General features: G+C 53.5%; 47 protein-coding genes and 2 pseudogenes. 40 read left to right on the top strand and 9 right to left on the bottom strand.

From position 1 onward, the window contains the following. The first annotated feature begins 242 nt into the window (after positions 1–242). From HP566_RS14555 to HP566_RS14540, 4 genes are all read left to right on the top strand, one after another. Entirely contained in the window at positions 243–1,088 is an 846-nt protein-coding gene (locus tag HP566_RS14555) for a restriction endonuclease (RefSeq protein ID WP_249978000.1), read from the top strand. Between the two features lie 103 nt (positions 1,089–1,191). Continuing rightward, entirely contained in the window at positions 1,192–1,626 is a 435-nt protein-coding gene (locus tag HP566_RS14550) for a GFA family protein (RefSeq protein WP_249977999.1), read from the top strand. A gap of 29 nt (positions 1,627–1,655) precedes the next feature. Further along, positions 1,656–2,156 carry a GNAT family N-acetyltransferase gene (locus tag HP566_RS14545; protein WP_249977998.1) on the top strand — a complete coding sequence of 167 codons (501 nt, stop codon included), beginning with the start codon at positions 1,656–1,658 and terminating at the stop codon, positions 2,154–2,156. Between the two features lie 178 nt (positions 2,157–2,334). After that, positions 2,335–2,742: a DUF4177 domain-containing protein gene (locus tag HP566_RS14540; RefSeq protein ID WP_249977997.1), complete on the top strand. Its 408-nt coding sequence runs from the start codon at positions 2,335–2,337 to the stop codon at positions 2,740–2,742. A gap of 517 nt (positions 2,743–3,259) precedes the next feature. Here HP566_RS14540 and HP566_RS14535 read toward each other — a convergent pair. After that, a pseudogene (locus HP566_RS14535) lies at positions 3,260–4,307 on the bottom strand (IS110 family transposase). 355 nt (positions 4,308–4,662) lie between these two features. Here HP566_RS14535 and HP566_RS14530 point away from each other — a divergent pair. The 13 genes and pseudogenes from HP566_RS14530 to HP566_RS14470 all read left to right on the top strand — a co-directional run bounded on the left by HP566_RS14530 (position 4,663) and on the right by HP566_RS14470 (position 14,629). Continuing rightward, positions 4,663–4,935, top strand: coding sequence for a CopG family ribbon-helix-helix protein (locus HP566_RS14530; RefSeq protein ID WP_249977996.1), 273 nt, complete (start codon positions 4,663–4,665; stop codon positions 4,933–4,935). Continuing rightward, entirely contained in the window at positions 4,932–5,213 is a 282-nt protein-coding gene (locus HP566_RS14525) for a type II toxin-antitoxin system RelE/ParE family toxin (RefSeq protein WP_249977995.1), read from the top strand. Before HP566_RS14530 ends, HP566_RS14525 begins: the two co-directional genes overlap by 4 nt. Before the next feature lie 40 nt (positions 5,214–5,253). Beyond that, positions 5,254–5,487 (top strand): annotated as a pseudogene (locus HP566_RS14520) (transposase); the annotation flags it as partial. Positions 5,488–5,797: 310 nt separating this feature from the next. Further along, entirely contained in the window at positions 5,798–6,763 is a 966-nt protein-coding gene (locus HP566_RS14515) for a helix-turn-helix domain-containing protein (protein ID WP_249977993.1), read from the top strand. Positions 6,764–7,294: 531 nt separating this feature from the next. After that, positions 7,295–8,350, top strand: coding sequence for a phenylacetaldoxime dehydratase family protein (locus HP566_RS14510; RefSeq protein ID WP_249977992.1), 1,056 nt, complete (start codon positions 7,295–7,297; stop codon positions 8,348–8,350). Between the two features lie 83 nt (positions 8,351–8,433). Next, a complete protein-coding gene (locus HP566_RS14505) occupies positions 8,434–9,300 on the top strand; it encodes a transporter (RefSeq protein WP_249977991.1) in 867 nt (288 codons plus the stop codon). Positions 9,301–9,484: 184 nt separating this feature from the next. Continuing rightward, positions 9,485–10,999, top strand: coding sequence for an amidase (locus tag HP566_RS14500; protein ID WP_249977990.1), 1,515 nt, complete (start codon positions 9,485–9,487; stop codon positions 10,997–10,999). Positions 11,000–11,060: 61 nt separating this feature from the next. Continuing rightward, complete coding sequence (nthA, locus tag HP566_RS14495; RefSeq protein ID WP_249977989.1) at positions 11,061–11,693, top strand: nitrile hydratase subunit alpha; 633 nt, start codon at positions 11,061–11,063, stop codon at positions 11,691–11,693. Between the two features lie 19 nt (positions 11,694–11,712). Continuing rightward, positions 11,713–12,366 carry a nitrile hydratase subunit beta gene (gene nthB / locus HP566_RS14490; RefSeq protein ID WP_249977988.1) on the top strand — a complete coding sequence of 218 codons (654 nt, stop codon included), beginning with the start codon at positions 11,713–11,715 and terminating at the stop codon, positions 12,364–12,366. Then, on the top strand, positions 12,363–12,806 hold the full coding sequence (locus tag HP566_RS14485; protein ID WP_249977987.1) for a nitrile hydratase accessory protein: 444 nt from the start codon (positions 12,363–12,365) through the stop codon (positions 12,804–12,806). The genes nthB and HP566_RS14485 overlap by 4 nt, the downstream gene beginning before the upstream one ends. 55 nt (positions 12,807–12,861) lie before the next feature. Beyond that, positions 12,862–13,539 carry an energy-coupling factor ABC transporter permease gene (locus tag HP566_RS14480; RefSeq protein ID WP_249977986.1) on the top strand — a complete coding sequence of 226 codons (678 nt, stop codon included), beginning with the start codon at positions 12,862–12,864 and terminating at the stop codon, positions 13,537–13,539. 374 nt (positions 13,540–13,913) lie between these two features. Continuing rightward, positions 13,914–14,117, top strand: coding sequence for a hypothetical protein (locus HP566_RS14475; RefSeq protein ID WP_249977985.1), 204 nt, complete (start codon positions 13,914–13,916; stop codon positions 14,115–14,117). Positions 14,118–14,356: 239 nt separating this feature from the next. Then, a complete protein-coding gene (locus HP566_RS14470) occupies positions 14,357–14,629 on the top strand; it encodes a hypothetical protein (RefSeq protein WP_249977984.1) in 273 nt (90 codons plus the stop codon). Positions 14,630–14,817: 188 nt separating this feature from the next. Here HP566_RS14470 and HP566_RS14465 read toward each other — a convergent pair whose 3' ends face one another. The 3 genes from HP566_RS14465 to HP566_RS14455 form a co-directional block, all read right to left on the bottom strand. Beyond that, positions 14,818–15,450, bottom strand: coding sequence for an MBL fold metallo-hydrolase (locus HP566_RS14465; RefSeq protein WP_249977983.1), 633 nt, complete (start codon positions 15,448–15,450; stop codon positions 14,818–14,820). 163 nt (positions 15,451–15,613) lie between these two features. Further along, a complete protein-coding gene (locus HP566_RS14460) occupies positions 15,614–16,084 on the bottom strand; it encodes a hypothetical protein (protein WP_249977982.1) in 471 nt (156 codons plus the stop codon). A gap of 26 nt (positions 16,085–16,110) precedes the next feature. Continuing rightward, the gene (locus HP566_RS14455) at positions 16,111–16,938 is read right to left on the bottom strand and encodes an aminotransferase class IV family protein (RefSeq protein ID WP_249977981.1); all 828 of its coding nucleotides are present in this window, start codon (positions 16,936–16,938) and stop codon (positions 16,111–16,113) included. Positions 16,939–17,019: 81 nt separating this feature from the next. Here HP566_RS14455 and HP566_RS14450 point away from each other — a divergent pair, with 81 nt between their 5' ends. Next, positions 17,020–17,391: a MerR family transcriptional regulator gene (locus HP566_RS14450; protein WP_284041488.1), complete on the top strand. Its 372-nt coding sequence runs from the start codon at positions 17,020–17,022 to the stop codon at positions 17,389–17,391. Positions 17,392–17,417: 26 nt separating this feature from the next. After that, positions 17,418–17,969: a GNAT family N-acetyltransferase gene (locus tag HP566_RS14445; protein ID WP_249977979.1), complete on the top strand. Its 552-nt coding sequence runs from the start codon at positions 17,418–17,420 to the stop codon at positions 17,967–17,969. 206 nt (positions 17,970–18,175) lie between these two features. On the opposite strand, the gene HP566_RS14440 is transcribed toward HP566_RS14445, so the two are convergent. Continuing rightward, positions 18,176–18,979, bottom strand: coding sequence for a helix-turn-helix transcriptional regulator (locus HP566_RS14440; protein ID WP_249977978.1), 804 nt, complete (start codon positions 18,977–18,979; stop codon positions 18,176–18,178). Between the two features lie 93 nt (positions 18,980–19,072). On the opposite strand from HP566_RS14440, the gene HP566_RS14435 reads away from it, so the two are divergent. Then, entirely contained in the window at positions 19,073–20,641 is a 1,569-nt protein-coding gene (locus HP566_RS14435) for an MFS transporter (protein WP_249977977.1), read from the top strand. A 78-nt stretch (positions 20,642–20,719) separates the two neighbouring features. Here HP566_RS14435 and HP566_RS14430 read toward each other — a convergent pair whose 3' ends face one another. After that, a complete protein-coding gene (locus HP566_RS14430) occupies positions 20,720–21,388 on the bottom strand; it encodes an FMN-dependent NADH-azoreductase (RefSeq protein WP_249977976.1) in 669 nt (222 codons plus the stop codon). Positions 21,389–21,530: 142 nt separating this feature from the next. On the opposite strand from HP566_RS14430, the gene HP566_RS14425 reads away from it, so the two are divergent. Next, complete coding sequence (locus tag HP566_RS14425; protein ID WP_249977975.1) at positions 21,531–22,379, top strand: LysR family transcriptional regulator; 849 nt, start codon at positions 21,531–21,533, stop codon at positions 22,377–22,379. Between the two features lie 123 nt (positions 22,380–22,502). Here the strand turns inward: HP566_RS14425 and HP566_RS14420 are convergent, their stop codons facing one another. Further along, on the bottom strand, positions 22,503–23,462 hold the full coding sequence (locus tag HP566_RS14420) for an AraC family transcriptional regulator (RefSeq protein ID WP_249977974.1): 960 nt from the start codon (positions 23,460–23,462) through the stop codon (positions 22,503–22,505). A gap of 376 nt (positions 23,463–23,838) precedes the next feature. On the opposite strand from HP566_RS14420, the gene HP566_RS14415 reads away from it, so the two are divergent. Together HP566_RS14415 and HP566_RS14410 are read left to right on the top strand one after the other, a co-directional pair. Beyond that, entirely contained in the window at positions 23,839–25,017 is a 1,179-nt protein-coding gene (locus HP566_RS14415; protein WP_249977973.1) for an efflux RND transporter periplasmic adaptor subunit, read from the top strand. 6 nt (positions 25,018–25,023) lie between these two features. Continuing rightward, the gene (locus HP566_RS14410) at positions 25,024–28,203 is read left to right on the top strand and encodes an efflux RND transporter permease subunit (RefSeq protein WP_249977972.1); all 3,180 of its coding nucleotides are present in this window, start codon (positions 25,024–25,026) and stop codon (positions 28,201–28,203) included. 6 nt (positions 28,204–28,209) lie between these two features. On the opposite strand, the gene HP566_RS14405 is transcribed toward HP566_RS14410, so the two are convergent. Continuing rightward, on the bottom strand, positions 28,210–28,353 hold the full coding sequence (locus HP566_RS14405) for a hypothetical protein (protein ID WP_249977971.1): 144 nt from the start codon (positions 28,351–28,353) through the stop codon (positions 28,210–28,212). A 220-nt stretch (positions 28,354–28,573) separates the two neighbouring features. Here HP566_RS14405 and HP566_RS14400 point away from each other — a divergent pair, with 220 nt between their 5' ends. The 17 genes from HP566_RS14400 to epsC all read left to right on the top strand — a co-directional run bounded on the left by HP566_RS14400 (position 28,574) and on the right by epsC (position 45,137). Next, positions 28,574–29,584 (top strand): ABC transporter substrate-binding protein, encoded by a 1,011-nt coding sequence (locus HP566_RS14400; RefSeq protein ID WP_249977970.1) that lies wholly within the window; start codon positions 28,574–28,576, stop codon positions 29,582–29,584. Then, on the top strand, positions 29,584–30,441 hold the full coding sequence (locus HP566_RS14395) for an ABC transporter ATP-binding protein (RefSeq protein ID WP_249977969.1): 858 nt from the start codon (positions 29,584–29,586) through the stop codon (positions 30,439–30,441). Before HP566_RS14400 ends, HP566_RS14395 begins: the two co-directional genes overlap by 1 nt. Beyond that, positions 30,438–30,809 (top strand): hypothetical protein, encoded by a 372-nt coding sequence (locus HP566_RS14390; protein ID WP_249977968.1) that lies wholly within the window; start codon positions 30,438–30,440, stop codon positions 30,807–30,809. Before HP566_RS14395 ends, HP566_RS14390 begins: the two co-directional genes overlap by 4 nt. Further along, positions 30,796–31,677, top strand: coding sequence for an ABC transporter permease (locus HP566_RS14385; RefSeq protein ID WP_249977967.1), 882 nt, complete (start codon positions 30,796–30,798; stop codon positions 31,675–31,677). The genes HP566_RS14390 and HP566_RS14385 overlap by 14 nt, the downstream gene beginning before the upstream one ends. A 23-nt stretch (positions 31,678–31,700) precedes the next feature. Then, positions 31,701–32,540, top strand: a complete 840-nt coding sequence (locus HP566_RS14380) for a MoaD/ThiS family protein (RefSeq protein ID WP_249977966.1) — start codon at positions 31,701–31,703, stop codon at positions 32,538–32,540. Positions 32,541–32,772: 232 nt separating this feature from the next. Further along, entirely contained in the window at positions 32,773–33,240 is a 468-nt protein-coding gene (locus tag HP566_RS14375; RefSeq protein WP_249977965.1) for an Lrp/AsnC family transcriptional regulator, read from the top strand. Beyond that, positions 33,170–34,897 carry an aminotransferase class V-fold PLP-dependent enzyme gene (locus HP566_RS14370; RefSeq protein WP_249977964.1) on the top strand — a complete coding sequence of 576 codons (1,728 nt, stop codon included), beginning with the start codon at positions 33,170–33,172 and terminating at the stop codon, positions 34,895–34,897. Before HP566_RS14375 ends, HP566_RS14370 begins: the two co-directional genes overlap by 71 nt. Continuing rightward, the gene (locus HP566_RS14365; RefSeq protein WP_249977963.1) at positions 34,894–36,348 is read left to right on the top strand and encodes an NAD(P)-binding domain-containing protein; all 1,455 of its coding nucleotides are present in this window, start codon (positions 34,894–34,896) and stop codon (positions 36,346–36,348) included. Before HP566_RS14370 ends, HP566_RS14365 begins: the two co-directional genes overlap by 4 nt. 47 nt (positions 36,349–36,395) lie before the next feature. Continuing rightward, complete coding sequence (locus HP566_RS14360; RefSeq protein ID WP_249977962.1) at positions 36,396–36,890, top strand: CMD domain-containing protein; 495 nt, start codon at positions 36,396–36,398, stop codon at positions 36,888–36,890. Next, entirely contained in the window at positions 36,887–37,465 is a 579-nt protein-coding gene (locus HP566_RS14355; protein ID WP_249977961.1) for a peroxidase-related enzyme, read from the top strand. The genes HP566_RS14360 and HP566_RS14355 overlap by 4 nt, the downstream gene beginning before the upstream one ends. Before the next feature lie 105 nt (positions 37,466–37,570). Further along, a complete protein-coding gene (locus tag HP566_RS14350) occupies positions 37,571–38,557 on the top strand; it encodes a TRAP transporter substrate-binding protein (protein WP_249977960.1) in 987 nt (328 codons plus the stop codon). Between the two features lie 77 nt (positions 38,558–38,634). Then, complete coding sequence (locus tag HP566_RS14345; RefSeq protein ID WP_249977959.1) at positions 38,635–39,138, top strand: TRAP transporter small permease; 504 nt, start codon at positions 38,635–38,637, stop codon at positions 39,136–39,138. Next, entirely contained in the window at positions 39,135–40,424 is a 1,290-nt protein-coding gene (locus HP566_RS14340) for a TRAP transporter large permease (RefSeq protein WP_249977958.1), read from the top strand. The genes HP566_RS14345 and HP566_RS14340 overlap by 4 nt, the downstream gene beginning before the upstream one ends. Positions 40,425–41,246: 822 nt before the next feature. Continuing rightward, a complete protein-coding gene (gene ssuD, locus HP566_RS14335; RefSeq protein WP_249977957.1) occupies positions 41,247–42,383 on the top strand; it encodes an FMNH2-dependent alkanesulfonate monooxygenase in 1,137 nt (378 codons plus the stop codon). A gap of 56 nt (positions 42,384–42,439) precedes the next feature. Beyond that, the gene (ssuE, locus tag HP566_RS14330) at positions 42,440–43,012 is read left to right on the top strand and encodes an NADPH-dependent FMN reductase (RefSeq protein ID WP_249977956.1); all 573 of its coding nucleotides are present in this window, start codon (positions 42,440–42,442) and stop codon (positions 43,010–43,012) included. Between the two features lie 31 nt (positions 43,013–43,043). After that, positions 43,044–43,997: a sulfonate ABC transporter substrate-binding protein gene (locus tag HP566_RS14325; protein WP_249977955.1), complete on the top strand. Its 954-nt coding sequence runs from the start codon at positions 43,044–43,046 to the stop codon at positions 43,995–43,997. Between the two features lie 210 nt (positions 43,998–44,207). After that, entirely contained in the window at positions 44,208–45,137 is a 930-nt protein-coding gene (gene epsC, locus HP566_RS14320; protein ID WP_249977954.1) for a serine O-acetyltransferase EpsC, read from the top strand. Between the two features lie 80 nt (positions 45,138–45,217). Here epsC and HP566_RS14315 read toward each other — a convergent pair whose 3' ends face one another. Then, positions 45,218–45,526, bottom strand: a complete 309-nt coding sequence (locus tag HP566_RS14315) for a hypothetical protein (RefSeq protein WP_249977953.1) — start codon at positions 45,524–45,526, stop codon at positions 45,218–45,220. Positions 45,527–45,820: the final 294 nt, after the last annotated feature.

Below are 45,820 nucleotides of genomic sequence, written 5' to 3'. Positions count from 1 at the left end.
AAGTTGGCGAATTACGGCCACTTGGCCGCGTCATGAAGGGGCTTAGAGCGGGGTAAGTTGCTTTTTAAGAGCAAAAGGCCGTCTTCAACAAGCTTTAGCTGGACGCCCAAGTGGCTAAATGCCGATATTAAGATGACTCAGCCAGATGACCGGCTGGGTACATGAATAAGGACAACAGGCGGTGGAAACGGCTCGAAATCGGGTTTTTCTACAGCCCCGTTAGATTTCACAAGGGGAGTTTGGTGGAACAATTTAAGTACAAATACGACGACCTGTTCAACCCGGTTCTTCAGGCGTTGCATAAGCTAGGTGGTTCTGGAACAAACAGTGAGATTGAAGAGCAGGTAATCCTGATCCTCAATTTGTCTGATCTTGAAGTCGAAGATATCCATCGGGGCAACACGACAAAGCTTGCCTATCGGCTTGCTTGGGCACGCAACTATCTAAAGCGCCTTGGGCTTCTCGAAAATTCGGGGCGGGCAATCTGGGCTTTGACGGCTCAGGGTCAAAAAACGACCTCGATTGACCAGAAAGAGGCAAAGAAAGTTGTAAAGGAACTATCCGGCGTAAAGAAGCCCAGCGAATCTCCAAAAGAGATAGTTGAAGAATCAGAGGAACTTGAGGAATTATCCTGGGAAGAGGAACTCATCGAGATTCTTAAATCCATCGAGCCAGATGTCTTTGAACGGTTGAGCCAGAGGCTGTTGCGAGAGCTTGGATTCATAAACGTCGAAGTTACCGGAAAGTCTGGCGACGGAGGCATCGATGGTGTTGGAGTCATTAAAATCGGCGGTGTTCTTTCGTTCCATGTCGTATTTCAATGCAAGCGTTACACTGGCTCGGTTTCATCAGGCGCCATCCGAGACTTTCGCGGCGCGATGATTGGTAGGGCCGATAAAGGCTTGTTCATTACAACTGGAACGTTTACTCGGGATGCGAGACAGGAAGCGCAGCGAGATGGTGCTCCGCCTATTGATCTCATTGACGGCAACGCGTTTGCAGAACACCTGAAAGATCTACGCCTAGGTGTAATAGTCGAGCTTCGAGAAGAAGTCACGATCAGGCGTGGGTGGTTTGATGAAATCTAACAAGCGGCTGTTATCGCCCCTTCGGGGCTGGGACGGCCTTTCCGCCGTTTCGCGGCTACAAGTCCGCCCTAAAGCCGGGCGTTAAGTGTCCCAGGAGTGATTGATGAAAGGTGAGTGTCTCTGTGGAGAGGTGAAGTTCGAAATCGAAGGGGAGCTGCCGAATCTCTACCAATGTCATTGCTCTATGTGTCGCAAATCCACCGGATCTTCAGCGAATGCTGCTATCTTTGTTAAAGAGGGTAATTTCCACTGGGTTTCTGGCCAGCCTAAAATCAGCACTTTTCAGAAGCCAACCGGATATCGGAGTGATTTTTGTTCTGTCTGTGGTAGTCCGGTACCCAATAAACTGAGAGATACTGATTTTATATGGATCCCAGCGGGTTTGCTTAATGGTGTGATTACATCACAAATATCTGTTCATCTTCATCTGACTTCATCGGCTTCTTGGGAGTCAGAATTAGATAACTGTGTTCGGTTAGATGCTGGTCCTGATAGTTTAGAATCACTTAACCAAGCATTGCAGCGGACAAGCCGCTGAATGCGGCGTTAGACCTTGGATCAAGTATCATGAGAATCCGAAGCGAGCTGCCCTCAGATACTGTCGCCGTTGAAGCTGTCACTGTCGCGGCCTTCAAAAATGCTGCCCACACCGACCATACGGAACAGTTCATTGTTCGAGAGTTGCGCAACGCTGGTGTGCTATCTGCGTCCCTTGTTGCGGAGGACGGTGGCTCAGTCATTGGGCATGTCGCTGTATCTCCCGTCACCATCTCAAATGGCGCTGCCGGGTGGTATGGACTCGGGCCAATCTCCGTCGAGCCGGAACGACAAGGTACTGGCATTGGCACGCAACTCATGCAGGCTGCGCTCAATGAGTTGCGTTCAAGCGGCGCCTCCGGATGTGTTGTGCTGGGAGAGCCCGGCTACTACTCCCGCTTCGGCTTCGTCGCAGAACCAAGACTGGTGCTGCCCGGTGTGCCGCCGGAGTACTTTCAAGCCATATCTTTCAACGGTTCACTGCCCGCTGGCACGGTTTCCTACCATGACGCATTCGCAACCAAGGTCTAACAATTCATTCAAGCCGACGCCGCTTCGCGGCGCGGCTTAACTCAAGCGTTAGAACTTAGGCCACGGTGCGTCTGTCGTAGAACTGTCATATTAGCGTCAGAGGTTTGACGTTGGGATTCAGCGTGATTTGTTGCATCGTAGTGATGCTCTATGAGCATTATCATGTAGGTCACATTCGATGAAGATCAATTCAGCACTGGTACTGGAGCATAGGCTAAAGCGGTCCTTATCACAGGACGAGTTTTCGATTATTTCCGGTTTGAGTATTAGAACTATACAGCGCATCGAAAAAGACGGTATGGCTTCATTACAATCCAAGAAGGCGATAGCTGCAGCGCTGGAAATTGATATCCGTGACCTCGACTACGAGGAATCTACCAAAATGAAGAAATATGAGTACAAAACCATTGAAATGCCTTTCAAATTTGGCATCTTCAAACAAAAAACGCCCGATGTTGAGAATCTGCTCAACGCTGAAGGTGCTCAAGGTTGGCGACTGCATCAAGTAGTACTCCCGGCGTCGTCGAATTTCGGGCAAACGGATAAAATGGTAGTTATCTTTGAGAGAGAAATAGAGGAGTTCTAACACCTATGAGCCTTCTGGCTGTCAATAGGCCGCAGTGTTTTTATTGGCCGCGTAAGCGGCCAATCCCAAGTCCCTGTGCCAGTGATCCTACTTCATCTGTCATCGTTGGCTGTGAATGGCTTACAGCAAACACCTATTGAGGCTCTCTTAGTGTGACCGTTAATCACTGCCAAACCGGGTTGCTCCTTGCAGGTGGGGCTGGGGCACTACGCCTACATGGATGTAGGCGGTAGAGCGATGCAGGACGCCAAAGCCGAGACATTCATCGGTTAACCAGCATCTGTCCTATTCAAACAGCGGGTTACTTTACAGTCCCAGTTAGTTTCAGGTTCAGCGCCGGTGTAAGCTCACTCGCTCAGGGTATTGGTGCACGCCAGCAGGATGGATAATCAAAGCGACGGGCTTCGAGTTGGGTGTAGAAGCCGGGGTTAGGTCTGAATAACCAGTCAGCAGACACCCAGTTTCAGCACACTCCATGATGATCCAGTTAGACGTCGATCATCATCCTGCTGCGTGACTAACTCGTTAAAAAGCGTTGTTCATCAAATACCTTTTCGTGCTTTAACATGAAATAGACCGCATGCCCCAGCTTGTGGGCCAGAGCCGATAAAGCTTTGGCTTTACCCATGCGTTTCTGGAAGCGTTGCAACAGCTTTTGTGCATCTGGATTGCCGCGCAGATAAAGCACCGCAGCCTCAGAAAAAGCCCACTTCAGATGGGCATTACCAATCTTGTTGCCCTGGGTGCCATAGGTCTTACCGGCTGATTCGGCTTTGCACTTGATCAGTCGGGAATAGGAGGCAAACTTCTGGACAGAGTCAAAACGTCGAATATCACCCACTTCATACAGAATGGTGAGGGCTAGAATACGGCCAACGCCGGGAATGGTGGTTAAGTAAGTGGTAGTAGGTCGGCTGATGCTTTTTGGCCTGCTTTTCCAATAGCCATTCCACCTGGCTTAGTTCCCGGTGGTAGCACTCTAAAACGGCCATCTCAAGATCGATATTGCGCTGAACGAGCGGGTCATCAAAGGTTCTGCCCAATTGTTCTCTGGCACTGACATTTTTCAAATTGACTTTGTTGGGTGGCAGGTTGTACTGACTCGTTGTGTTGACAACATGAGCTTTGAGATCAGCGCCGTGGCGAACGAGCCCCGTTCGGCGGCGAAGCAGGTCACGGGTAGCTCGCATGCTGCGTGGGTAGGCATAAGCGAGGGGAAAATTACCGCTTCGAATAAGCGCCGCAATTTTGTAAGAATCCACGCGATCATTCTTAGTTTTACCGCCATGAATGGCCTTCATATAAAGGGCATGACCAAGAATGAAAGCAATGCCCTGGTCTTCACAGAAATCAGCGATCCAGTACCAGCAGTGCATGCATTCGGCACCGATGACCAGATCGTCCAGGTAAGGTTCGATCAGATGAAGCGGAGGTTCTGGTTTGGCTGGAATCTCTTTATGCAGAAGGGTTTCGCCCTGCTGAACCAGGATGCAGACATACAACAGGCTACGGGCATGCAGATCAATGCCACAGTAGTGACGATGAGTGCTATTGTAAAAATTCATTGAGTCTTCTCCTGTTAGGTTTGGTCGCCTTTTCAGCTTAGCCAAACAGGCTGAGCTGGGGGAGAAGGCTCAATGAGTATCAAAGCGCTGCTGTCGGACAAATTTTCCTCTGCGCTCCAAATTTGCCGCAGAGCGCGGCATGCTGACCACTCCTCATCTGTTTCCTCGATCCTACCAAAACTTAGGTGTCAGAGGGGTTTTTATACAGCCTCAACAAGGCGCAACACTCGCTCCCTTGGTCGCTGGGACGCCAACCCGCATGACGGCTTGTCGCCCGTGTGCTATGCGTTAAATTGCTTTGCGAGTCACTTGTGACTACAATGTATTACATTGTTTTTTTTGGGAGGTGGTCGTCATGAGTGTTACTACAGTTCGCTTACAAGCTGAGGTTGAGGACCAGTTGGAAGCCATTGCGAGCAGGCTTCATCGGAGCAAAGGATGGGTGATCAACCAAGCCTTGTCGGAATACATTGATAAGCAGCAATTAGAGGAGCTTCGCTGGAAACAAACCTTGGATGCGATGGAATCAGCTGCCCAAGGGAAAGTGGTTGATGCGAGTGAAGTACACGATTGGTTAAGCAGTTGGGGTACTAAAACAGAGCAGGATGCGCCGAGGTCTGGTAAGTGAAGTTAGTTTATACCGATGAGGCAATCGAAGATTTAAAACGTTTGCGGGAGTTTTTAGCAGTTCATAATCCAACCGCAGCTAGCAGAATAGCGGCAGAATTGATCGCAAAAATCGAGATGCTACCAGAGTTCCCAAGGATGGGCACGCCAGCTCAGATGGCACCTATACCCGATGTCATCCGTGATATGGTTTTTGGCAAATACGTCGTTCGTTATTCTCTCCATACCAATACAGTTATTATTCTTCGGGTATGGCATGGGCTTGAAAACGAGCGATAGCAATTTAACAAGGCCAAGCGCGGCAACGGCTTTTTCGTTCAAGCTGGACGTGTCGGTTTTCCATCCCAGGTACCGCAACGATGCGACCGGTTGGCTGGCCTATGATTCGGCCATCTTGCTAAAGATCATCCTGTTTGCTTACTCCAAAGGCATCACCTCCAGCCGTGAGATGCAGTGGTGCTGCGATACCGTTCCCCACTTCACCACACTGGCAAGCTTCGTCAGTCGTCATGCCGATGAGATTGAAGCGCTGTTCATCAAACACCTTCTCGTTTTTTAACATGAAGGAAACAGCACGCTCCAGCTCTGATAAGTGTGACTCCCGTATGCTCCTGGCAGGTGCGGGTACTGCCGCATTTATTATACGGTCTATAAAGATTGCAATTCCCACCTGGGATCAGGTGTCGATTCAAAGCTTAAAAGTGGGGCGGCCAATGCACTAATATTGGGCGGAAGAATAAATGTATGGTCAATCTCTAAAACCTATCTAACTGTAAGATAAAAATAAAATATGAGTTGGCCTTTATTTTGCTGAAACAGGGCCTGCTGACTACTGTTATAAAAACTAAGAGAAGGTGGTGGGAATGGGAAATATTCATGCGCTGAGTGATGCTCATTACTCAACCACGAGTGTTGATACCTGCCAGCGTTTTGAATTTTGGCATGACGCGGTAATAGCTCATTGCATCACAGCGGATAGCAGGGCGAATACAGCCAATAGCTTTCATGGGGAATTGGACGTGCGCAGTATGGGGCTGCTGGATATTTGCACCATGTCGTCGTCAGAGCATTTTTGGAGCCGGACCTCAAAGCACTTGCGCAGCAGCCCGGACGATGACCTTTGGCTTGGTTTTTTACAGGGAGGTTTTGGCCAGTTGGAGCAGGGCGGCAGAAACGCTAATTTATCAGCGAATAGTTTGTTTCTTTATGACGCGGGGCAGAGCTTTAAATTTAGCATAGGTGGCCAGTCCAATCATTTGATTCGAATCCCCCGTCACCTGTTGAACAGCCGAGTGGAAGGCGTAGAGCATTGTACGGCTATTGTGCTCAATGATAGTCGGCCAGGGGTCATTCCATTACGCGAAATGCTGCGTCAGGTCGTCCATAGTTCTGTATTCCTTCAAGATGATGAACGTTCTGGTAGATGTTCACAAACTATCCTCGATCTCCTGGCGCTGAGTATTGAAATACAGGATCTGGGCACAAAGCACGCTGAATGTGACCTATACGCCAAAATTATGAATTTCATTCGCCGCAACCTTGCCGATCATCAACTGAGCCTCAAGAGTCTTGCGGAGGCCCACCACGTCTCAACCCGCACGGTGACCCGGGCCTTCGCCCGGCATCAGAAATCTCCAATGTCGGTCGTTTGGCATGAACGCCTTGCTGCCAGCAGAAATGCACTTGAACGAGGGCATGTAAAGAGCGTGTCACAGGTTGCACTGGACTATGGGTTCTCGGATTTTTCCCATTTCAGCCATGCATTCCGAAATGAATATGGTACCTCCCCACAATCTCTACTGCGTGGGAGAAAAGTAGATAAACGCTAGTCGCTAGTCCTGCCTAATCCCCACTTCTTCGATAAGCCCAGTCAAGAAAAGCAGCGTTTTTTAAAGTGTTGCTGGTGATTCTTTCAAATCGTATTGCTCTAACAAAAAGCGGTATGGCAATTCCTGTCCGACTTCCCTAGTTTCGAATAGCTGACCAGAGTAGGGCTCTCGCCAGGACAGCTCGGGTGATCTTTTTTGCCGCAATACATACGGCGGCAAACAGCTGTCCTTTTCAACCAAGCAACTGTCTATCTGAAGCAAGCACACCCGCCGCGGCAGCCCTAATGTTGATCTCGTTGAGGTTCCCATCCATCGAGAACAAAGAGGCGCAGACGCATGTGAGCACAATATCACCTCCCCATGCTCGAATGCTCCCGGCTGCTGCAACTGCGCGAGTTGGCACCGAAAGATTTTGCCTCCTTCTGTCGAGGTGGATGGGTTGGCGCTCCTTCGCCGCAAGGAACGCCGGGCCTCATTAGAGCACCGTCAATCGAACGTCTGATCTCGAAAAACGACAACCAGGAGCCAACTATGGAATCCGCGATCGACAAGCACCTCAAGTGCCCCCGAACCCTCTCCCGCCGAGTGGCCGACGATTACCAGCCGCCGTTCCCCATGTGGGTCGGGCGCGCCGATGAAAGCCTGCGGCAGGTGGTGATGGCCTACCTCGGTGTGCAATTTCGCGAAGAGCAGCGCGCCGCCGCCCTGCGGGCCATGCGTCACATCGTCGCCAGCTTCGACCGCGCCGATGGCCCGGGCAACCACGACATGACCTACCACGTCGACAACCAGGGCTACGGGAACTTCATCGTCGTCGGCTACTGGCGCGACCCGGCCGCCTACTGCCGCTGGCTGCGTTCGCCGGAGGTGGACGGCTGGTGGTCGTCAGACGCACGCCTGGACGAGGGGCTCGGCTACTTCCGCGAGATCGTCGCGCCGCGCGCCGAGCAGTTCGAGACCCTGTACGCCTTCAAGGAAGACCTGCCCGGCGTGGGCGCCCTCATGGACGGTATCAGTGGCGAGGTAGAGGAGCATGGCTACTGGGGCTCGGCACGCGACCGCTTCCCTATCTCCCAGACCGACTGGATGCAGGCGGGCGGCGAGCTTCAGGTGGTCGCCGGAGATCCTGCCAGGGGCGGCCGGGTCGTAGTACGTGGGCACGACAACATCGCCCTGATCCGCTCCGGGCAGGACTGGGTCGAAGCGGGCGACGAAGAGCGCGCCTTGTATTTCAACGAGATGCTGCCACCCCTGCAGGACGGCATGGATTTCCTGCGCGACCAGGGCCAGGCGTTGGGCTGCTACAGCAATCGCTTCGTGCGCAACATAGACCTGGATGGCAACCTGCTCGACATCGCCTACGACATCGGCTATTGGCGCTCGCTCGACCGACTGGAGCGCTGGGCGGAATCTCACCCCACCCATCTGCGCATCTTCACCACCTTCTTTCGCGTGGCCACGGGCCTGGAAAAGTTGCGGCTCTACCACGAAGTATCGGTTTCAGATGCCAGTAGTCAGCTATTTGAATACATCAACTGCCACCCAAACACCGGGATGATGCGCGACGCTCAGCCCAAGCCGACCTGAAGACAAAACACGTTGTGCTGTTAGCCTGCGCTCCGCCGGGTGGCGGTTGCGGACTCCTTTTGCCCAAAATAAGGACCCCAGACATGAAATTACTGCGCATTCTGTGCCTCTATCCCCTGATGCACGTCGTTTCCGCCCAGGCAATCGAAGTAGCGCCTGGAGACTATGAACAGCTCCCGGCTGGTACCACCCTTGGGATGATCTACTACCAGCACGCCACCACCGATAGTCTGTATACCAACGGGCGTAAAGCCAGCTCCGACTTTAGACTGACCTCCGACATCGGCATCCTGCGCCTGCTGCACGTCTATGAGTTGAGCGACCGGCTCACCGTCGACCCGCAGTTCCTGCTGCCTTTCGGACGTATATCGAGCAGCGGCGACGCATCCCCTCTAGGGGACGCCAACGGCCTCGGCGATCTCATCCTCGCCAGCGCCTTCAGGTACCGTCTCAACGATGCCCGCGATATCGTTGCTCTCACCCCTTACCTCTACGTGCCCACCGGTGATTACGACAACAATAACCCGCTGAACATCGGCGAAAACCGCTGGAAATTCGAACTGCAAACCGCCTACGTCAAACACCTCGGTGAAAAATGGGCAGTCGACATGGTCGCCGACGCCGTCTGGTACGGAGACAACGACGATTACAGCGAATCCTCCCTGAACCTCGAACAGGATCTCTCTTTCGGTGCTCAGTTGATGGGCCGCTACATGCCCACTGCCAGCACCTCCTTCGGCGTCGGTATCGGTCACAACTGGGGTGGAGAAACCAGGATCAACGGCGTACAGCAAGACGATGAGATGGACACCTCCTACATGCGGCTGACGGCCACAACCTTCGTCACCGCCCAAGACCAGCTCCAGGTGCAATTGGGTCGGGACCTCTCGGTTGAACAGGGGACCAGCGAGGATTTCCGCATAAATCTGCGTTATGCACACATTTTCTGATGCGCTGACAGCCCAAGCGCTCGGGCTGTCTTGCTCAACCAACAGGCTGTCCTTCTCAGCCAAGCGGGGCACACTCCGTCTCTCTTACGGTAGTGCCATCCTCCTATTTACATAATTCACTCATTTTTTTGCCAAACGCCTGCCTAACCAGGCCGGCGCGATAACCAGAACAGAGGAAACCCACATGGCCATCGTCCGCCCCACCGCCGAACAACTGCAGGAACTCGCCAGCCGCTTGCATATGCGCCTGACGCCCGAGCAGGCCAGCGAATACCTGCAATTGATGCAGGCCAGCTTTGACGCCTACGACCTGATCGACGACCTGCCCGACGAAATCCCGCCGGTACGCTATCCGCGCCAGGCCGGCTACCGCCCCGAAGGGGCCGAGAATTCCTTCAACGCCTGGTACTACCGCAGCGAGGTGCAGGGTGCCACCGAGGGCAAACTGGCTGGCCGCACCGTCGCCCTCAAGGACAACGTGGCCCTGGCCGGCGTGCCGATGATGAACGGCAGCTCGACCCTCGAAGGCTTCGTCCCCTCCTACGACGCCACCGTGGTCAGCCGCTTGCTGGACGCCGGCGCCACCATCCTCGGCAAGGCCACCTGCGAGCATTTCTGCCTGTCCGGCGGCAGCCACACCTCCGACCCCGCGCCGGTGCACAACCCGCGCCGGCACGGCTACATCGCTGGCGGCTCGTCCTCCGGCAGCGCCGCGCTGGTGGCCGCCGGCGAGGTGGACATGGCCATCGGCGGCGACCAGGGCGGCTCGATCCGCATCCCCTCGGCCTTCTGCGGCACCTACGGCATGAAACCGACCCATGGCCTGGTGCCCTACACCGGCATCATGCCCATCGAGGCCACCGTGGATCACGCCGGGCCGATCACCGCCAACGTTCGTGACAACGCCTTGATGCTGGAAGTCATCGCCGGCGCCGACGGCCTCGACCCGCGCCAGTACGCGCCGCCGGTCGAAGCCTACGGCGAGGCGCTGGGGCGCGGCCTGGACGGCCTGCGTATCGGCATCCTGAGCGAGGGTTTCCAGTTGGCCAACCTGGATCCGCGGGTGGACGACAAGGTGCGCGAGGCCATCGCCCGCCTGGAAAGCCTGGGCGCCGTGGTCGGTGACGTATCGGTAGCGGAGCACAACCTGGCCGGCGCCCTCTGGCAGCCCATCGGTTGCGAGGGCCTGACCGCGCAGATGATGCACGGCAACGGCATGGGCCTGAACTGGAAGGGTCTCTACGACGTGGCCCTGCTGGACAGGCACGCCGGCTGGCGCGACGACGCCGATGCCCTGTCGGCCACCCTCAAGCTGTGCATGTTCGTCGGCCAGTACGGCCTGGAGCGCTACAACGGCCGCTACTACGCCAAGGCGCAGAACCTCGCGCGGCGTGCCCGCGCCGGCTACGACCAGGCCCTGGCCCGCTACGACCTGCTGCTGATGCCGACCGTGCCAATCCTCGCCCAGCCGCTGCCGCAGGCGGACGCCTCGTTGAGCGAATACATCACCCGCGCCTTCGAGATGATCGGCAACACCGCACCGCTGGACATCACCGGGCATCCGGCCATGTCCATCCCCTGCGGCCTGGTGGACGGCCTGCCGGTAGGGCTGATGCTGGTCGGCAGGCATCATGCCGAAAGCACGATCTACCAGGCCGCAGCCGCGTTCGAGGCGGCGGGCGACTGGCAGCACTTCTGAAAAAAACGGGCCCTGCACGGCAGGGCCGCTTTCTCCCGCGACAACCAGCGAGACATCGACAATGAGCCACATACACGATCATAACCACCCCCACGATCACACCGAGCCGCCGGAAGACATCGAACTGCGGGTTAAGGCGCTGGAATCGCTGCTGCTCGAGAAAGGCCTGGTCGATCCCGCGGCGCTTGAGGCGCTGATCGACACCTACGAGCACAAGGTCGGCCCGCGCAACGGCGCCCAGGTGGTGGCCAGGGCCTGGAGCGACCCGCAATACAGGCGCCGGCTGCTGGAGGATGGCACCGCGGCCATCGCCGAGCTGGGTTTTTCCGGCGTGCAGGGCGAGGACATGCGGGTGGTGGAGAACAGCGCGCAGGTGCACAACGTCACGGTATGCACCCTCTGCTCCTGCTATCCCTGGCCGACCCTGGGCCTGCCGCCGGCCTGGTACAAGTCCGCCCCCTACCGCTCGCGCATCGTCATTGATCCGCGCGGCGTGCTGGCCGAATTCGGCCTGACGATCCCCGCGGACAAGGAAGTCCGCGTCTGGGACAGCAGCGCCGAACTGCGCTACCTGGTGCTGCCCGAACGGCCGGCGGGAACCGACGGCTGGAGCGAGGCGCAGTTGGCCGAACTGGTCACCCGCGACTCGATGATCGGCACCGGCCTGCCCAAGGCGCCGGGCGCCGCCGCCTGACCCACTGGAGGAGAAAACCATGAACGGCATACATGATCTGGGCGGCGCCCACGGCCACGGCCCCATCGCCGCCGAAATCGACGAACCCGTCTTCCACCACGATTGGGAGCGCCGGGTCTTCCCCCTGTTCGCCTCGCTCTACGTCGGCGGCTACTTCAACGTCGACGAATTCCGCCACACCATCGAACGCATGGATCCGGCCCACTACCTGCAATCGAGCTACTACGAGCACTGGCTGCACGCCTTCGAGACTATCCTGCTGGAAAAGGGCGTGATCAGCGCCGCCGAACTGCGGGGCACGGCCACGCCGACTGCGTCGGCGCAGCCCGCCACCGTGCTGACCGCGGACATGGTCGAGGCCGTGGTGCTCGGCGGCGCCTCCGCGCGGGCCGCGGAAGACGTGCCCGGCCGCTTCAAGGTGGGCGACCGGGTGCGGACGAAGAACCTCAACCCGGCCACCCACATCCGCCTGCCGCGCTACGCCCGCGACAAGGTCGGCAGCATCGAGATCGTCCACGGTGCGTTTGCCTTCCCCGACAGCATGGCCCACGGCCAGGGCGAACAACCGCAGCAGGTCTACGCCGTGCGCTTCAGCGCCGAGGAACTGTGGGGCGTGGCGGGCCCGGACACGGTCTGCATCGACCTGTGGGACAGCTACCTGGAGGCGGCATGAACACGACCACCCACAACGACTACCAGGCCGTCGGCCTGCCGCTGGACGGCGAAGGCCCGGTGTTCGAGAAGCCCTGGCAGGCCCAGGCATTCTCGCTGATCGTACACCTGCACCAGGCCGGCCTGTTCCCCTGGAAGGACTGGGTACGGGTATTCAGCGAAACGATCAAGGCCGCGCCGGCGCAGCCAGGGGAAAGCGCCAACGACGCCTACTACCGCCAGTGGCTCACGGCTCTGGAAAGCCTAGTGGCCACGCTGGGCCTGACCGCAGGGGACGACATCGCCCGGCGTGCCGGCGAATGGCGTCAGGCCTACCTCAACACGCCCCACGGCCAGCCGGTGCGGCTGCAACATGCGAGCCAGCCGCCGACGCCATGCCACGCCCACGGGCACCCGCCGCGACATGAGCCGGTCGCGGTCAGCCCACGTCTCGCCAATTAGCCACCACTGACTGTCAGCACATGTGATCGTCTACGCGACACTCAAGGAGAATGTTATGCATATCGAACCTGGTTTAGTGGAAGCCGGAAAAATCGCTCTCAGCTACCTCACCGCCGGCGGTGCCGGTGCCTATGGCCTGAAGCTGGTTGCCCAGGCACTGCGCGAGCGCGGACTGCTCTCTCTACTGGCTCGCTGTATGGCGACGACGGCTCTGGTCTTGAGCTTCTTTGAAGTGTTCCCGAACCACCCGGTCGGCGTCTCCGAGGTGCACTTTATCCTCGGCTCGACGCTGTTCCTGCTGTTCGGCGCCGCACCGGCGGCCATTGGCCTGGCCCTGGGCCTGCTGATCCAGGGCCTGTTCTTCGCGCCCTTCGACCTGCCGCAGTACGGCATGAACGTCACCACCTTGCTGGTGCCGCTGTTCGCCGTCGCCGCCCTGGCACGGCGCATCGTCGCGCCGGACACGCCCTACGTCGACCTGAGCTATCGCCAGGCCCTGGCGCTATCCACCACCTACCAGACCGGCATCGTTGCCTGGGTCGCCTTCTGGGCACTCTACGGCGAGGGATTCACGGCGCAGAACGCGCTGTCGATCCTGGCTTTCGGCAGTGCCTACATGGTCGTCGTCATCCTCGAGCCGCTGGTGGATCTGGCCATACTGGCCGGGGCCAAGGCGGCCGGTCGGCTGCGTAACAGCGTGTTGTTTGAGCGCCGTTTGTACCAGGCAGCCTGACGGGAGAGATGCGAGCGCCGGATCGCTAAGGGCTCCGGCGCTATCTCAAATATCTAGCCCGCCGAAATGAAATGGAATGGCTGTCCTGAAACGCGGCTCGCTCCGGTAGCCTTTGGCACGCACCCGAGGAGTCCGAATCTTAGCATTCAGCGCTTCTGCTGATGCGTTTAATGTGCCGCCGAATTTTTCTTTTCTCCCATTGGAATCAATGGGGTAGAGTCAAGTCTGGTGGTCGCATAGCCCCAATCAATGAGCTTTCACGTTTATTGAGGTGATACAGCCTTTCGTATGATCGCTGTTAACCGACTTCTACCACTTTAACCTTCAGTAAGTGTATGCTTGTATCAGTTTTACCCATATTGAAGAAGCCCGTTATGACAGCATCCATAGATAATATATGGCATATGAAGCCGAATGTACCTCTGGCAAAACAACTTGCGAAAAGAGATGTTCCTGCTTTGGTTTATGATGCAGTTAACCTCGAAGGTGTTGCCATGACTTTGCCTGAGGTTCAGACCATCCTGGATGGTATTACGGTAGGTGGCCATCCGTATCAGCGATCAAAATATGGCAATTAACCAGGCAAAAGCGTGGGAGTTTATATTTGGCTTAGTCGATCAGGGTGAGTTTCAATTTGATAAAGAGACGGCATTAAAAATCCATCATATTGCAGGTAAAGAATAAGCGTTAGAGTGGGGCAATTTTCGCTCAGGTTATGTCTCAATAATAGGCTCCGAGTATGAGCCGCTAGCTCCCGATGAATTAGATGCTAAATGGCTTGAAGTTGAACAGCAAGTGTATAGCGAGGATGACATTTATGATCAGGCTATTACTGCCATTTTTGCAAATGGCGCGGGCTCAATTTTTTTGGGATGTGAATAAACGTACAGGTCGCTTTATGATGAATGGCATTTTATTGGCTAATGGCTTTCCCATCATTAATGTCCAGGCCAAACGTCAACAAGAGTTCAATACACTTATGTCAGATTTTTATTCATCCAACGATATGACAGCAATGAATAAATTTTTACGTAGCTGTTTAGACGAAAAAATTATTCGTAACTTCAAGCTGGATCTAAAAATCGGCTAACACCTATGAGCCTTCACTCTGTATAGGCATTAGTTTTTTATTGGCCGCGTCAGCGGCCAACATCAAGCCCCTGGAGCCAGTAATCCTACTTCATCTGTCATCGTTGGCTTACAGCAAACACCTATTGATGCCCTCTGAGCGTGGTGATTCACCACGCTCAGACCGGGTTGCTCCTTGCAGGCTGGCCTTTACCCAAGTTCATTCAGGGCGTTATCCAGCAGTTGCTGCCACTGGTTATGCGTCACCCGCTGGTAGCCACTATCGCCAGTAAAAGCGCTTGAAATGACCACATCGGGAGACAGTGTTTTCAGTATTTGCAGGCTATTGTGTAACTGGGGTCGATTACTGTAGCCATCAATCATGCCTGCTCGCCAGATGCCACCTTTACCCCGGTATAGAGTGTCTCCGGTAAACAGGTAGCTGAGACCCCCCTGGCCTGTAACCTGAAAACAGGTGCTGCCCGGCGTGTGACCGGGGGTGTGAATGATGTTTACGCCATCAAGAGACTGGCCGGAGTCACGGAACAACAGATCCGGTTCGCAGAATTTCGCGGCGTCATTCCGCTCCAGTTCATGGATGCCTAATTGTGCCTTGAAACGCTCTCGGATGGTTTGTAGTGATTGGCCCACTTCGTCCTGATGGCTCAACAGTTGCCTGTTGATGCCACCCAGTTTCTGAATCACCGGCCAGCTACTGCTCTGGCTGGTGTTGTAAAACATGATATTGCCCTGAGGGCGAGTAAACAGATAAGCGTGTGTGGTCAGCCCCGGGGCGGGGTTTTCAACGTCTGTTTCCCATAAGTCCGGTAGTATTTGCTGCATAAGGTTTTCTCCTGCTTGAATGAGTTGGCGGTTTTGTTAACGGTGATGGTTTAGCGTAAAACCTTAAGTTAGCTTGAGGTCAAGTCCCGGAGAGAAGCCTCGTTGAAAACAGCGAAAGGTTCGATAAATATGTCCCTGAATTGAACGGTTTGATCTACGCAGCTTATGATCTCAATAAGGGCACCAACGCCGCAATATCTCTTGCTCCCAACCCGGCAGATACACCTTTTTTGAACAGTGCTCTGGCGGGTTCAAGCAGGCTCGGGTCAATACCTTGTTCGATGCTGCCATCGACTACATTTTGCAGTACTATTGCCATCATGGCGTTGTTTGAATTCGGCTGAAGATTGGGTTCGGTATCTATTTCTTCAGCAATATGGGGCAGCAGGGCTACCATAGCGTGTAATAAGGCCATGATCATTGGAGTTACTTCCCCGGCGGGAACATTCTCACTGTCCAGTAATGCAGCGCCATGCAGGTAGCCGCCAAACATACCGAATATGGCGCTTAGCATGGCCAGGTCAAACAACTGGGCCATTGCCGGGTCCGCACCCACATAAACAGGTTTACCATAGGAATGGCCGTGATTATTAAGTAGAGCCCGGAGTGATGGTTCGCCTCTGGGGATTACCATGATGTGCTGCAGGCGACCCGTAAATCTCAGATCACCAATACCGGGGAGTTTGCAGGCTCAGCCTCGTAGGCTTTATGGAGCAGGTTAATGAACGGACTTGCTTCCTCGATAACAGTGGAAGCAATGGCAGTGACTGGAATACCTGGCGTCCATGAGTTCATCACCGCAGCGCCAGACAGCGATCCGAGGCGTTTTAAGGTGATGGCTTCGTGGCGTTGCGGAATATCCAGACGTTCAAGCTGGCGTTGAATGATGCCCATCATGGTGCCTTTCAACATGTCAGCCTTGGGCCAGATCACCGCTTCTCCATCCCAGAAGACAAGATTCCATATCGTTGCCTCGCTTAGGTATCCACGGTTGTCCACGAAGGCCGCATCATCGAAGCCCTGGCGTATGGCTTGATGCAGGTAATAGGTTTTGCCAGCTTCACCCACATGCTTAATGGTAGCCAGAGGCCGCTCGTGTGCTACAGCGCTCAGTCGTAGAGGGCCTTTGGGTCCATCAGATGGTGCTCCTGTCCGGACAAGTATAGAAGGTTCCACATTCATGCTATTGGCAGTGAACTCTCCACGGTGTGAGAAAATGGTAACGGTCAATGACTGATCTTTTTCCCCTTCATCAACAGCTATTTTGATATGTGACTGCAACTGTTCATCGGAAAGCGCGTTGCCAAAAAATGCTAGCGAGGCTGCTCGTAGGCGCTCTATATGAAGGTCAAGCCCTTTGATTTTTCTGTTGCGCACCTGCATGGCAGTGAAGTGTGCAAACCCGGCAAACGCCAGGGGGCTCAGTTCGGAAAGGGTGGCCGGGTGCCCATTAATATGGGCCTGATAAGTACTGGGTTGGGTCGGCATGGTACGCTCCTGATTGAATTCACCGCATGGAGTAGCTACTCTAAACCCCGACAGCACTGTAAGAGTCAAGAGGAGGGCGAGATGAGGATAGGAGAGCTTTCAAAACGTACGGGCGTGAGCATTCGAATGCTGCGTTACTATGAAACTCAGGGGCTGCTGAAGCCGAAGCGCACCCGTAGCGGGTATCGTGATTACGCGCAGGATGAGGTGCAGACAGTTGAACGGATCAAACTGCTAGGGTCGACAGGTATGACCTTAGCGACAATCCAGCAATTTTTACCCTGTGTGAGAGGGGAGACTCCGGTGCTTGAGCCCTGTGATGAGTTGCGCAATGTTCTACATGAGCAAATCCGCCTGGCTGAACTGAAAGCGCTGAAGCTGGCTAAAAGCCGCGATATTCTAGAGCGCTTCCTGTATGAAATTGAGCAAGAAAGCCCGCTCACAGGCAAGTGACATGTACTCGCAACAGGTAAGAATTGATGACACAAAAATTTATGCCAACTATCAAAACCGGGCGATTGGTACTTCGTCCACTCAAACTCACGGACGCTGAAGCATTGCTGACGATTTTCTCAGATCCAGATGTCATGAAGTACTGGAACACTGCTCCGTGGAACTCTCTTGAGGATGCCATGAGCTTCATTAAGGAAAGCACTGCCGCAATGGATCGACAAGAGTCGATTACCCTTGGCATTATGCTTGAAGCTACCAGTGAGCTGATTGGGAAGTGCATGCTTTTCAGCTATGAATCGGAGTCAAAGCGTGCTGAGATTGGTTTTGGTATCGGCAAGCAATATTGGGGTTATGGCTTTGTTTCTGAGGCGGGGGAAGCGCTTATAAAATACGGCTTTGAGTCATTGGGGCTTCGCCGAATTGAGGCAGAGATTGATCCTGAAAATATTTCATCTGGCAGGGCTTTAGAAAGACTCGGTTTTATTAAAGAGGGCCTGCTGAGACAGCGCTGGGAAATCAATGGTGTAGTTTCTGATTCAGCACTCTATGGTCTCCTGGCAGGTGATCACTTGGCGTAAAAAATTCTCCTAAGCCAATGCGTCACTGACCTTTTTCCCTCAGGTGGTAGAAGTTTTCGTGGACATACGGAGTTATGAGAGAAGAGTCAGGCAAAATGTCCATGACCAAGGTGACGCTGCGGCAAAAAAGCAGTATGTTCAGGGGCTCGTTTACCTTTAAGAGAAGGCCTTGCAAACATCCATCATCATGGCCTATGAACGGTTTCTCATCGCTCTTGTTCTCTGGCGTTGAAATAGACAACCATCCTTAGATGACGATACTCATCAACGATCAACACTTCGTGGGTATACGTATGATGCACGCCTGCTATATCGAGGAGGCTGGTTATTCCTTGATTGTACCCGTCCATATTTGAGGCTTCCCACCAGCGCCTAAAGTCTGGTGATAACTGGCCAAGCTCCTCAATCAATGCTTGCATGACGGGATCGTCAGGGGCGACAGCTAAATCACAACGAAATTGGGCCAGCATACGAGAGGCATCCTGTTGCCAATCGGGGAGGCGCTGGCGCAGGTCAGGAGCGGTAAACACCATCCTTAACAGATTACGTTCAGATGCTTCACGGGTGCTGAACTGGAGTAGCTCATCGGCCTGGGTATTCCAACCAATCACATCCCCGCGCAGGTTCATAACGTAGCTAGGGCGAGAAAGATCATCCATCAGAGACTGGATGCGAGGAGAAAGGATCTGCTCTTGATACGCTTCTACTGGTGGTGCCCGTCGATGTGCCAACAGAAATAAGTGGCAGCACTCGGCATCATCCAACTTGAGGGCACGGGCGACATTAAGTAGGAAGCGTTCGGAGACCTTGATGTCGCGACCCTGCTCGAACCATGTGTACCAAGTCAGCCCCACCCCGGCAAGTGCCGCCACTTCTTCTCGCCTGAGTCCTGGCGTACGCCGACGCCCGCTGGTTGGAAGACCAACGTCAGCTGGTGTCAATTTTCGACGATGCCGAAGCATGAACTCAGTGAGATCACTCTGTGTTCGTTCAAGCCGATGTTGCGCCATGCCATTACCTTTAGTAATAGGATAATTAGCTATATTGTAACCCTATAAGGTGTGTCTGAGAATGCCAACTTCCACTATGGAGTTGGAGGCGATATGTCATACCAATGTGATGTACACACCCTTTTGAGTACTGATACTGGCTCTGAAAGGCCGTATAACAAAGCTGGTATCAAGGAGTGGGCGGGGCTCGCTGTATTGGCACTGCCCACCATGCTGCTAGGGCTCGACGTTACTATTCTCTACCTGGCACTTCCAGCCTTAGCGGTAGAGCTACAGCCGAGCAGTACCCAGGCTCTGTGGATTATGGACGCTTACGGTTTCATGATCGCAGGCTTTCTAATCACTATGGGGACACTGGGCGACCGGATTGGCCGGCGTCGGTTATTGATGATAGGGGCCTTTGCGTTCGCAGTCGCATCGGTGTTTGCGGCCTATGCACCGAACGCCGAATTGTTAATAGTGGCTCGGGCAGCGCTGGGTATTGCTGGTGCAACCCTGATGCCTTCTACGCTGGCTCTGATAAGCAATATGTTTTTAAATCTGCGCCAGCGCGCGCTTGCGATTGGTATCTGGGCGACAATGTTTGCTCTGGGGATGGCCCTGGGGCCAGTGGTCGGCGGGCTGTTGTTGGAACCATTTTGGTGGGGGGCCGCTTTTCTGATTGCCGTGCCCATTGTCATAATATTACTGTTGGCTGCCCCACTACTGCTGCCAGAGTACCGTAACCTACATGCTGGCCGCCTGGACCTTTTAAGTGTTCTGTTGTTGCTGGTGGCTATTTTGCCAAGCATCTATGGCATAAAGGAGTTCTCTAAATCTGGTGTGTCGTCGCTGGTTCTGGTCGCGCTTGCAGCTGGAATAGTGGGAACATTCCTCTTTGTACATCGGCAACAGCAGCTTCACGACCCTCTGCTTGATCTCAAATTATTTGCCAGCAAGACGTTCACGGCTGCGCTTATCATCCTTCTGGTAGGGCTGATTGGTGTGGCGGGAATGATGCTGCTGGTTACCCAGTACCTGCAATTGGTGGCGGGCTACTCACCGCTGGTGGCTGGACTATGGATGGGACCTCCAGCGCTGATGATGGTACTTGCCGGTATACTGGCTCCTCTGTTAGCGCGGCGTATTCGACCAGCATTTGTTATTGCTATTGCCCTTGTGCTGTCAAGCATCGGCTGCGGTTTACTGGCGCAAACCCATACGCAAGCTGTCCAGGTAGCTCAGGTTGTTGTGGGATTTTCGTTGGTTTACCTCGGCTTGGGTACCATTGCTGCACTGGGTACGGACTTGGTGGTAGGGGCTGCGCCACGGGAAAAAGCAGGTTCTGCATCAGCGATGTCGGAGATGGTTCAGGAGTTGGGGGTGGCGCTTGGAGTGGCTCTTCTGGGCAGCCTGGCGACACTGCTGTACCGCGTTCAGATTGCCAATGTGGTTCCTGATGGAGTATCACTAGAGATCTCTAGTGCCCTCGGGGAAAGTTTATGGGCAACCATGGTCATCGCTGAACGAATCCCTCCCGGGTTACTTGAACAGGCTCAGTCTGCGTTTACTCAAGGAATGAATATGGCGGCCACCGTAAGTGGTGTCGTCATTTTGGCACTTGCAGTGACCTCAGTCGTTGCGCTTCGTCATGTGAAATCAATCGGAGCAGATGGGGGGTGAGAAGGGAGATGTGACCGTAAATCCATTAAATCAGACTGGGGCAGTCCGTGTGAACTGCCCAGTTACGGCGTAATCGATTTAATCTTGTCCTGCCAGCTTGGTCGCTAGCAAATCAGCATGTTCAAGCGCATCAGCAACGGATGTTTGGTATCGTTCGTCTCCGAACTCCTGATACTCTGACATGATTTCATAGCATGATTCGACACCCAGGTACTTGCTCAAGGTCTTAATATGTGGCCCAAGATGGTTCATATGCTCACGCTCTCCCCCCGCCCCAAAGCCAAACTCTCCGCATGAGGTCACCAAGACCAGGGTTTTACCTGATAAAAGCGGCTCTATTGGATAATCTCCACGGGCTAAGTCAAAGCTAAATGTTTTGTTGATACGCATCACTTGATCGAACCACGCTTTAAGGGGAGCGGGCATCCCGTAGTTGTACATGGGTGAAGAGATCAGGATGATATTCGCCTGAGTCAGTTCACCAAATAGCTGATCCGATAACGCCAGTTTTCTGTGCTGCTCAGGGCTTTTTCGCTCCTCTGGGGTAAAAACAGCGCCTATCCAGTCCTGGTCAATAAAGTCGGGTGGGTTTAAGCCTACATCACGATAAATATACTCATCTGTGCTTCTATGTGACTGCCATTTATCGACAAATTTTCTGGCAATGCGTTTGGATATTGAGTTGTGGTCAGGATTGGGATTGGACACCCTACGAACACTGGCGTCTATATGAAGTATTGTGTGCATGGTTGCCTCTTCTGGTCGTGATTTAGAAGGGCTATGCTGCCGCTTGGCGAGCACGACAACAAATGAATAAACTGGACTAATAGATGAGTAAAATTTATCTATTAAGGTGTAGGTTTGACGCCAAAACCGAGGAGTACTGATAGTGAATGCTTCATTACAGGCAATCAAGGCATTTGAAGCTGCTGCTCGACTGGGTAGCTTTAAGGAGGCCGCTGAGGAAATGGCGATAACGCCAGCAGGCGTGTCGCATCACATCAGCAACCTTGAGCAGAGGGTGGGGGTACCGCTATTTGCCCGGGCGAACCGAAAAGTTATCTTAACTGCCGAAGGGAAGCTGCTCTCTGAAGCAACAACCTCCGGCCTTCAGAAAATCCAGGCTGCGCTGGATGATATAAAACTGGATGCATCTCGGATTAATGTGGATACCACGTCATCCTTTGCTGCTTTGGTGTTAATTCCATGGCTATATGACTTCAATCAAACCTATCGAGATATTGACGTTGATATATCAACGGGTGAAGCGGTAACAGCTAAACTCAATGCCCTCTCTATCCGCTTGGGTGATGTAAGTTTGATTGATAAATCGAACTTGTTAAAAAAAGAACGTTTTAACTTATATGGAGCGCCTGATTTTATCCGTTCGATAGGTTCTGATGAGCCAGCAATTGTTTATCTAACCCGGTGGAAGAATAAAAAATTACCTGACTCTCCATGGGCTGATTGGGTAACAGTTAATGAAAACCATGTCCCAAATTTAGAGATAAAATATTTTGATCAAGAGCTTTATGGCGTATATGAGGCGATTGCAGGGAGGGGATTGGTGTTTAGCTCCGAAACTCTGGTTTCTGAGTTCGTAAAAGCTAAAACATTGCAGCCGATAGCGCAACGCGGTGTTGAGTCAGGGCTTTGTTACTATATTCCGACCCAAAGCTGGCAACACAGTATTAAAATGCAGACATTCGTCGATTGGCTTAAAACCAAAATTAACTAAAGAAAGAGGCATATTCCACCAGGACTGCTAAACCAATCCCGATCAGTGCGGTTTAACCGAGAAACTCCGTTCAGTGGCCGATAAAACGGGTAGTCACCACAAGTAAAAGGGTAGCCGTTGCACCTAGGCGGGCAGTGTTGCTGTGCTGGCACCCCGTAGCTGAGTAACATCAGCACGTGGTGGCGCGCCGAACATGCGGCTGTATTCGCGACTGAAGTGGGAAGGGCTTTCATATCCCACTCGATAGCTGGCCGTGGCTGCTTCCAATCCTTCCGTCAACATCAGCCGCCTCGCCTCATGAAGGCGTAACTTCTTTTGATACTGTAAAGGTGACATACGGGTGACTTGTCGGAAGCTATGGTACAGCGTCGACTCACTCATATTGGCCGCTACCGCTAGGTCGCGTATCCGTAGTGGCTGTGCGTAACGCTCTTTGAGGGTATCTATTACTCGCGAAATCCGGTTGGCCTGGGTATCCGCAGCGACAAACCGGCGCATCCGTGGGCCCAGTTCTCCCATTATCGCCCGATAGATAAGCTCCCGGCGGGCTAAAGGCGCGAGTATCTGTATGTCTTCCGGTGAGTCGAGCAGGCTTAACAGCCGGTAGAGCGAGCCTTGCATGTGCACGTCCATGGAGGCAGAGCATAGCCCGCAATCCATCTCGGAACAGATATAGTCAGTGCCCGCCGGTGGCGCTTTATCGCCCAGTTCTATAATTAACTCGGCTACTTCCTGGGGGTCGATAATGACCTTTACCGCCAGGTAGGGCTGTTCGGGAGTGGCATAGTCCACCCTGCCCAGCACTGGCAAGTGGACTGAGTTGGCCATATAGCTGGGGGCCTGGTAGTCGATCTCACGGTCACCCAACTGTACGGTTTTACTGCCCTGGATAACGAAGCATAGGCTTGGCTCATATACGGCAGAACAAAAGCCAGTAGCGGTATCGACGCGAGCCAGTTGCAACCAGGGAATGGCTGTGCCCTGAAGCGCTTCCTGCGGTGTCCAGCGGCGTACTACGTCGCTTAATTGCAGTGGTAGGTTATTGCTGAAATGGGCGACCTGCCCAGGCACAGTATTGATCAACGGCTCTCCTCCCTCTCACTGGCCGCAGTATATGCTTTCGCTCAGCGGAGCATATGCTTTTTCGGTTAGCTCTGCAGAATTAGGCAATCACCTTGCAGAAACCAGCAACTCATGCCGTGTGACACCTCTTCGCTACCATTCGTGGTCACTGAAACAGGATGATCGTTCAGCCAGTACCGTTTTTGGCCTTTCGTTAACCTCGACAGGATTAGGCAATCTTGTTGTAGGAACCCGATACCTCATTGTTCCCGCTCGCCCTATCGTGGGCAACCTCTGGCTGCGTTTAAACGAGTTGAAAAAGCCAACCGCCAACGCGATACGCAGTTTTATAACGGACGCTGCTATCGATTTTCGATAGCCATTGGAGCAAGCAATCATGGGAAGTTTGACGCAAAGAACCTGCTCTGCAAGGAGTTGGGCGATAATCCTATCCCTACTGATCATTACTCTGCTTACTGGATGCGAGGCCAAGAGTGAGCAAGCGATGGTGGCGCCGCCGCCGGAAGTTGATGTGGTGGAAGTGGTGGCTCAGCCAGTGGTTCTTAGCGAGTCATTTACCGGCCGTGTAGAGGCCGCGGAATCGGTTGAATTAAGGTCTCGGGTCAGTGGCTATATCCAGGAGGTGGCGTTCGAGGAGGGAGAGCTGGTGGAGCAGGGGGATCTACTGTTCCAGATCGATCCCCGGCCTTACCAGGCGCGTGTTAGCGTTGCCCAGGCTGAGCTTGCCCAGGCCAGGAGTCAGCAGGCGCAGAGTGCTGGAGAAGCCGAACGCGCTCGGGTGCTGCTGGGGCGCCAGGCTATTTCTCAAGAGGTGCATGACCAGCGTCAGGCGGCTTTGAACAATGCCAGAGCCATGGTGGATGCCGCCCAGGCAGCCCTGGATACTGCGGAGCTTGATCTTGAGTATACCCGCATCACTGCGCCAGTCAGTGGCCGTGCCGGTAGGGCGATGGTGACCCGTGGCAATCTGGCGAGCGCCGATCAGAGCCTGCTGACCACACTGGTGACCATTGACCCAATTCACGTCTATTTCGAGGCAAATGAGCAGGCTGCATTTGCCAGCCAGTCGCTGCTGACTAGCAGGGAGCCAGACGGCCTGAAGATTGAGCTGGGTGGTGATCGGCAGCGGCAGTACACCGGCTTTCTGGATTTTATCGACAACCGCCTTAATCCCAGTACGGGCACCTTGCAGTTTCGGGCAGTGCTCGCCAACCCGGATGGGCGCATTCGACCTGGGGAGTTTGCTCGGGTGGAAATGCCTCTGATCCAACTGGAGCAGGCATTGTTGGTGGATAGAAAGGCGATTATGACTGACCAGGACAGACGCTATGTGTATGTGGTCGATGGCAACAACCTGGCAGTGCGGCGCCAGGTAAACACCGGGCGTCAGGTAGCGGAGTTGACAGTCATCAACGAGGGGCTCGCTGTCGGTGACCGAGTGATCGTCAACGGTGTCCAGAACGTCTTCACGCCGGGCATGGAGGTGAATCCACAGAGCGTGGCTGCAACCCCTGCCGTTGCTACCCAGCCTACCATTGCCGCCAGGGACAACTAGACAGCCATGAATTTCTCCCGTTTCTTCGTGGATCGGCCGATCTTTGCAGCGGTACTATCCATTATTATCCTGGTGGTCGGGTTGATCTCCATCCCTAACCTGCCGATTAGTGAGTACCCGGAAGTGGTGCCGCCCTCTGTTGTCGTCCGTACGGTGTACCCCGGTGCCAACCCTAAAGAGATCGCTGAAACGGTGGCTACCCCGCTGGAGGAAGCCATCAACGGCGTCGAAGACTTGATGTACTTCAAGTCTGTCGCGGGCTCGGATGGTGTCTTGCAGATGACCATCACCTTCCGCCCAGGTACCGATGCCGAGGAGGCGGCAGTACGGGTACAAAACCGTGTCAGCCAGGCTGAGGCCCGACTGCCTGAAGCGGTACGTCGTCAGGGCGTAACCACTCAGAAGCAGTCACCTACCTTCCTGATGGTTGTTCATCTGACGTCTCCTGAGGGTGAATACGACACCCTTTATCTACGTAACTACGTTCGCTTGCATGTCAGCGACCGTCTGGCCCGAATCCAGGGAGTGGGGGATGCGCAAATATTCGGTGGGGGAGACTACGCCATGCGAGCCTGGCTGGATCCAGAGCGCGTGGCTGCCCACGACCTGACTGCCAGTGATGTGGTTAGTGCCATGCGGGAGCAGAATGTACAGGTATCGGCCGGGCAGTTGGGGGCAGAACCTATTGAAAATAGTGACTTTCTGACACTGATCAATGCCCGGGGGCGGTTAGAAACGGTTGAAGAGTTTGGCGATATCGTATTGAAACGCGGCGACAGTGGCGAAATCTTGAGACTGTCGGATGTGGCACGGCTTGAGATGGGAGCTGGTAATTATACTCTCCGGTCGCAGCTGGACAGCCAGAATGCGGTTGCCATAGGTATCTTCCAGGCACCAGGGGCCAATGCGCTGGCTATCCGGGAGCAGGTGATTGCCACAATGGACGAGCTGTCCATGCAGTTCCCTGAAGGCGTTGAGTATGCCGCAGTTTACGACACCACGATTTTTGTCAGCGACTCTATCAAGTCGGTAGTGGCAACACTGCTGGAGGCCGTCCTGTTGGTGGTGTTGGTTGTCACCCTGTTCCTACAGACCTGGCGTGCATCCATTATTCCGTTGCTGGCGGTGCCGGTGTCGGTCATTGGTACCTTCGGGGCACTCTATTTGATGGGATACTCCATCAATACGCTTACTTTGTTTGGCCTCGTACTGGCTATCGGTATCGTGGTAGACGATGCCATTGTCGTTGTGGAAAACGTGGAGCGGAATATAGAAGAGGGACTCAAGCCCCGGGCGGCGGCGCATCAGGCAATGAGGGAGGTATCCGGTCCCATCATCGCTGTTGGCTTGGTGTTGTGTGCAGTATTTATACCCATGGCCTTCCTTTCAGGCGTGACCGGGCAGTTCTACCGGCAGTTCGCGGTGACGATTGCAATCTCCACTGTTATCTCCACCATTAACTCTCTTACTCTGTCGCCGGCACTCGCAGCGATGCTGCTCAAGCCCCATGATGCCCCCAAGGATCGACTGACTAGAGTTATTGATAAACTCTTCGGTTGGGTTTTTCGTCCCTTCAATCGTTTTTTCAATACTAGCTCCGCTAAGTACCAGAAGGGAGTGGCCCGCTCACTAAAACGCCGGGGAGCGGTATTCATGGTCTACGCTTTGCTGCTGCTGGGGACTGGCATGATGTTTAAAATCGTGCCCCCTGGGTTTATTCCGGTTCAGGATAAACAGTACCTGATCGCCGGGGTCATCCTGCCGGAAGGTGCATCGTTGCAAAGAACCGACCAGATGCTGCAGGAGGTAGTGGATATTGCCATGGATGTTGAGGGGGTGGAGCATGCTATCGCCTTTCCGGGCCTTAACGCACTACAGTTCACCAATACATCCAATACAGGGGTGGTCTTTCTCACCCTGAGCCCCTTTGGCGAGCGCAGTCTTGGCGCCCCTGAGATTAACGCCAGAATTAACCAGGGGATTGGTGGTTTGAAGGAGGGGTTTGCATTCTCGTTTATGCCGCCTCCCATTCTTGGCTTGGGCAACGGTTCTGGTTTTCAGCTGTTCATTGAGGATCGCGGTAATCTTGGCTATGGGGCGTTGCAGGAGTCGGTTAACCAGTTCCAGGGGGCGATTGCTCAGACAGCGGGAATGGGGTTCCCGATTAGTAGTTACCAGTCCAACGTGCCTCAGTTGGATGCGGAAGTAGATAGACTGAGAGCCAAGGCTCAGGGAGTCCCGCTGACTGAGCTGTTTGATACTCTACAGACTTATCTTGGCTCGACTTATGTGAATGATTTCAACCGCTTTGGTCGGACGTGGCAGGTAATCGCCCAGGCAGATGCTCCCTTCCGGGCTAATGTTGAAGACATCGCTAGGTTGCGCACCCGTAATGATCAGGGGGAAATGGTACCAATCGGTACGATGGTAGACATCAGGCAAACCTTCGGCCCTGATCCGGTATTACGTTATAACGGTTACCCGGCGGCAGATTTGGCTGGGGAGGTCGATCCAAGGGTACTGTCCTCTGCACAAGCCATGGACGCCATTGATGCTCTGGCGCTGGAGGTGCTGCCGCCGGGCATGGCGTTTGAGTGGACTGATCTGAGCTATCAACAGTCAACTCAGGGTAATGCGGCGCTGATCGTGTTCCCACTGTCGATACTGTTGGTCTTTCTGGTATTGGCCGCACTTTATGAAAGCTGGACACTGCCGCTGGCGGTTATCCTGATTGTGCCCATGTCCATGCTGGCGGCGCTGATTGGTGTTTGGTTTGACGGTGGAGATAACAATGTCTTTGTACAGGTGGGCTTGGTGGTACTGATTGGTTTGGCGTGCAAAAACGCTATTCTGATCGTGGAGTTTGCACGCGAGTTGGAGCATCAGGGGATGAGTGTGGTGGAGGCAGCCCTGGAAGCTTGCCGGTTGCGGCTGAGGCCCATCATCATGACCTCCATTGCTTTCACTGCCGCTGTATTACCGTCTGTGATTGCAACCGGTGCCGGTGCAGAGGTACGGACGGCGCTGGGAACGGCGGTTTTTGCCGGCATGATCGGCGTCACCCTGTTTGGCTTGTTCCTTACGCCAGTGTTCTATGTGGCGCTGCGTAAGCTGTCTGGCCCTATGGCCAGTCATCACAGAGACATCCCGGGCGCCACATCTTACCCAATTGGTGATCATCGCTAGTATCCGTTATCCGACCAGCCCCCATTCAGCGGCATCCGCTATTTGGCTGAAATAGGGGCGGTCACCTTTGATGGTGACACGCTCATCCCTTCGATCTCGGCGCCAATATGGCCGCTTAACGGTGCTGTATGAACGCTGCAGGATTGCCATGGTATACCCTCGTTAATGCATAGTGTTAAGCCACTATCAAAGAGAGTTTTGCTTGCGTTCAAATCACAAAAAACGCTTTCGTTTTTATACTTTGTATTCCCCGCAGGAGTGAATAACTACTTCATGCAGACGATGATAAAGACCGGTAAAAAACTCACTTCTGACTAACCGGTTAGCCCCATAGGGTGGTGCTACTGTCATTTGGATGAGGAGCGCCACGATGAAACGAGTTCTTGCGACTGTTGGTTTGGCCAGTACTTTGCTGGCAGCCTCCATGGTAAGTGCAACACCTGTGGTTGCAGCAGAGCAACTGCGTATTGCTGAGCAGTTCGGCATAACGTATTTGCTGCTTCATGTTGCCCGCGATCAGGCGCTGATTGAGAAGCACGCGGCTGAACGGGGTGTGGACATCGATGTGGAATGGCTGCAGCTATCAGGTGGTGCTGCGGTTAACGATGCGTTGTTATCAGGCAATATCGAGATAGCCGGGGCGGGCGTGGGCCCATTGCTAACGGTATGGGATCGTACACAAGGTAGTCAAAACGTAAAAGGGGTGGCATCGCTGGGAGAATTTCCCAATTTTCTGATTACCAATAACCCTGATATTAAAACTCTGGAGGATATTGGAGACGGTGATCGTATTGCGGTGCCAGCGGTAGGGGTGTCAGTGCAATCACGCTTTTTGCAGAAAGCGGTGGCCGATGCCTTTGGGCAGGATCAGTTTAATCGTTTAGAGGGCAATACCGTCGCGTTGCCCCATCCGGATGCCACGGCAGCATTGATCAGTGGTGGTACTGAAATCAATACGCACTTCTCGGCGATTCCTTTCCAGTATCAGGCGCTGCAGTATGAGGGCGTGCATAAGATCATTGACTCGTATGAAATGTTAGGTGGCCCTGTTTCGCCCACTGTGCTGTATGCCACCGAAGCGTTTCGTGAAGAAAATCCGGAGGTGTATGCCGCTTTCCTGGATGCCTTAGAGGAAGCGAAAGCTTTTATTGAAGCAGAGCCACGTGAAGCGGCCATTATTTATCAACGCATTAGTGGCTCGCAGCTGGATGTCGACTTCCTCGAATCGATTATTACCGACGATCAGGTGAGCTTCTCTCTGGTGCCCCACAATACCTTTCCACTGGCAGAGTTTCTGTTTGAAGTGGGGGCGATTCGCAATGAGCCTACCACCTGGCAGGACTACTTTTTCGAAGATGTGCATGGGTGGGAGGGAAGCTGATGTCGTTAGCACTGCGTAAGCGCCATGTGCTGGGCGGGGCCTCGCTTGACCGCGAGGCCTTCTCTCCCGCTATACCCTCTGCAACAGCATCAATGCCACGGTTGTCGGTAGATAACGTAACGCTTGAATATCGCACTCGCCAGCATGTGGTCAAGGCCACTCAGCAGGTCAGTTTTAATGTGCAGGAAGGGGACCGGTTTGTACTACTCGGGCCTTCCGGGTGTGGCAAGTCCACACTTTTGAAGGCTGTTGCTGGTTTTTTAACACCCGCCGAGGGAAGCATCCGCCTTGATGGGGTAACCATCCAGGGGCCTGGGCCAGACCGTATTGTGGTATTTCAGGAGTTTGACCAGCTTCCACCCTGGAAAACCGTTAAACAGAATGTGATGTTTCCGCTGGTGGCATCGCGCTCCCTGAGCAGAAAAGCGGCGGCCCAGCGCGCGCTGGAAACCCTGGAGAAAGTGGGTTTAAGCCGGTTTGCTGATGCCTATCCTCATACGCTTTCCGGCGGTATGAAGCAGCGAGTGGCCATTGCCCGTGCACTGGCTATGCGGCCCCGTGTATTGCTGATGGATGAGCCTTTTGCGGCTCTGGACGCGTTGACCCGAAGAAAGATGCAGGAGGAGTTACTGGCGCTTTGGGAGCAGGAGGGCTTTACGCTACTGTTTGTAACCCACTCTATCGAAGAAGCTCAGGTGATCGGTAATCGCGTGTTACTGCTTTCACCGCACCCAGGGCGAGTGCGTGCTGAGCTGGGGTGTGCTGAAGATAGTCTGCATAGCCTGGGCAGCGAAGCGACGAAAAGCCGTACTCAAACCATTCATCGGCTGCTGTTCGAAAATGAGGTGGCCGCATGAATACGTTAGCTACCCCTACCGCCGCCGATCAAGTAACGACGAAAGCTGAACAACGCTACAGCTATGTGCAGGAACTCTATTGCCCACGTTGTGATGCTCGCTATTCACACGCTGTATTACAGCAGTTATGGCAGTGCGGTTCGCCACTATTGGTACATTACGATCTGGAGGCACTCAATGCCGCTGCCAGGGAGTTAAGCACGCTGGGCGAGATTGCCAGCAGTGAGCGTGTGGTCGCACTCAATACCGGCGCGGGTATTAAGTATCCCGACAGCCAGGTTTTTAATATCGATGTGCTCGACAAGGAGAGTGCCATCCCGGTAACGGGTTCTGCTGTGGCGTCAGGAGTATCCAATGAGCGTACATGATCTTCGTCAACCCCATGACCAGCGGGTTGACCAATTCTTTGAATTATCCGCCATCGATGCGCGCGAATTGCAGGTGCCCCGCAGCATTGGCCAGCGGCTGTGGGACCAAAGCGCGATTCGGAAAACCGTAATCCTGGTGCTACTTGTGGTGGCCTGGGAAATCGTTGCCCGCTTGCAGAACAACCCGCTACTGCTACCCAGCGCCACGGATACTGTTTATGCGCTTTGGAACGGCCTGGCTTCGGGGGTACTGCTGGCTCGGGTAAGCGCATCGTTAAACGTGTTGCTAAAAGGATTTGCTCTGGGCGCCTTTCTGGCGTTGGCGCTCACCACTCTGGCTGTATCCACCCGCATTGGGCGGGACCTCTTAACCACGCTGACCTCCATGTTCAGCCCTTTACCGGCTATCGCGCTGTTGCCTCTGGCATTGTTGTGGTTTGGCTTGGGAGAGGCCAGTCTGATCTTTGTATTAGTACATTCCGTGCTTTGGGCAATGGCTGTCAATATCCACGCCGGGTTTCAGGGAGTGTCCGAAACGTTGCGTATGGCTGGGCGAAATTATGGCTTACGTGGGCTGCGCTATGTGGCTTTTATCCTGATTCCCGCCGCGCTTCCTGCTTTACTGGCAGGCTTGAAAATTGGTTGGGCTTTCGCCTGGCGCACATTGATTGCTGCTGAGCTAGTGTTCGGTGCTTCCTCGGGAAAGGGCGGGCTTGGCTGGTATATTTTCCAAAATCGTAATGAGCTTTATACCGATAATGTATTTGCGGGGTTGGTAGTGGTCATTGTGATCGGTTTGCTGGTTGAGACTATTGTCTTCAACAGTGTAGAACGCCTCACCGTGAAGCGTTGGGGCATGGTGCGCTAGGTGGTTTGAAGGGAGAGGATCTGATGCCGCTAACACAAGTAACGAACTATCTTAACGAGCGCTTACAGGCGTTTAATCCCCATGCCAGCTTGCGTCATCATGCAGCATTTCATTGGGAGGATGGCCAGATATGGGGGCGGCTTGCCAACCTTATGTTGTACCCGTCTCAGCAGCCCATCTTTTCGCTGGAGCGTCTTGATGTTGCGGCATGGGAAGCCGGAGTCGAAATACGTGATCAGCATGACCGCCCGCACCAGGCGGACTGGCTCTATTTTCTCTCGTGGAACCAGGAGGATGTAGTCTTTTTAGACCGCTTTTTACGGGTTTTGCATGCATTAAATCACTTGGCGCAGCATGGTGCCAGTACCAAGCCGTTAATCGTTGATGTGCATTGGCGACATATTCAGGCGGTAGAGGCTTCCCATGGTAGTGTGTTTGAAAGCCTGCTTACCCAGCTTGGTTTGCATCCTCGCCAGGTGGTGTTGCGGCTTGATGGGCAAGTGGTACTAGGGGAAGCTCATGCCCGTGCGGCAGCTCAAAGTTTTCAAAAACGAGGCTATCCCTTACTGGCTCAGGGTATTCCGCTCGGCGCCTCGGCCAGTGAGTGGCAGCGCTTGCAACAAAGTGGCGTACATTGGGTAACCCCAACCAGTGATACGTTGCCTTTAGCGCGTAAAAGCCGTGAGTACTTTCCCCGCCTTGTGCAGTGGAGTAGAGATGCACAACAGGCGGGCCTGGATGTTTGGTGGCCTGATGTAGACCACCCAGGGGACTTGGGAATTATGACGCAGTTGGAACCTACGTTGGTAAGCGGTCAGCAATTAACGTCATTTGAACTGCCAGCGGCTTCTCGTCTTGGTTAAAACCTGCATTATTACTTTTAATGACTTTTCAAGTAGGCAGTAGTGCTGAGCCTTTACTGATCTTAATGGTGCAATTGATATTTTATTGCACTGTTTTTGTACGCTCGTAATCCTCATGATTTACAGGGTTGGAAAAGCCTGTTTAGCACGCTGAAAAATTATTTCTCTTGACTGAAGCAGTAGAAAGCGATAAGGAATAAAATTCCTGAACAGTGAATAAAGTGGAAATAAATTGCTTATTGATCGTTTTGATTTAAAAATTCTTGAACAGCTTCAGCGTGATGATAGCCTTTCTATTGCACAGCTTGCAGAGGGTATAGGGCTCTCTGTGACGCCTTGTTGGCGGCGAATACAAAGACTGGAAAAAGAAGGGGTCATTGAAAAAAGAATTGCCGTACTGAGCCCAGAGAAGCTGGATCTTGGGCTCACCGTTTTTGTAATGATTAAAACGGATAAGCATAACCAGGCTTGGCTAAATGAATTTCAAGAAACAGTTAAGGCATTTCCTGAAATTATCGAAGTAAATCGCTTGGCCGGTGAGTATGACTACTTGCTCAAGGTTATTACGCGCAATAACCAGTCTTATGACGCCTTTTATAAGAGGCTTATTGCCAGGATAGAGCTTAGTAATGTCACATCGTGCTTTTCAATGGAACAAGTCAAGAAAACTACCGAACTCCCTCTCGGCGAAATCACCTGAAGGGTTAGCGCATCTACAACAGGATGTGATCGGTGAGGGGCGCTTGATTCCCGGGCCCTTTGGTGAGATCCCCTTGCTATATGCCGATTACACCGCGTCGGGAAGAGCGCTGGGGGCGGTTGAGAAAGCTATTCAGGAACAGGTGCTGCCTCTATACGCCAATACCCATACTGAAACATCCTTTACCGGCAAAATGACGACCCGGCTACGGGAAGCGGCTCGTCAGGCCATTGCACAGTCGGTAGGCGCGGATGATGGCTACGCGGTTATCTTTGCTGGTGCGGGGGCAACCGCAGCCATAGATCGTTGCTGCCGTATTCTTGAATTGGCCGGGGGGCAAAGCACTGAAAGGCTGCCTAAACCGGTGGTGTTTGTAGGCCCCTTTGAACACCACTCAAATGATCTGGTTTGGCGTGAATGCGATGTGGATTTGGTACGTATCCCCTTGAGAGAGGATGGCTTACCGGATTTGGACATACTGAAGCAGCAGCTTCAGGTTAATGCTGAGCGCGATATTAAAGTTGTGGCATTTTCTGCGGCTTCCAATGTTACCGGGGTTAAAGCGCCGGTGGCAGAAATAGCCCAGCTGGCACACCGCTATGGAGGAATAGCCCTATTCGACTACGCCGCCAGCGGCCCCTATGTGGCGATCAATGTGGCAGGTAGTGGACAAAATGACCACCTGGATGCGGTCTTTCTTTCCCCCCACAAGTTCGTAGGTGGCCCAGGAAGTTCCGGTGTGCTGGTAATTCGTAAGGCTGTTTGCCGCAGTGCACGGCCATCTGTTGCAGGCGGTGGCACGGTGTCGTACGTAACTGCCGAGCACCATCGATATGTGCAAAATATTGAACGTCGGGAGGAGGCTGGCACGCCTAATATTTTGGGCGATATTCGTGCGGGGCTAGCGTTTCGTATCAAGGACGGCATAGGTGCCGAGGCTATTGAGCAACGTGAGCAGGCATTGGTCTCCATGGCACTGGCCCGGTGGCAGGGGATCGGTAACTTTCGCCTGCTGGGTCCTCAGGATCAGCCGAAGCTGGCTATCTTCTCTTTCAATATCATGGCGGGGGAGAAGGCAATACACCATAACCTGGTGGTCGCCATGTTAAATGACCTGTTTGGTATCCAGGCAAGGGGGGGATGTTCCTGCGCTGGGCCTTATGGCCATGAGCTGCTTGCTATCGATAAAAAGACAGCTGACGCACATGAGACTTTAGTCCAAAAAGGAAGAAGCATATATCGTCCAGGTTGGGTAAGACTCGGATTTAACTTCTTTTTTAGCAATGAGTCGGCTAACTATGTAATATCAGCGGTCGAGTTTATTGCGCGGTATGCCCCGGTATTGATGAAATTTTATTCTGTCGATGAACGTAGTGGTGTTTGGGTCGCCCGATATCCTGATGTACCTGCTCAATCCGGGGAGCCAGTAACGCCATACCTGTTGGATACGCTCTTCACCATGGATGCATCTGTCGGAGCAGCAGATGAGCCCACTGCTACGCTTGATTGTTTTGCCAGGGGGCTTGAGTTGGTCGAGCAGGCGAAAGCCCTTCCTCTGCCCGCCAACTGCCACGCTGAAGACGTTCCCGTTCGTTGGTTCTGGTGGCCCCATGAAGCTGAACAGGCCATGCAGACACAAGTCGAGATGATGCCATGATCCTCACTCCCTCTTTGGCCGGTGCCGGTCTTGAAGCCTTGAATGAACGTGTTAAGTACGACTTAACATGCTTGAATCTGCCACCTGCCAATTGGGTGCCACCACAAGATAGGGGTGATGGCCAACATGTGCATGATGTTGTCATTGTTGGGGGTGGGCAGTGCGGGTTGGTAGCGGCTTTTGCACTGTTGTCCGGTGGTATTTCCAATATTCGTATTTTTGATCGGCATCCGGCGGGAAGAGAAGGGCCGTGGTTAAATTATGCCCGGATGGAAACGCTCCGCTCACCCAAAACATTGCCAGGGCCTAGTTACGGGTTTGCATCGCTGACCTTCCGTGCATGGTACGAAGCGCAGTACGGTGCGGCAGCCTGGGAAGTCCTGGATAAGATTCCACGTCCCACCTGGATGGAATACCTGTGCTGGTACCGGGAGGTGCTTAATCTACCGGTTGAAAACAATGTTCAGGTTGAGCATATAAAACCCGAAGGCGAGCTGCTTAGCCTGGAGCTTTCGGGACCTGGGGCACCCAGTGCACGCATCCTGACACGTAAGCTGATTATGGCGACGGGGCGCGAGGGCACGGGAGCGCCGAAGATTCCTGCCTTTGTCGAAGACCTGCCATCGCACGCATGGGCACATACCGCTGATGATATCGACTTTGCCGCCCTGAAAGGTAAGCGGGTGGTTGTCATTGGCGTAGGGGCTTCGGCCATTGATAACGCTGCCGAGGCCCTGGAACATGGTGCCAACGAAGTGCGTTTTCTGATTCGTCGTCAGCAGATGCCCACCATTAACAAGATGATGGGGATAGGCTCTTTTGGTTTTACCCATGGCTATGCCACCCTGCCTGATGCATGGCGCTGGCGTATCATGCATTACTCTTTTGCTACCCAGACTCCGCCTCCACGAGGCTCAACGCTGCGCGTCAGTCGCCACGACAATGCCTACTTTCATTTTGGCTGTGGCATTGAAGGCGTTCATATGGAAGGGAATGAGATTGTTATCACCACTCAGCAGGGCAAGCAGGTTCGCTGTGATTTTCTGATTCTGGGCACAGGATTTGAAGTTGACCCATTGGCGCGTACCGAGCTGGCCGGATATGCCGATCGTATCCTGCTTTGGCGTGACCGCTACCAGCCGCCCGCCGAGCTTCAACACTCTGAGCTGGGTAACTTCCCCTATGTAGATAGCGATTTTGCATTTCAGGAGCGTGAGCCGGGTACTGCGCCCTGGCTTCGTAACATCCACTGCTTCAACTATGGCGCTTCTGTCAGCCTGGGCAAGGTGAGTGGGGATATCCCAGGCATTAGCGAAGGGGCAAGCTGGCTGGCAGGTGCCATTGCAGCCAGTTTGTACCGTGAAGATATTAAACGCCACTGGCAACGACTGGAAAGCTATGACACGCCAGAACTGCTGGGTGATGAATGGCAAGCTTCCTCCTTGCCGTAGTGAGCTGATGCCACGTTCGGTTTGTATATCAACGTTAAGGAACTGGAATGTCTCATGTACTTGAAATGGCTGCTGGTGTGCCCAGCAGTGGCCCTTTGGCAGATGCCTTACAGATGCGTGGCAAGCTGATGGAGCTGACCCAGGCCTCCTACGAGGCCGCTCTGTTGCCGGAAGATGCAGGTAAATTGCCAACCCACCTGCGCGCTGTGCTGGCATGCCGCATGGCGCGGATTTGCCAGCAAGAAGGTCTGACGCAGCACTATTCCACTCTGCTTGCCGGTTACGGGGATGAGGCTGATCCCCATGATCTGGCTGTGCCGGGCAATACACCACCCGCCGATGACCAGCGTTTAGCGGCAATTGTGGGGTATGTGGATCTTGTTACCCAACGCCCCAGGGACGCCAGCGAAGAGACCATTGATGCACTGCGTGATGCGGGCATGGAGGAGGCGGATATTGTACGTCTTGCCGGGCTGGTGGCCTTTATCAATTATCAGCTGCGTGTTGCGGCGGTACTGAGTGTAATGGGGGAACAGCAATGAGCCGCGTTATTCGTAAATTTACAACGCGAGTCCCCACATGGCGCCCGCATATAACGCCGGTCGATTTTGATCAGGCAACCCCGGCTCAGCGAGAAGCGCTCAAAGAGACTCCATCCAACACCAAGATTTCCGATTATGTATTGGTGCTGGCCCATGATCCCGAGTCGCTGCGCATTCGTACTTCGCTTTTCAACGGCATCATGTATGACAAAGGGGGCCTTTCGCGGGAGGAGCGCGAACTTGGTGCAGTGGCCGCATCGGTGGTTAACCGTTGTATCTATTGCGCTGCTGTTCATGCCCAGCGTTATAACAACCTGACCCATGACGAACGGGTGATGCAGGAAATTTTCTTCAACGGCGAAAGGGCGGATATAGATGCCCGCCAGCGCGCCATTCTGAAGTTTGGGATGCGGCTTTCTGCGTGCCCACCGCAGGTTACCGAAGACGATATTGCCAGTCTGCGCGGAGTAGGGCTGGGTGATCAGGAAATTCTGGATCTTACGCTTTCTACCACACTGTTTGGCTGGGCGAACCGGCTAATGCATACGCTGGGTGAGCCTGTATCCGGCGCTTAGTCAGGCTAAAAAGTTGAGGCTGAAAAAGTCAGTAGAAAAAATGACTGGCAACCCTTTGTTAGTGACAATGTTGACACCTTTCGCTTGTATAAGAGGAATATCCCCATGACAACTCGTACCTTCTCCCGTCTGGTGCTGGTGGCTGCGACCACCATGCTGTTGGCAACCCCTGCCATGGCTGAGACGCTGCGCTTGGGCACTGTAGTGAGTGCACCCCACCCCTGGATTGATGCAGCTGAAACCTTTAAGGCGGAAGTGGAAGCAGCGACCGATGGTCGTATCAATGTACAGATCTTTCCTGGCGGCCAGTTGGGCAACGACCAAACCATGGTGGATGAAATCCGCATTGGTACCACCGATATGATCATTGGCGGGGTGATGAATATCTCGCCGTATATCTCCGATTTTGAAATTTTCAGTCTGAACTATCTGTTCGAAGACATGGGTGAATTCAAGGCGGCGACCTCGCCGGATTCTCCTGTTTTTCAATATTTCGATAATGCCGTTAGCGAGTCCGGCGTTGGGTTGAAGTTGTTGAGCCTGACGGGAGGCGGTACGCGTAACCTGAGTACTAATACGGGGCCGGTGACGCAGCCTTCAGATATGGAAGGTGTCAAAATGCGGGTGACGGGATCACGCCTTGATGCCGAAATGTGGCAGTCGGTAGGTGCGCTAACCACCTCCCTCCCGTGGACCGAAATCTACACTGGCCTGCAAACCGGGGTAGTGGGGGCCTTTGAAAGCACCATCAGCGGTTATTACTCCAGCCGCCTTTATGAAGTGGCGCCTTATCACGCCAAGACCGAACACCAGGTCATGATGAGCCATATCTCAATCAGCGAGAACCGTTTTAGTCGTTTCTCTGCAGAGGATCAGGCCATCATTCTCGAGACTGCTCAGCATGCTGGGACGCTTGGTACAGACAAAGGCGTCGAGTACGACGCTGAGTTCATCCAGGAGTTTGAAGGGTTGGGTGTAACGGTAACGGAGGTCGACAAGCAGGCCTTTATTGATGCCGTGGTACCGCTGCATGATGCCTTCGCTGAAGAGCGTGGTTTAACCGAACTGCTTGAAACGATTCGCAACCTGTAAACCGCAATCCATAACTGCTTTGGCGCCCGACAACCTGCTGTAACGAGGGAGCGTGCGCCAATCAAAAAGGAAGAAAAATGCGGAAAATAAATGATGTGCTTGAATGGCTCCTGACGTTTGTCGCCGGTTTGCTGTTTGCTGCTTTTATCCTGACGGTGTTGTACCAGGTAGTCGCGCGTAACTATCTGAAAATTTCAGTGTCGTGGACCGACGAGGTCGCCATGGCGTGTTTTATCTGGTCTGTCTTTATTGGTGCGGCTGTTGCGCTACGCAGGCGCAAGCACTACGTGGTAGACGCTTTCCCCTCTAACTTTGTCATGACCCAGCGCGTACTGCGTCTTTTCGGTAGCTTGGCGTGCCTGCCGGTGATCTATGTGTTGATTGTGCACGGTAATGTATTGGTGGATATGGGATGGAACCGCCGCTCGGTTGCGCTGGGTACCCCGATGGCTTATGTGTTTGCCGCTATCCCGGTCGCGGGTATCGCCATGTTGTTGTTTTCTATTGAGACTATTCGAGAGGATATCGCCAGGCTGCGTTCCGGCAGGCGAGTTGAGGGTGAAGAGGTCTCTGAATCATGAATCCATTGGTTACATTGATCGGTAGTTTTCTGATTCTTATTGGTCTGAGCGTGCCCATTGCATTTGCGATCGGGTTGGCCTCCATTTTAACGATCATGCAGTTAGGGTTGCCCTTAACATCTGTCGTCAATCAGATGTTTGCCAGCATCAACTCTTTCCCTTTACTGGCCGTGCCTTTCTTCCTACTGCTAGGGCGCCTGATGAATGATGGGGGAATCACCGACCGCCTGCTGCGTTTCGCTGACAGTACCGTAGGGCATATCCGGGGTGGTTTGGGTCATATCAATGTGATGGTCTCTATGATGTTTGCCAGCTTATCCGGCTCTGCGGCGGCCGATACTGCCAGTGTGGGTGCCGTGCTGATACCGGCAATGAAAAAGTCCGGCTATCCCGCACCTTTTGCCGTGGCCCTAACAGCGGCTTCGTCCGTGCTGGGCGGCATTATTCCTCCGTCCATTCTGATGGTTATCTATGGGGCCTTCGGTAACGTATCGGTGGGTGCACTATTTATGGGGGGCGTGTTGCCAGGAATACTTGTTGGCTTTATGCAGATGGGGTATGTCTATTACGTTGCCCGCAGGCATGGTATCAAAGCCACCGGAAAATTCTCTTTTGGCCAAATGGGGCGTACCGCCATTACCGCAGCCCCGCCCATGGTGTTACCGCTGGTTGTGCTGGGGGGAATAACGGCAGGTGTATTTACGGCGACGGAAGCCGCCTCGGTAGCTGTGTTGGTCGGTATGTTGCTGGCATTTGGCTTTTATCGTGCCATTCGCTTCCGGCAGTTGCCGGGCATTTTGGCCGACTCGGTGGTGGCATTTTCGTTGCCTATGTTCGCCGTTGCCTCTGCGGGTATTATGGGGTGGCTGATTTCGTATCTGGGTATTGCCCAGGAAGTTGCCAGTTTCATTCTTACCGTGACGGAATCCCGCGTCGGTATCATGTTGCTAGTGATGTTTTTCATGCTGGTGATTGGTACCGTATTAAGCCCGGTAACCGCAGTGATTATTTTTCTTCCTATTATCCAAGGGCTTTGCATTGCGGCGGATATTAATCAAATCCATATGGCCCTGGTTGTGGTGCTCTCCCTGACGCTCGGGTTGATCACGCCTCCTTATGGCATCTGCTTGCTCATCGCCAGTCAGATTGGCGAAGTCTCTATGCCACGGGCGTTCCTTGCAGTCTTACCACTGATTGCACTGATCATGTCGGTAATCCTGTCCATGATTCTATTCCCCAGCGTATTTCTTTTCCTTCCCCAAATGATGTTTCCAAAAGCGTTTTAATAGCTCATACATTTAAGGGGGGGAACACGTTTACCAGCTCGGCAGATACTCTGCTGAGCTGGTGAAGGAAATACAACTGCCAACCGGGTGATTGTGGTTCTTACTTCATCCGCATTGGCGTGTGCGGCGGCTAAAGGGAGCAGCAGGCTCGCCAGCCAGTAGGTTTTGGCCTGTGGTAGAACAGGAGAGGCTAAGTGTAGCGACATATGGCGTAAGTATTTTTTTGCATCATGACTATCTCACGAGTACTAACGGATGGCCTTGTAGCTGTGGGTGCCTTCCACAAAGGTCCTGTTTAGCGGCGAAACATAAATCACTGTTAAAATCTTTATAGGGGCTTACTAATTCGTGAAAAGAAAATCATTTTTAAATAATTGTGATATTTTCTTTATTTTGGAGATTTATATCAATAATAAATATTATGGTGGTGTTTCGTAACTTGTTATGGTTGAGATGTCTAGCGAAACACCTTCGTGGAATGAGTGTTTTGGCCGCCTTTATTTTTATATTAAGGCGGTTTTTTTACATCAGTGATATGTTATGTGTGGCTATATGATAACTGTTTATAACGGCTGTAGATGATACCAACCCATCATCGCACTAATGCTTTTTTGCGTGGTGATTTTGATGGGATAATCGCTTTTCAGTGCACTAAAATAATGATGCTACATGGTTTTAAAAGAAGTCATCATCATTTTTTAGCATAGGTGTTGTCAGGATTATTCTGAAATACATATCTTATAATGTGATTTGTTTGGCTTATGCTTGTGTCTTTATCCTGTGGGTAATCAAGAGTTGATACCTTATACGGGAAATGACGCGATGAGTTTAGATGTTTTCTGGTTCTTACCTACCTCTGGTGATACGCGTTACTTAGGTAAAGGTGCTGGGCGGCCGCCTAGTAATGCGTATTTGCAACAAATTGCGGTTGTTGCTGAGCACCACGGTTACGATGGCCTGTTAATTCCTACGGGATCAAGCTGCCTGGACCCCTGGGTGGTTGCTTCAAGCTTAGTGCCTGTTACCGAGCGGATTAAATTGTTGGTGGCCCTGCGTACCTCTATTTCAGGGCCAACGGCGTCAGCTCGTCAGGCTGCAACGTTGGATCAAGCTTTAAAGGGGCGGTTATTACTCAATGTCGTGCCGGGAGGTGACGCTGCGGAGTTGGCTGCCGAAGGTGTTCATCTTACCCATGATGAGCGCTATGAGGTTGCTGATGAATTTCTCACGGTATGGCGACGCCTGTTACAGGGGGAAAGCGTCGATTACGAAGGCGAGCACTTTCAGATAAATGGGGCGAAGAACGTTTTTGATCCAGTTCAAAAGCCTTATCCCCCGCTCTATTTTGGCGGTTCCTCACCGGCTGCCCATCAATTGGCCGGTAAGCACGTGGATGCCTATCTCACTTGGGGTGAGCCGCCTGAAGCGGTCACAGAGAAGATTGCCGATGTACGTGCAGAAGCTGCCAGGCATGGCCGAACAGTGAAATTTGGGGTGCGTTTGCACGTGATAGTAAGAGAGACCCGAGAGGAAGCATGGCAGGCGGCCGATAAGCTAATTGCAAACCTGGATGATGAAACCATTCAAAAGGCTCAAGAAAACTTTACCCGTATGGATTCTGTTGGCCAACGGAGAATGGCTGAGCTGCATGGTGGTCGGCGTGACCAGCTTGAAATCAGCCCGGATCTTTGGGCCGGTGTTGGGCTGGTAAGAGGCGGGGCGGGAACAGCCCTGGTAGGAGACCCCGAAACCGTCGCACTGCGCCTGAAGGAGTACGCTGATTTGGGGGTGGAAACGTTTGTGCTTTCCGGCTACCCGCATCTGGAAGAAGCCATTCGTTTTGCCGAGTTGGTGTTCCCCTTGCTACCCGGTAAACAGGCCGTAACCCAGGAAGGGGTGTTTACCGGCGGAGCATTTGATGGGCGTGCTATCGGCTCACCCCAGGTAGCTGCATCGTAATGCTCTTTTTATTTTGCAGCCAAAGGTGGTAACGCTTTGTGCTTAAGGAGGTTGTAATGAGTGTTGTGCTAATCGCAGGAAGCCCTGGAAGGTTATCACGTACGTCAGCGCTAGTAGCGTTTATTGATGCGCAGCTGCGTGAGAAGGGAGTGGAAACACAGGTCTTTAACGTTAATGAATTTGATGGAAATGAAGTCTTTTTTGCTGATTTCTCAGCACCACAAATTATTGATTACCGTGATGCTATTGCCAAGGCGGATGCAGTGGTATTGGCCACTCCTGTCTATCAGGCATCGTTTTCAGGGGCGCTTAAGTTGCTGCTCGATTTAATCCCGGAGCGTGGTTTAAAAGGCAAAGTGGTTTTGCCGTTGGCCAATGGTGGATCAGATAGTCATTTATTGGTGATTGATTATGCCCTGAAGCCTGTTTTGTCGGCGCTGGGAGCCAGTAATGTCCTGAGTGGGGTCTATGTCAACTCCCGGCAAGTCACTCTGGATGGTGACAAGCAGTATCAGGTGGGTGACGAAGCCAGCGCTAGAATCCAGCGCTCTATTGAAGAGTTGTTAGAAGCACTGCCGGATCTGGGTAGCATCAGTGAAGGTGGTTATCGTCGCGTGGCTTACGCCTGATCTTTTCTCGGTTAACTTGGTAAGGGTTCGTATGATCAAGCCATCAGTTTCATCCGCCGTTATCTTCTCAGGATTGATCCTCTTTTCTCCTTCATCGCTATTGGCGGCAGAAGACCCTGAGATACTGCGTATTGGCTACCAGAAGTACGGCACTTTGGTGATACTTAAAGAGCGTCAGGCACTGGAGGAGCGTTTTGCCGAGCGCAATATCAATGTCACCTGGACGGAATTCCCCGCTGGCCCGCAGATGCTGGAAGCATTAAATGTTGGCAGCATTGATTTTGGCACTGTGGGGGAAACCCCACCCGTCTTTGCACAGGCTGCTGGTGCGGATTTGGTATACGTTGCCCATCAGCCCCCGGCCCCCCAGGCGGAAGCCATTTTGGTGCCCGAAGATTCGCCGATCCAAAGCGTTGCAGAACTGGATGGAAAACGGGTGGCCTTGAATCGCGGTTCCAACGTCCACTATTTGTTGGTACGTGCACTGCAGGATGCAGGACTTTCCATACATGACATACGCACGGCTTATTTACCGCCTTCCGATGCCCGTGCGGCCTTTGAGCGTGGCAGTGTCGATGCATGGGTCATTTGGGAGCCCTATCTGGCGGCGGCGGAAGAGGCGTTGGGTGCCCGCATTTTGGCAGATGGCACTGGTTTGGTCAGTAACCACGAGTTTTATATTGCAGCAGGGCCATTGGCGGGGCAATACCCCCATGTCGTGGAAGAGATCATTGAAGCGCTGCAGGACCTTGACCGCTGGGCAGAGGATAATCTGCGTGAGGTGGCTGAGCTGCTTGGGCCCTCCATCGGCCTCGACCCTGATGTGGTCTATGTGGCGGCGAACCGCGCCAGCTATGGTGCTCAGTTCCTCTCTGATGAGGTGATTGCACAACAGCAGGACATCGCTGATACCTTTTTCGAGCTGGGGTTGATACCCACCACGCTGGATATTCCTTCCGTGGTATGGCAACCGAGTAATGAATAACGCACTGTTCCAACCCAGGGTCGTGAAGCCCCAATGGGCGTGTGTGTATTGCCTTTTGACGGCTCCTTTTTGGGTTTCTTCATTAATTACATGGGTAAGAAGTGGTGGCGGCCTTGGCTGGCTTTGCAGGTAATAAGCGCGAAGGGTGATCCTCTGATGCAGGTGATGCTATTTTTAGTGTGTTGTTAAACTGATGAGGCCTATGCCAGGATGAACGAAAAACCACAGGATGAGTCGTCGCCATGGCCGTTGGAAAAGGTGGTGGCAGAGCTGCGTCAGGTCAGGCACGAATGGCGTGAGCGGCAGGGCCGGGAGCCTGACCTGGGTACGCGGGAGTTACCAGCACACCGCCAGATTCATGAAGTCATTGATGCTCTCTGCGGTATTTTATTTCCCATGCGCCTGGGGCCTTCCGACCTTAAAAAAGAAAGCGAAGATTACTTTGTGGGGCATCAGCTTGGGCATGCCCTGAATATTCTGGCTGCCCAGGTACGCTTGGAGCTGGGGTGTCAGCAGCCCCGTTTAACACACTCTCTTCAGGTGCAGAAGGCAAATGATATTGTGCGTCGTTTCGCCAGTACGCTTCCTGAACTGCGAAGGCAACTGGATCAGGACGTGATTGCGGCCTACCGCGGTGATCCAGCGGCTACCTCGGTAGATGAAGTTCTGCTTTGCTATCCGGGCCTGCTGGCGATCATGCATCATCGCATAGCTAATGTATTCTATTCAGATGGCTTAAGGATCATCGCGCGGATCATCGCTGAAAAGGCGCACGCGGCCACCGGTATTGATATCCATCCCGGTGCCACGATTGGGCAGCACTTCTTCATTGATCATGGCACGGGTGTTGTCATTGGAGAGACGGCAGTGATTGGTGAACGGGTGCGCTTATACCAGGCGGTTACACTGGGCGCGGTCAGGTTTGATGAAGATGAAGAGGGTGCACTCACTAAAGGGGAACCCAGGCATCCTATTGTAGAAGACGATGTAGTGATTTACGCCGGGGCGACCATTCTTGGCCGTATTACCATCGGTCAAGGCGCCGTTATTGGCGGTAATGTCTGGCTAACGCGCAGTGTGCCGCCCGGTAGCCGGATCACCCAAGCCGTATTGCGGCAGTCGATAGATCCGGCAGGCTGAGTAGCTGCACTATCTGGCGGTATTTCTCCCTCCCTGGGCCAGCAACTTAATGCGGTTGCTGGCCCAGGGGTCAGTTTATGTCAGGTGGCAATAAAGCTGCCTACCCCTTCGTCGCAGTGCGGCTGATACAGGTTGCTGCTTGGATAACGGTGCTGCGCCCCGGTGTGGTAGTCAGGCAGCCGGTCGCCGTTGCCAAACAACTTGTGACGCAAGCTGCCTTGCTGATAACTGGTTTTGTAGACACCGCGGTTTTGCAGTTCGGGTACGATGAAATTCGCAATATCCTCAAAACTTTCAGGCGTTACCGTGCGCGAGATATTGAAGCCGTCGATACCCACGTCGGTAATCCAGGACTCAAGTTCATCAGCGATATAGGCGGGGTCTCCCACCAGTGTGGGGTAGCGGCTGCCTAGGCGCTGTCTGAAAACTAGCGGTGCTCGACCATACGGCGTTAAAAATCGGCTCGTGTGCGAGTCCGATCAAAGTACTCATTTACAGTATGTAAACTCCGTCTTTTCACCGATTTTTTCCTTGTCTGGCCTTCGCTCACTGACTCTTCAGACAAAGCCTTGTGTCTCTCCGGGCTTGTTGATTAGCTACCAGCAGGCCCTGGCATCAGGGTGAGCATCCACAAAGCCTGAGGCGTCACAGCCTGGAACCTAGATTATGCCCCCTGATGCCCT

It is taken from the genome of Vreelandella olivaria (genome assembly GCF_023507745.1).
GTDB classification, from domain to species: domain Bacteria; phylum Pseudomonadota; class Gammaproteobacteria; order Pseudomonadales; family Halomonadaceae; genus Vreelandella; species Vreelandella olivaria_A.
This window is presented reverse-complemented; position numbering and strand designations above follow the sequence as displayed.

Coding starts and splice junctions, on each gene's coding strand:
- HP566_RS14550 (WP_249977999.1), top strand. CDS start 1,192: ATGAAAGGTGAGTGTCTCTGTGGAGAGGTGAAGTTCGAAATCGAAGGG.
- HP566_RS14545 (WP_249977998.1), top strand. CDS start 1,656: ATGAGAATCCGAAGCGAGCTGCCCTCAGATACTGTCGCCGTTGAAGCT.
- HP566_RS14540 (WP_249977997.1), top strand. CDS start 2,335: ATGAAGATCAATTCAGCACTGGTACTGGAGCATAGGCTAAAGCGGTCC.
- HP566_RS14530 (WP_249977996.1), top strand. CDS start 4,663: ATGAGTGTTACTACAGTTCGCTTACAAGCTGAGGTTGAGGACCAGTTG.
- HP566_RS14515 (WP_249977993.1), top strand. CDS start 5,798: ATGGGAAATATTCATGCGCTGAGTGATGCTCATTACTCAACCACGAGT.
- HP566_RS14510 (WP_249977992.1), top strand. CDS start 7,295: ATGGAATCCGCGATCGACAAGCACCTCAAGTGCCCCCGAACCCTCTCC.
- HP566_RS14505 (WP_249977991.1), top strand. CDS start 8,434: ATGAAATTACTGCGCATTCTGTGCCTCTATCCCCTGATGCACGTCGTT.
- HP566_RS14500 (WP_249977990.1), top strand. CDS start 9,485: ATGGCCATCGTCCGCCCCACCGCCGAACAACTGCAGGAACTCGCCAGC.
- nthA (WP_249977989.1), top strand. CDS start 11,061: ATGAGCCACATACACGATCATAACCACCCCCACGATCACACCGAGCCG.
- nthB (WP_249977988.1), top strand. CDS start 11,713: ATGAACGGCATACATGATCTGGGCGGCGCCCACGGCCACGGCCCCATC.
- HP566_RS14485 (WP_249977987.1), top strand. CDS start 12,363: ATGAACACGACCACCCACAACGACTACCAGGCCGTCGGCCTGCCGCTG.
- HP566_RS14480 (WP_249977986.1), top strand. CDS start 12,862: ATGCATATCGAACCTGGTTTAGTGGAAGCCGGAAAAATCGCTCTCAGC.
- HP566_RS14475 (WP_249977985.1), top strand. CDS start 13,914: ATGACAGCATCCATAGATAATATATGGCATATGAAGCCGAATGTACCT.
- HP566_RS14470 (WP_249977984.1), top strand. CDS start 14,357: ATGATCAGGCTATTACTGCCATTTTTGCAAATGGCGCGGGCTCAATTT.
- HP566_RS14465 (WP_249977983.1), bottom strand. CDS start 15,450: ATGCAGCAAATACTACCGGACTTATGGGAAACAGACGTTGAAAACCCC.
- HP566_RS14460 (WP_249977982.1), bottom strand. CDS start 16,084: ATGGTAATCCCCAGAGGCGAACCATCACTCCGGGCTCTACTTAATAAT.
- HP566_RS14455 (WP_249977981.1), bottom strand. CDS start 16,938: ATGCCGACCCAACCCAGTACTTATCAGGCCCATATTAATGGGCACCCG.
- HP566_RS14450 (WP_284041488.1), top strand. CDS start 17,020: ATGAGGATAGGAGAGCTTTCAAAACGTACGGGCGTGAGCATTCGAATG.
- HP566_RS14445 (WP_249977979.1), top strand. CDS start 17,418: ATGACACAAAAATTTATGCCAACTATCAAAACCGGGCGATTGGTACTT.
- HP566_RS14440 (WP_249977978.1), bottom strand. CDS start 18,979: ATGGCGCAACATCGGCTTGAACGAACACAGAGTGATCTCACTGAGTTC.
- HP566_RS14435 (WP_249977977.1), top strand. CDS start 19,073: ATGTCATACCAATGTGATGTACACACCCTTTTGAGTACTGATACTGGC.
- HP566_RS14430 (WP_249977976.1), bottom strand. CDS start 21,388: ATGCACACAATACTTCATATAGACGCCAGTGTTCGTAGGGTGTCCAAT.
- HP566_RS14415 (WP_249977973.1), top strand. CDS start 23,839: ATGGGAAGTTTGACGCAAAGAACCTGCTCTGCAAGGAGTTGGGCGATA.
- HP566_RS14410 (WP_249977972.1), top strand. CDS start 25,024: ATGAATTTCTCCCGTTTCTTCGTGGATCGGCCGATCTTTGCAGCGGTA.
- HP566_RS14405 (WP_249977971.1), bottom strand. CDS start 28,353: ATGGCAATCCTGCAGCGTTCATACAGCACCGTTAAGCGGCCATATTGG.
- HP566_RS14400 (WP_249977970.1), top strand. CDS start 28,574: ATGAAACGAGTTCTTGCGACTGTTGGTTTGGCCAGTACTTTGCTGGCA.
- HP566_RS14395 (WP_249977969.1), top strand. CDS start 29,584: ATGTCGTTAGCACTGCGTAAGCGCCATGTGCTGGGCGGGGCCTCGCTT.
- HP566_RS14390 (WP_249977968.1), top strand. CDS start 30,438: ATGAATACGTTAGCTACCCCTACCGCCGCCGATCAAGTAACGACGAAA.
- HP566_RS14385 (WP_249977967.1), top strand. CDS start 30,796: ATGAGCGTACATGATCTTCGTCAACCCCATGACCAGCGGGTTGACCAA.
- HP566_RS14380 (WP_249977966.1), top strand. CDS start 31,701: ATGCCGCTAACACAAGTAACGAACTATCTTAACGAGCGCTTACAGGCG.
- HP566_RS14370 (WP_249977964.1), top strand. CDS start 33,170: ATGTCACATCGTGCTTTTCAATGGAACAAGTCAAGAAAACTACCGAAC.
- HP566_RS14365 (WP_249977963.1), top strand. CDS start 34,894: ATGATCCTCACTCCCTCTTTGGCCGGTGCCGGTCTTGAAGCCTTGAAT.
- HP566_RS14360 (WP_249977962.1), top strand. CDS start 36,396: ATGTCTCATGTACTTGAAATGGCTGCTGGTGTGCCCAGCAGTGGCCCT.
- HP566_RS14355 (WP_249977961.1), top strand. CDS start 36,887: ATGAGCCGCGTTATTCGTAAATTTACAACGCGAGTCCCCACATGGCGC.
- HP566_RS14350 (WP_249977960.1), top strand. CDS start 37,571: ATGACAACTCGTACCTTCTCCCGTCTGGTGCTGGTGGCTGCGACCACC.
- HP566_RS14345 (WP_249977959.1), top strand. CDS start 38,635: ATGCGGAAAATAAATGATGTGCTTGAATGGCTCCTGACGTTTGTCGCC.
- HP566_RS14340 (WP_249977958.1), top strand. CDS start 39,135: ATGAATCCATTGGTTACATTGATCGGTAGTTTTCTGATTCTTATTGGT.
- ssuD (WP_249977957.1), top strand. CDS start 41,247: ATGAGTTTAGATGTTTTCTGGTTCTTACCTACCTCTGGTGATACGCGT.
- ssuE (WP_249977956.1), top strand. CDS start 42,440: ATGAGTGTTGTGCTAATCGCAGGAAGCCCTGGAAGGTTATCACGTACG.
- HP566_RS14325 (WP_249977955.1), top strand. CDS start 43,044: ATGATCAAGCCATCAGTTTCATCCGCCGTTATCTTCTCAGGATTGATC.
- epsC (WP_249977954.1), top strand. CDS start 44,208: ATGAACGAAAAACCACAGGATGAGTCGTCGCCATGGCCGTTGGAAAAG.